We start from the raw sequence: 56412 nt of genomic DNA, 5'->3' as shown, positions 1-56412 counted from the left end.
GCCCCGAGCACGCGCGCGCAGGCGCAAGCCAAGGTCAAGGGCATGTATGTGGGCATCGGCTACCCGGAGCGCTGGAAGTCCTACGCCGGCCTGCAGGTGGTCAAGGGCGACGCCTTCGGCAATGCAATCCGCGCCGAGGAGTACCGCTACCGGCAGGAGACGGACAAGCTGAAACACAAGCCCGATCGCACCGAATGGGCGATGCCGCCGCAACTGGTGAACGCCGTCAACCTGCCGCTGCAGAACGCGCTCAACTTCCCGGCCGCCATCCTGCAGCCGCCGTTCTTCGACCCGAAGGCGCCGGACGCCGCCAACTATGGGGCGATCGGCTCGATCATCGGCCACGAGATCAGCCACAGTTTCGACGACCAGGGCGCCCAGTTCGACGCCCAGGGCCGCCTGCGCAACTGGTGGACGCAGCAGGACCTGGCGCATTTCACCGCCGCCTCGGACAAGCTGGTCGCCCAGTACGGCGCCTACAAGCCCTTCCCGGACCTGGCCGTCAACGGCCGGCTGACGCTGAGCGAAAACCTGGCCGACCTGGCCGGCCTGGCCGCATCCTACGACGCGTTCAAGACCACGCCCGCGGGCCAGGCACCCGGTGCCGACCGCCAGTTCTTCACCGGCTTTGCCCAGGGCTGGCGCACCAAGATGCGCGAAGCGTCGCTGCGCCGCGCGGTGCTGACCGACGGCCACGCACCGGCCCAGTACCGCACCTATATCGTGCGCAACCTGGATCCCTGGTACACGGCCTTCGACGTCAAGCCGGGACAAGCCTTGTACCTGGCGCCCCAGGACCGGGTGCGGATCTGGTAATCTCGGCGGGGAAGGGCGGCCCTCCGGCCGCCGCCGTTTTTGACAGGCAAGCATGACCGACCATCTGGACGACATTGCGCGGCGCACGCTGGCGCATTACGAGCGCCATGCGCGGCAGTTTTTCGCGGGCACCATCGACCACGACGTCAGCCAGAACGTGGCGGCGCTGCTCGGCGCCATCGAAGGTCCGGCGCCGTTCACGCTGCTCGACCTCGGCTGCGGCCCCGGACGCGACCTGAAGACCTTCAGCGAGCTGGGGCACCGCGCCATCGGCCTCGACGGCGCGCTCGAATTCGTCGCGCTGGCGCGCGAGTACAGCGGCTGCGAGGTCTGGCACCAGGATTTCCTGCACCTGGCGCTGCCCTCCGGGATGTTCGACGGCGTGTTCGCGAACGCCTCGCTGTTCCATGTGCCGAGCGCGGCCTTGAGCGGCGTGCTATCTGCCCTGTACGGCACCCTGAAGCCGGGCGGCGTGCTGTTCAGCTCGAACCCGCGCGGGCACAACGAGGAAGGGTGGAATGGGCCGCGCTACGGCAGCTATTACGATTACCCGACCTGGGAAGGCCGCCTGGTGGGCGCCGGATTCCTGCCGCTGTTCCATTACTACCGGCCCGAAGGCCTGCCGCGCGAGCAGCAGCCCTGGCTGGCCAGTCTGTGGCGCAAGCCTGTACAGTCTCTCAATGTTAATCAGCGAACAGAGACGCCCGACAATCAGGCCTAAGGTGGGACCTCGATTCCAACCAAGAGGTGCAGTGATGAACGACGACCAGATCAAGGGCAAGGCCAAGGACATCGGCGGCAAGATCCAGGAGAAAGTCGGCGAAGCCACCGGCAGCCGCCAGCAGCAGTCCGAGGGACTGTCGAACCAGGCCGAAGGCAAGGTCCAGGAAAAAGTGGGCGACGTGAAGGATATCGTCAAGGGCAACAAGTAAGCCTGCGCCCCACTGATCAAGAAGCCGCGATGCGTCGAGCCACGATGCCTCGCGGCTTTGTTTTGTAACTGGGAGCGTCTAACAAAATTGTCATGGCAAGGCGCGGCGCCGAAGACAGTACGAGAGTACGGCGAGGCGCTGCAACGCGGCCATGGCGGGTTTGTTAGGCGCTCTTAACCCTTTTCCTCCACCTTATCCCCCAGCACATCCTCGATATACAGCATCTGCACCAGCACCTTGATCGCCGCCGCCAGCGGGGTGGCCAGTGCAACCCCGGCAAAGCCGAAAATGGTGCCGAAGATCAGCTGCATCACGATGGTGAGCGCCGGCGGCAGGTCGACCGCGCGCGACTCGATCAGCGGTTGCAGCAGATAGCCTTCCACCAGCTGCACGCCGACGAACAGCAGCACCGTGTACAGGGCCAGGTCGGGACTGATGGTGAATGCGATCAGCACGGCCGGCACGCCGGCCAGGATCGGCCCGATGTAGGGGACGAAGTCGAGCAGGCCGGCAATGATGCCCAGGATCAGGGCCAGCGGCACGCCCAGCATCGACAGGCCCGCCGAGGTGACGACACCGACGATCAGCATCGACATCGCCTTGCCGAGCAGCCAGCTGCCCAGGGTCTCGCCGATTTTTTGCTGCACCTGGCGCGCACGCGGGCGCTTCGACTGCGGCACCAGCTTGATGAGGCCGTTCGTGTAGAGCCGGGGCGAGGCGGCGAAATAAATGCCGACGAACAGGATGATCACCACGTTGCCGAGCGCGCCCACGACGCCGCCGAAGAACAGGCCGGCATTCGGCACCATCTGCGCGAGCTGCTTGACGATCTGCTCGGGCGGCGGCATGCCCGCCATGACGCGCTTGAGCAGGGGATGATCGTTGACCAGGCCTTGCAGCTGCTGCAGCGATGTGGGCACGGCTTCGGCCAGTTTGCTGGACTGCTCCGCGATCTGCGGCGCCATTGCCCAGCCGCCCAGTCCGATGATGGCCACCAGCAGCAGCACGACCACGCCCAGCGCCCACTTGCGTTGCATGCCCGTGCGCCGCGCCAGCATGCGGCTGAGCTCATGGAACAGCACCGCGCACAGGATGCAGGCAAACACCAGCAACAGGGCGTCGGCCGCGAACCAGACCGCGGCCAGGCCGAGGATGAACAGGACGCTGATGCCGTCGACGACGGCGGTCCGTTTCATCAGCTTGCGCCGGGTTGGCGCATCGCCCGATGGCGGCGGGGAGGCAGCGGGTTCACGCATGCTCGTACTCCATTATCAAATAATTAATTCAACACTAGCATGGGTTCCTGCGTTCCGGCGCATGGATGAGCTGCCCGGGAAGCGTTTGCCCAATTGCCGAGCTATGTGCGAATCCGTACAGAACGCGGCTGGAGGCCCGCGTATTCTGGACCCATCGCGCAGTCAACGGGACCGCGCAGCATTCAAGGAGATCGCCATGAACAAGGACCAAGTCGAAGGCAAACTGCAAGACATCGGTGGCAAGATCCAGGAAGAAGCCGGCAAGCTGGTCGGCAACCGGGAGCAGGAAGCCAAGGGCCTGAAGAACCAGGTCGAGGGCAAGACCCAGGAGAAATACGGCGACGTCAAGGACGCGCTGAACGACGCGACCCGCGACGTCAACCGTTAATAGACAACGCGCGTCACCCCGCGTCACCCCGGCCCGTCCGCGGACGGCCGGGTTGGGAACGCGAAAAAGCCCCGGCGCCGATGGCGCAGGGGCTTTTGTTTTTATGGCGTCCCGTTGCCGGGAAAGGGCTTACTGGACTTCGTAGGCGCCGATGTCGATCTGGCTGCCCAGGGTCGAACGGCCGACGGCCGCCGCGGTATGCTTGTAGCTCGAGACGGCCTTGAGCGAGGCGCCGTCGCTCGACGAACCTGGCGACGAACCGGCGTTCAGGATCAGCGAGCTCGAGAGCGGACGCAGGTCGTAGGCTGCGCGGTTGGCGAAGCTCACTGCCAGCGACTGGTAGTTGGTCTTCTTGATGGCCGAGCTCTGGGTGGTGACCGTGCCGTAACCGGCGAACAGGTTGTTGATCAGCTTGGCCGGGGTGGCGGCGTTGCGGACCATCACGAAGGTGCCACGCGAGCCATCGTCGTTGACGAAGGTGTTGTTGATCACGTACAGGTCGGTCTTGCGGCTACCAACGCCTTCTTCGCCGTAGGCCACCAAGGCCGGGTTGTTGCTGCTGCTCGGCTGCATGATCACGTTGCCGATGATGAAGGTAGTGCCGCCGTTCGGCACATCGATCTCGTAGCTCGGCTTGCCGGCCGGCGTGCTGCCGCTTTCGCCGGAACGCAGGCTCGAGAAGCGGTTGTACGCGATCGTGTTGTACAGCGCGCGGGTCTTGAGGTTGTGGCCGACGTTGGCGTCATGCGAGAAGTTGTAGCGGAAGGTGAGCTTGCCGACCTTGCCGATGTAGACGTTGTGGGTGTAGCCGTCGCCGCGACCGTTGTAACCGAACTCGTTGTTTTCGAGCGTGATGGTGCTGGCGGTGTTCGCGGCGCTCAGGATGCCGTTCTCGTTCCTGTGCAGGAAGGAGTTGCGCAGCGTGAAGTTGGTGCCTTCCAGGCGCAGCGCTGCACCATTGCGGTCCGGCACCTTGGAGCCGAACATTTCGACGTTGTCGATGGTGATGTTGCTGCCCACGACAACCCAGGTGCCCTTGCCGAGTGCATTCTTGCCGGCGGCATCGATCTTCGGGCGGCCGTTGACGCCGCGGATGGTCAGGTTGCTCTTGTAGATGGCGCAAACGTCGCCGGAATAGGTGGCGGCCTGGATTTCGATGACGTCGCCGGACTGTGCTGCGGCAAACGCCTTGCAAGGAGTCGAATAGGTCTTGCCGGGGCCGACGCTGCGGGTGGCGGCTGAAGCCGGGGCGGCAATGGCGGCGCCGACGACCACTGCGGAGACGGCGAAGGAGATGCGGGTGAAGCTGGTACGGATGGCTTGCATTGGTAAAAGTCCTCTTGTGGTACCGCTCTTCTTGAGCGTGTCTCTAGATCAGGAACACGGAGAATACCGCGAGGAATTAATTCCGGGGGGACATAATTTGTTACAGCAATGCTGTACTGTTGAGTTCCGTGTTCACATTCTCATAGGAAAGAGATACATTTGAGGACAAATGTATTGACCAAAAAAAGTTTGTATAGCGTTGTTTATGTACAACAAAATGATTGACATTTTGTTGAATTGTCAGAAATTTTTGTATCTTCTGAGGCAACTGTTGAGCTAAAACGCCGGACGGCACGGCGTCTCAAGAGACAAAAAAAACCGGGAGGCCTGTTCGGCGTCCCGGTTTTTTTACGGCCTACAGGTTCAGCGCGGTGCGGTGCCGCCCAGGTTCTTCTTGAAGAAGTTTTCGATCATGCCGTACACGTGGCGCTGGGCGACGCGGCCGGAGATGCCGTGCTTGGCGCCCGGATAGGTCATCAGCTCGAACTGCACGTTGCGCTTGACGAGTTCGTCGATCAGGCGCGTGCTGTTGGTGAACAGCACGTTATCGTCGGCCATGCCGTGCACCAGCAGCAGCGGCGATTTCAAACCGTCGAGGTGGGCGAACACGCCGCTGCGGTCGTAGGCGTCCTTGCCCGACTTCGGCGTGGCGCCGACATAGCGCTCGGTGTAGTGGGTGTCGTAGAGCGCCCAGTCCGTCACCGGCGCCACCGACACGCCCATCGCGATCTTGTTCGAATCGGCCGCCAGCAGGCGCAGCGTCATGAAGCCGCCATAGCTCCAGCCGAACACGCCGACGCGCTTCGGGTCGACGAAGGACTGCTGCGCCAGCCAGTCGACGCCGGTCAGCTGGTCTTCGACTTCGTGCTTGCCCAGGTTGTTATAGATGACGTCGGTGAACTGGCGCTCGCGGCGGCTGGAACCGCGGTTATCCAGGCGGAACACCACGAAGCCTTGCTGCGCCATGTACTGGTCAAAATAATTGCCCCAGGTACGGGTGACGCGCTGCGAGTGCGGGCCGCCATAGGTAAACAGGAACACCGGATAGCGTTTGCTGGCGTCGAAATTGGCCGGCTTGATCAGCGAGTAGTGCAGGGTCTGGCCATCGTTCGCCTTGATCGTGCCGTATTCGGTCGGCAGGTGGTCCGGCAGGTACTTCGCGTACGGGTGGTTCGCGTTCAGCTCGTTTTTCTCGAGCCATTGCACCATGCTGCCGTCGGCGCGGCGGATCGACACTTGCGGCGGGGTCTTCGGGTCGGAATAGGTGTCGACGAAAATCTTGCCGTTGTTCGCGAACGCGGCCTCGTGCCAGCCGTCGCCCTGGGTGATGCGGGCCGGCTTGCCGGCAGTGCTGCCGTCCAGCGCCAGCGCGTAGGTCTGCTTGTCGATGACGGCGTCGCGGTTCGAGGCGACATATACCTTCCCGGCGGCTTCGTCCACGGCGAGCACGTTGTCGATGCCCCAGTCGCCGCTCGAGATGGGGTTGAGCAGCTTGCCGTTCAGGTCGTACAGGTAGAGGTGGTTGCGGCCGCTGCGCTCGGATGCCCAGATGAAGGCCTGGCGGTTCTTCAGGAAGCGCAGGTCGTTGTGCAGGCTGACCCAGGTGGCCGAGGTCTCGGTCAGCAGCGGGCGCTGCTTGAGCGTGGCGGCGTCCACCGCCACCAGGTCGAGGCGCTTCTGGTCGCGCGTCTGGCGCTGGTAGACCAGGGTCTTGCCGTCCGCGCTCCAGTCGGCGCGCACCAGGTAGATGTCCTTCTCGGCGCCGAGGTCGATTTTCCGCGAGACGCCGGTCTGCGGCGACACGATGAACAGGTCCACCAGCACGTTCGGGTCCCCGGCGGCGGGGTAGTGCTGGTCGATCACTTCGGTGCGGTCGGCAAAGATCTCGAAGCGGCGCGCGACCGGCACCGGGGCTTCGTCGTAGCGTTTATAGGCAATGCTCGAGTCGTCCGGCGCCCAGTAGTAGCCGGTGGTCTGGTCCATCTCTTCCTGCGCGACGAATTCGGCTTCGCCGTTGTGCACGGTGCCCTTGCCGTCGCTGGTCAACTGGCGCTCGGCGCCGGTGGAGAGGTCGATCACCACCAGGTTCTGGTTGCGGACAAAACTGACGTAGCGGCCCTTCGGCGAGATCTTCGGGTCGAGCACGTTGCCCGAGGCAACCTTGCGCGCCGCGTCCGGCCTGGCGACATCGACCAGGTACAGGTCGCCGGCGATCGGCACCAGCAACTGCTTGCCGCTGGGTGCCCAGGTATAGCTGAGGATGCCCGACAGGCTGGCGGTGCGGGCCCGCTCGCGGCGCGCCTTTTCCTCGAGCGACAGGTTCTCGAGGGGGACCAGTTTCTTGGAGTCGACCAGCAGGCGCGTGGTCTTGTCCTTCATATTGTATTCCCACAGGTCCTGCTGGAACTGGTTGTCGGTGCGGCCGCGCAGGAAGGTCACGCGTTCGCCGTCAGGCGAGACGCGCACGTTTTTCACGCCGGGACCGGCCAGCGAGGTTTCGCCGTGGATGCGGTCGAGCGTCAAGCGTTCCGCGGAGGCGGGCGCGGCCGCGAGCGCGGCCAGGAGGCAGAGGAGAAGGCGCATGGATTGTCTCGTTAAAGTTAGCTATATGCAACGGACGAGACGATACCAGAGTCGCACCCCAAAAGCTGTACATATCGAGGGAAAAACGGCCGCGTCGGCAACAACGCGGCGCTTGCCTCAACCGGCGGCCGCGGCGGCGCGCTGGCGGGCGGCGCCGGCCACGATCTTCTGGCGCGACAGGCGCTCCATCGACCAGCTCAGCAGGACGGCGGCAATCGTCAGGCCCAGCACGAGGCCGATCCAGAAACCGGTCGACTCCATCGGCTGGCTTGGCGCCCACGGGAACCAGCTCGGAGCGATACCCAGGATATAGCCGAGCGGCAGCGAAAAGCCCCAGAAGGCGACCAGCTGGATGATCATCGGCGGGCGCGTCACCTGGTAGCCGCGGATGGCGGAGGCGGTGGCGACCTGGGTCGCATCCGACAGCTGGAACAGGGCCGCGAACAGCAGCAGGTGGACGCAGGCTTCCTGCACCGCCGGGTCCGAGGTATAGGCGCGCGCGATTTCCCAGCGGAAGATCGCGATCATGGCCGCCGACAGCAGGCCGAAGGCGACCGACATGCCGACCCCGACCCGCGCCACGAACTGCGCTCGCACCGGGTTGCCTTCACCCATCGCCTGGCCGACGCGGGTGAGCAGGCCGATGCCGAAGCTGAGCGGCACCATGAACACGAAGGAGGAGAAATTGAGCGCAATCTGGTGCGCCGACACCTGCACCACGCCGAAGCGTGCCACCATCAGGCTGATCAGGCCGAAGGCGCTGACCTCGGCAAAGTAGGTGATGCCGATCGGTATCCCCAAGCGCAGCATGGCGCCGATGGCCTTCCAGTCCGGGCCTTCCCATTTGGAAAACGGATAGCTCATGCGGTAGACCGGGGACACCTTGATCCAGGCAAGCATGGCGACGAGCATCAGCCACATGGCGGCGCTGGTTGCAACCGCACAGCCGACTGCGCCCATCCTCGGAAAGCCCCAGTTGCCGAACACCAGCAGCCAATTGATGGCAATCACGAACAGCAGGCCGAGGATCGCGATGACCATGATCGGCTTGGTCTCGTTGATACTGGTCGTGTAGCCATACAGCGCGCGGTAGCAGGCAAAGGCCGGCATGCCGATCGAGGTTACGTGCAGGAACATCGAAGCGCGGTCGGCCACTGCCTGGTCCAGGCCGATGTGGTCGAACACCAGCGTCGCCAGGTTGGTGAACAGGAAAGCGATCAGGCCGACGATGACGGCCTTCCACAGGGCCTGGCGCACCGAGTGCGGGATCTTGTCGTAGCGCCCGCCGCCGATCTCGTGCGCGACCACGGTATTGATCGACATCATGGTGCCCATCACGGTCACCAGCACGATCGACCAGACCGAAGCGCCCAGCGAGACGGCCGCCAGTTCGGCCGCGCTCACATGGCCCGTCATCGCGACGTCGGCCACGCCCATGCCGACGGTCGCCATCTGGCCGACCAGCATGGGCCAGGACAGTTTCCAGAGGGTGGCAATCTCGGTGCGGACGGGTGTGCGCGAGGCGGTGAGCGTGGAGGTGGAAGTCATGGGTAACCTGATACGGAAACCCGTGATTCTACTGTCTCATTGATCATGCCGCTGAAGTGTTCCACGTATCAGTGCTGCCCCATCGGCCGCGGCGCAAGCGTCAGCAAATACGCATGCAAGGCGCGGGCGTCGATGTCGTTCATGCGACTGAACGAAGCGAAGGGCATGACCGGACTGATGGCGCTGCCGTCTGGCCGCTTACCGGTGCGCAGCATGCCAACGAAATGGTCGGCCGAAGGGTAGCGCGCCATCGCACTGCCGGGGCCGGGTGTCAGGTTGGCTGCCTCGGGCCAGTCGGGTGGCGAGCCCGGAATCCGGCCGCCGCTGAGCCCGGCACCATGGCAGCCGACACAGGTCTGCGCGACGTAGGCACCATGCGCCACCGTGACGCCGGCCGGCAACGCGGCAGGCGGCGGCAGTGTGTGGTCGATCTTTTCGGCGGCGTCTTTGATAGCGCCCGTCGCGTACAGCATCTTGACGGGCAGCGGCAGTTCGATGCGCCGGCGCTCGCCGGATACTGGCGGCATCTGCTGCAGATAGGCAACCAGCGCGGCGGTATCTTCGTTTGTCAGGCGGGCATAGTCTTCACTCGGCATGATGAGCACCGGCTGTCCCCCGGGCTTGACGCCGTGCCGGATCGTGCGAATCCAATCGGTGACGGAATAGTTTCCGGTCGCGCTATTCGGCCCGCGAGTGATGTTGGGCGCCACCACCAGCATGCCGTCGGCGTCGATCACTGTCTTGCCGGCGCCGTTGGCGCCGTGGCACTCGGCACAGCCGCGGGTACTGTAGAGGTAACGGCCGTGCTCGATCCGGGCCGGGGCGGAAGGAATCGGTAGCGGCTGCACGGTCACGGCAACGGTGCGCTGCAGTTTGCGTGCGCTGAGCCAGTGCGCGGCCGCGGCGGCAAGCAGCCCCAACATGATCAGGCTGCCCAGGATCATCACGGTCCACTTCTTCCATCTGCCCATGGCGGCCCCCGTTGTGCCAATCGCTAAGCTCGTTCAATGTATCACCGCTCATTTGCTTGTTCAATTGCTTGCAAAACTAGTGATGCCAGAACTTTTAATTTGTGTTGTGAATCCCCACCTAACGGAAAACGCAGCCTGTTCCGTGGGCGGTATGGGTTGCCAGCTAACCATCCGGGAGTTCACTGTGGAATACAAGGACTATTACCAGACCCTCGGCGTCGACAAGACTGCCTCCGCGGACGAGATCAAGAAGGCGTACCGGAAGATGGTGCGCAAATACCACCCGGATGTCAGCAAGCACAAGGACGCCGACGCCAAGACCAAGGAAATCAACGAAGCCTACGACGTGCTGGGCGATGCGACCAAGCGCGCCGCCTACGATGCGCTCGGCCGTGGGCATCGCGCCGGCGAACCCTTCCAGCCGCCGCCGGACTGGGGCGAGCAGTACGACTTCGCCGGCGCCGGCGCGGACGACTTCTTCGCCGACCTGTTCGCGCAGGCCGGACGGCGCCAGCGCCACGGCGGCGCCGGCCGTAGCGGCGCCTTCCAGATGCGGGGCGACGACATCCACGCCGCCATCACCATCGACCTGCGCGACGCCTACCAGGGCGCGACGCGCACGATCAGCCTGCGCGTGCCGCGCCAGCAGGGAAGCGGGCGCGTCGCCATGGAAGAAAAAACGCTGAATGTGAACATCCCGCGCGGCGTGACCCCGGGCCAGCAGTTGCGCCTGGCCGGCCAGGGCCATGAGGGGCACGGCGGCGCCGGGCCGGGCGACCTCTACCTGGAGATCGGCTTCGCGCCCGATCCGCGCTACCGGGTCGAGGGAACGCACGTGTACGAGAACGTGCCGGTGACGCCGTGGGAGGCCGCGCTGGGCGGCAGCGTGTCGGTGCAGACCCCGTCCGGCACGGTCGAGGTCACGGTGCCGGCCGGCTCGCAGAGCGGGCGCAAGCTGCGCCTGAAAGGGCGCGGCATCCCGGCCAATCCACCGGGCGACCTGTACCTGATCCTCGACGTGGTGCTGCCGCCGGCGAACAACGACAAGGCGCGGGCGATCTACCAGGCGATGGCGCGCGACCTCGCGTTCAATCCGCGCGTCGCCTAGGCGGGCCGCCTAGGCGCGCTGTTTGATTTCGACCACCTGCTTGAGGAGGGAAACGATGGTATCGAACCAGACCTTGACGGGCGTGCTGCTCGACGATGTGGCGCTCGACCTGGACCAGCTGGCCTGGGCCTGCAATGTCGAGCCGGACTGGGTAATCAGGCATGTGCAGGCCGGCGTGCTTGGGCCGGAAGAGGGGCAGGCGATCGGCCTGCGCTTTCGCAGCGTCGACCTGGCAAGGGCGCGCCGGCTGCTCGAGCTCGAGCGCCATTTCGACGCCGACGAAGAACTGGCCGCGCTCGTGATCGACCTTGCCGACGAAGTGCGCCGCCTGCGCACCCGGCTGCATGCGCTCGGCATCGCCCAGCCCTGAAGCGCGCGCCGTGCATGCCGGGGTAGACCTAGAATCGAACTTAGTTAAATCACAATTCGACCATCACGGAGGTTTCATGGAACAGAGCGGTAATGGCGCGCTGCACGGCAAGCGCGTTGCGGTGCTGATGACGGACGGCGTCGAGCAGGTCGAGTACACCGGGCCGCGCACTTTCCTGGAGGGGCAGGGCGCGCAGGTGATTTTGATTTCGCCGAAAGCCGTCGGCGAGGCGGTGCAGGGCATGAACCACGACGCGATGGGCGACCGGTTCCCGGTCGAGATGAACATCAAGGATGCGCGTCCGGGCGACTTCGATGCCCTGGTGCTGCCGGGCGGCGAGAAGAACCCCCTGGAGCTGCGCAAGAGCGAGGACTCGATCGCCTTCATCCGCGATTTTTATGCCGAAGACAAGCCGATCGCTGCCATCTGCCACGCGCCCTGGGTGCTGATCGACGCCGGCATCGCCGAGTCGAAAAACCTGACGAGCTGGCCGGAGATCCAGGACGACATGAAGCAGGCTGGGGCGGAATGGGTGGACCAGGAAGTGGTGATCGACGAAAAGCTGATCACGAGCCGCAAGCCGGACGATATTCCAGCCTTTAACGATGCGCTGCTCAAGGCGATGCGGGTCGATCCGCAAGCGGCCGATACGGGGCCGTCGTCGTAAGCAGGCAGCGCCGCCGCGTTTCTCCCTCGACACGCGGCTCTTCGGGTAGGGTGGGCACGCCGTGCCCATGCGGTTTCAGCGTGCCGTTAACAGGAAAGGCAACAGCCGCACCGACAGGTGCACACCTTGTGCATGCACCACGCTAGGCCCCGCTGATCTCGCGCTGCAACTTCCTGGTCAACTTCCCGAACACCAGTTCATACGACCTGCGCAGCAACTGCTGCGCCTCGGCCTCGTCCAGCGCCGCCGCGTCCTCGACGTACACCCATTTCGCCCGCGCCAGATAGGGCGCCGGAATGATCCCCGGCCGGTCGGTCAGTTCCAGGAAGCGCTCGTCCTCGACCTTGAAGCTGATGCCCGTCGCCTCGCCCAGGTTGGTTACGGCGAACATCTTGGCGCCGACCGAGAACACGAGGTCGTTGTCCCATTTGGTGTCTTCGGTGACGCCAGGGAAGGAGCGGCACAGGGCCTTGGCTGCTTCGAAGTTCATACGCGGCTTTCCTTTTGCAGGCAGTGGTTGATCCGGCAACGATTCTATACCGTCGCCGGGAACGCGCATGCATTCAGGAAAGAAAAAACCTTGCGGCCACGACAAATTCCCGGAAGCGCACTGGGCGCCATGCCGGGATCCCTGCTGGCCGAATTGTGTGCCGCTTACGGCTTGCGCAGGCCGTAGTTCGCTTCGCGCTCGAGGTACATGGCGAAATGCACCAGCATCGCGCCGTTGAAGCCCTGGCCGACCACGCGGCCACTGACCTTGTCCTTGCCCGACATGCCCATTTCGAGCGAACCCGAGAACGCGCCGCCTTGCAGGAAAGGCAGCGTAATCTTCGCATTGCCCGGTTTGCCATCGATCTTCAGGGCCGGCTGCGCCGCATCGGCTGCCTGTTCCACTGCATGGATGGTGATGCTCGTCCCCTTCAGTTCCGCAGGAGAGAGAACGGCCTCTTCGTTCGGGCCGATGATGAATGAAGTGGAGTACAACACTTCCTTGCCGTTGACTTTAACCATGATTCCTTCAATGACGTTATGCCGTTAAGCCGCGACTGAGCTCGCGTTGAACAAATGCTAACACAGCAGGCTGCAAATGTTCCGTTCGATACACAGATGGAGCGGCCCGCCAAGCTTAGTGGAGTGCGGCAGCGCCGTAGGTGCGGCGTTGTCCCGGCCGCACCAGCACGCGGCGCGCGGTGGCGAAGGGGACGCCGGCTTCGTACAGGGCGCGGGCGGTGGCGTACATGCCGCGCGCACGGAGCTCGGTAATCGTGGTGTCGATCAGTTTGGCGGTGTCGTGGTCGCGGCGGGTGCGCATGGTGGTCGCCTCGTAAGGAGCTTGCTTGCCGTGGATGCCTGCCTGGTAACGCGTGCCGTGCAGGTGCCGTCAGACAGACGATACGCCTGAATCGGTAGCGGGACAACATCTTGTCTTGTAAAAGCCGCGGCGGCGCAATATGGCAGCCTGGCCCAATTCCCATGGGCGAAATGTCAACGGGCGGTCCTCGCCCCGGGTAGCGGTGCAGCAGCCTTCGTCTTTTTACTACCCTAAATCCAATTACCAGTATTCCAGTGTCCCCTGCGCGCTGCGAGAGGGGAGCGACGCTTTCCTGGCGCCCATGCCCGGTGTTTCCAGCGCCATTCGAACTGAATATCCACATTGGCTGCCGGCGCTGGCCATGGCACTTGCGCAGATGGCGCAATCACGTATTGACATCGGCGCGACACCAGGCCGTCCACCCCGAATCGGGACCGTCGCGTCGACGCAACCGGCTGCCGACCCCCAAAAAAAAGCCAAAAACATAACCGCGGTCAATGATTCTGAAAATTGGCTCCAGCAACATCGTCTCACTTTCACTTTCTTTCCAGACCCTGATGCGGCATCAGTGTCTCAGGCGCCTGGGGTGAAAGAAGTAATGAACGCAATAGGCATTGCGGTCGTCGACGTAGGCAATCTTGCTATATGAGGAGAACGGAAATAACGGACATTCACAATCAGGACGGCGCTGTCACAAGCGGCTGTCGCACGTGGTGGGTGGCAGTTCTGTCGCCTTGAGCATGTTGACGGCCATTTTAAATACTTGTTGCTTCATATATCTTTCAATGAGAAAAGGCGTAAGCAACGGCTCGCGAGTTTACAGCTCAACGTAAAGCAAGTAGATCACACCATAATAATGGAGACATAAAATGCTAGAGACCACATCCAGGCTGGCGCATAGAGCGCCCGCGTACCCGTCTGCACCTTCCGATAAAAAAGAACAAATGATCCAAGGAGCGCTAAATGCATAATTCCTCGGCAGCGGCACTGCGTTCTGATCCACCGGCCTCTAACGCAACGCGCTGGATACAGCTGATCGTCGGCGTCATCTGCATGATTGCGACGGCGAATATCCAGTACGCCTGGACTCTGTTCGTGCCTGAAATTCAGAGTACCCACGGCTGGTCCCGGGCAAGTATCCAGATTGCCTTCACGATCTTCGTCATCGTCCAGACCTGGCTCGCGCCGATCGAGGGCTTCTTTATCGATAAGTTCGGCCCCCGCCTGATGGTCGCGTTTGGCGCCATTTTCATCGGCATGGCCTGGGTGATCAACTCGCAAGCCACCAGCCTGACGGGTTTCTATGTCGGTGCAGCCATCGGCGGTATCGGCGTGGGCTCGATCTATGCAACGTGCATCAACAACGCGCTGAAGTGGTTCCCGGACCGCCGCGGCCTCGCCGTCGGCCTCACCGCCGGTGGTTACGGTGCGGGTTCGGCCGCAACGATCCTGCCGATCGCGGCCATGATCCAGTCGTCGGGTTATCAGGAAACCTTCTTCTTCTTCGGTCTCCTGCAGGGCTCCCTGGCCTTCGTCGCCGCATGGTTCCTGCGCTCGCCGAAGAAGCATGAAGTCAAGAAGTCGGCCAAGCTGATGCAGGCAACGCGCGACTACACGCTCAAAGAGGCGCTCAACACCAAGCTGTTCTGGCTGATGTTCACGATGTTCATCCTGGTCGTCACCGGGGGCATGATGGCAGTTGCGCAGCTGGGCGTGATCGCACAGGATCTGGGCGTGAAAGAATTCGAGGTCGACTTGCACTTCTTCGTGATGGCGGCCTTGCCACTCGCACTGATGCTCGACCGCATCATGAACGGCATCTCGCGTCCGCTGTTCGGCTGGATCTCGGACAACATCGGTCGTGAAAAGACCATGGTCATCGCGTTCACGCTCGAAGGTCTCGGCATCATTGCGCTCGGCTACTTCGGCCACAACCCGTATGCATTCCTGATCCTGTCCGGTGTCGTGTTCCTGGCATGGGGCGAGGTGTACTCGCTGTTCTCGGCCCTGGCCGGCGATGCCTTCGGTACCAAGCACATCGGTAAGATCTACGGCGTCCTGTACACCGCAAAAGGCATCGGCGCGCTGTTCGTCCCGGTCGGCAACCTGATGATGGAGGCGACCGGCACCTGGTCGACCGTCCTGTACACCGTTGCCGCCATGGACCTGACCGCGGCCTTCCTTGCGATCATGGTCCTGCGACCGACGCTGGCGAAGCACGTCGCGTACTCCAAGGATCTCTACGCAAAAGAGAATCCCATGGGCCCGGGCGCGGTACCTGCCTGACGGCATTAGCGCAAGCGTTCAGCAATAGGAAAGCGGGCTTCTTCGGAAGCCCGCTTTTTTTGCTGCGCCCGGCCTCGGAGGCCAGCTGGCCGGCGCCGCGCGCATGCACTAGGCCGCAAAACGACGCCTGCGCCGAGGTCAAAACGCCGTTTGGTGAAACTTGACTTCGGTCAATGAGCCATTCGTGCCCGCCCCGCTATGATGACTCGGTGTTATCACCATTTCATGTTGGTAACTAGTACGGTAGTATTGGTAAGCGCAGTACTGATGAGTCTAAGATAAATCTCCGGAGGAAACAGGTATGGGCAAGGCGTTGGAAGGCGTTCGCATTCTCGATTTCACCCACGTCCAGTCCGGGCCGACCTGTACCCAGCTGCTAGCCTGGTTCGGGGCCGATGTGATCAAGGTAGAGCGCTCCGGTGAGGGCGATGCGACGCGCAACCAGTTGCGCGACATCGAAGGCGTGGACAGCCTGTACTTCACCATGCTCAACCACAACAAGCGCTCCATCACGCTGGACACCAAGCGTCCTGCCGGCAAGGAAGTGCTGGAAGCACTGATCAAGGATTGCGATGTGCTGGTCGAGAATTTCGCCCCGGGCGCGCTCGACCGGATGGGTTTCAGCTGGGAGCGTATCAACGAGCTCAATCCGCGCATGATCGTCGCGTCGGTCAAGGGCTTCGGTCCCGGCCCTTACGAGCACTGCAAGGTCTACGAAAACGTGGCCCAGTGCGCCGGCGGCTCCGCAGCCACCACGGGCTTCGACGATGGCCCGCCGATGGTCACCGGCGCCCAGATCGGCGACAGCGGCAGCGGCCTGCACCTGGCGCTGGGCATCGTGACCGCGCTGTACCAGCGCACCACCACGGGACGCGGCCAGAAGGTGCTCACCTCGATGCAGGATGCCGTGCTGAACCTGTGCCGGGTCAAGCTGCGCGACCAGCAGCGCCTCGAGCGCAATGGCGTCATGGAAGAGTATCCGCAGTACGCCACCGGCCAGTTCGGTGCTTCCGTCCCGCGCGCGGGGAATGCCTCCGGCGGCGGGCAGCCCGGCTGGATCCTCAAGTGCAAGGGCTGGGAGACCGATTCGAACGCGTATATCTACTTCATCGCGCAGGCGCAGGTGTGGGCCCCGATCTGCAAGCTGATCGGGCGCGAGGAGTGGATCACCGACCCCGACTATGCGACGCCCAAGGCACGCCTGCCGCGCCTGATGTCGATCTTCGCCACGGTCGAGGAGTGGACCAAGACCCTCACCAAGTTCGAGGCGATGGATATCCTGAATAAATACGACATCCCGTGCGGGCCGATCCTGTCGATGAAGGAAATCGCCGAGGAGCCTTCGCTGCGCGCCACCGGCACCATCGTCGAGGTCGACCATCCCGAGCGCGGCCCCTACCTTACCGTGGGCAACCCGATCAAGCTCTCCGATAGCCCGACCGAGGTGCTCCGTTCGCCCCTGCTTGGCGAACATACCGACGAAGTGCTGTCCGACCTCGGCTACTCGCCCGAGCAAATCGCGCTGCTGCGCGAGGAACGGGTCATTTAAAACCGGCCAGGCGCCGGCGCCATCATTCTTTCGACGCTGCGCGCGCAAGCGCGCAGCCGGTATCAGGCCGTCGAGGCCATTCTGTAGCGGATCCAGCCATGAACCAAATGATCATTCCAATTCGAGTCGAAGGCGCTTCTCGCCAACGCAAGCGTGAAGCCCCGAAAGGGCGCCGCGTCGATCCCGCCGCACTGGCAGAGGTGCAGGAGCTGCTGGGCAGCGAGTCGCGCCAGCCGGACCTGCTGATCGAGCACCTGCACAAGATCCAGGACCGCTTCGGCTGCCTGTCGGCGCCGCACCTGGCCGCGCTGGCCAGCGAAATGCGGCTGGCGCAGACCGAGGTCTATGAAGTGGCCACCTTCTACCACCACTTCGACGTGGTGAAGGAAGGCGGCGAAGCGCCGGCCGCGCTGACCGTGCGGGTGTGCGACGGCCTGTCCTGCGAGATGGCGGGCGCGCGTGAGCTGCTCGACAAGCTGCCGGCGATCCTGGGCCGCGACGTGCGCGTGCTGGCGGCGCCCTGCATCGGCCGTTGCGAGCAGGCCCCTGCGGCCGTCGTCGGCCAGAACCCGGTGCCGTTCGCCACCGTCGAGGCGGTCGAGGCGACCGTGACTGCCGGCGCCACCAAGGATGTGCCGAGCGAGTTCAGCGGCTACATGGCCTACCGCGAGGGCGGCGGCTACCGCCTGCTGCGCGAATGCATCGCCGGCATGCACGACGTCGAAACGGTGCTGCGCACGATGGAAGACTCCGGCCTGCGCGGCCTCGGCGGCGCGGGCTTCCCGGCCGGGCGCAAGTGGCGCATCGTGCGCGCCGAGCAGGGGCCGCGCCTGATGGCGATCAACATCGACGAGGGCGAGCCGGGCACCTTCAAGGACCGCTTCTATCTCGAGCGCGACCCGCACCGCTTCATCGAGGGCGCGCTGATCGCTGCCTGGGCGGTGGGCATCGAGACCATTTACGTTTACCTGCGCGACGAATACCACGGCTGCCGCGCCCTGCTCGAAAGCGAGCTGGCGCAGCTGCGCGCCGACCCGCCGGTGCAGGGCATGCCCGAGATCATCCTGCGCCGCGGCGCCGGCGCCTACATCTGCGGCGAAGAATCGGCCATGATCGAGTCGCTCGAAGGCAAGCGCGGCATGCCGCGCCTGCGTCCGCCGTATGTGGCGCAGGTCGGCCTGTTCGGCCGCCCGACCCTGGAACATAACTTCGAGACCCTGCACTGGGTGCGCGACATCCTCGAAAAGGGCGCCGGCTGGTTTGCCGGCCACGGCCGCAACGGCCGCAAGGGACTGCGCTCGTTCTCGGTTTCCGGGCGGGTCAAGCAGCCGGGCGTCAAGCTGGCGCCGGCCGGCATCACCATCGTCGAATTGATCGAGGAGTACTGCGGCGGCATGCAGGACGGCCATGCCTTCTATGCCTACCTGCCGGGCGGCGCATCGGGCGGCATCCTGCCGGCCTCGATGGGCGATATCCCGCTCGACTTCGACACCCTGCAGCCCTACGGCTGCTTCATCGGATCGGCCGCGGTGGTGGTCCTGTCCGACCAGGACAGCGCGGTTGGCGCTGCCCGCAACACGATGCAGTTCTTCAAGCACGAGTCCTGCGGCCAATGCACGCCGTGCCGGGTCGGCACCGCGAAGGCGGCGGCCCTGATCGAACAGCCGGCCTGGAACCTGTCGCTGCTGGGCGAGCTGTCGCAGGTGATGCGCGACGCTTCGATTTGCGGGCTGGGACAGGCAGCGCCGAATCCGATCGACTGCGTCGTCAAATATTTTCCACACGAGCTGGGGCTGGGATAAAAGATGAACGCGATTACCCGAAATGAACTGGCGCAGGTGAATGCGCCCACCGTAAGCTTCGAACTCAACGGCCGGGCGGTGACCGGCCTGGCCAACGAGACGATCATCGAGATCGCCGACCGCGAAGGCATCGACATTCCGCGCCTGTGCTACAAGGAAGGCCTGGACACGGCCGGCAACTGCCGTTCCTGCATGGTCGAGATCAACGGCGAGCGCGTGCTGGCACCGTCGTGCTGCCGCTTCCCGTCGCCCGGCATGAAGGTCAGCACCGACAGCGAGCGCGCCGTGGCGGCGCAGAAGATGGTGCTCGAACTGCTGCAGTCCGATATGCCGGAAGCCGAGTACACCCGCCACAACGAAGTCGACCAATGGGCGGCCAAGCTGGGCGTGGGCAGGCCGCGCTTCGAGGCGCGCCAGCGCGTCGAGCCGGACCGTTCGCATGCCGCCATCACCGTCAACCTCGACGCCTGCATCCAGTGCACCCGCTGCGTGCGTGCCTGCCGCGACGAGCAGATGAACGACGTGATCGGCCTGGCCCTGCGCGGCCCGGAAACCAAGATCGTGTTCGACATGGACGATCCGATGGGGAACTCCACTTGCGTGGCCTGCGGCGAATGCGTGCAGGCCTGCCCGACCGGTGCCCTGATGCCGGCGCGCGAGGTGGCCCTCAACATCCCGGACAAGCAGGTCGAGTCGGTTTGCCCGTATTGCGGCGTCGGCTGCCAGCTGACCTATAACGTCAAGGACAACAAGATCCTGTACGTCGAGGGCCGCGACGGCCCCGCCAACCACGGGCGCCTGTGCGTCAAGGGCCGCTACGGCTTCGACTACGCGCACCACCCGCACCGCCTGACCGTGCCCCTGATCCGCCGTGCCGGCGCGCCCAAGCGCGGCGACGTCGAGATGGACCCGACCCGCGTGATGGAGTACTTCCGCGAGGCCAGCTGGGAAGAGGCACTGGAACTGGCCGGCGGCAAGCTGGCCCAGATCCGCGACACCTACGGCAAGAAGTCGCTGGCCGGCTTCGGCTCGGCCAAGGGCAGCAACGAGGAAGCCTACCTGTTCCAGAAACTGGTGCGCACCGGCTTCGGCAGCAATAACGTCGACCACTGCACCCGCCTGTGCCACGCGTCGTCGGTCGTGGCGCTGCTCGAGGGGATCGGTTCGGGCGCGGTATCGAATCCGGTGATGGACGTGGTCAATGCCGAGGTGATCTTCGTCATCGGCGCCAACCCGACCGTCAACCACCCGGTGGCCGCCACCTGGATCAAGAACGCGGTCGCGAACGGCTCCAAGCTGATCGTGTGCGACCCGCGCCGCTCGGAACTGGCGCGCATGTCGCACCGCTTCCTGCAGTTCAAGCCGGATACCGACGTCGCCATGCTCAACGCGATGATGCACGTCATCGTCCACGAAAACCTGGTCGACCGCGACTTCATCGAAAGCCGCACGGTCGGCTACGAAGACCTGAAGAAGAACGTCGAAGGCTACAGCCCCGAGGCGATGGCGCCGATCTGCGGCATCGACGCCGAGACCCTGCGCTACACCGCGCGCCTGTACGCGACCTCGCGCGCCTCGATCATCCTGTGGGGCATGGGCGTGTCCCAGCACGTGCACGGCACCGACAACGCGCGCTGCCTGATCGCGCTGGCCCTGATGACCGGCCAGATCGGCCGGGTCGGCACCGGCCTGCATCCGCTGCGCGGCCAGAACAACGTGCAGGGCGCGTCCGACGCCGGCCTGATCCCGATGATGTATCCGGACTACCAGCACGTGGCAGACCCGGCGGTGCAGGCGCGCTTCGAGGCCGCATGGAAGCTCGAGCCCGGCACGCTCGACAGCACGCCGGGCCTGACCGTGGTCGAGGTGATGCACGGGATCCTGCATGGCGATGTGCGCGGCATGTACGTGATGGGCGAGAATCCGGCGATGTCCGATCCGGACGCCAACCACGCGCGCAAGGCGCTCGCGGCGCTCGATATCCTGGTGGTGCAGGACATCTTCCTGACCGAGACCGCCTACCTGGCCGACGTGATCCTGCCGGCGACCGCCTTCCCCGAGAAGACCGGCACCTTCACCAATACCGACCGCCTGGTCCAGATGGGACGCCAGGCGATCGACCCGCCCGGCGAGGCCAAGCCCGACCTCTGGATCATCCAGCAGCTCGCGCGCCGCCTGGGCCTGGACTGGAACTACGGCCACGTGTCGGAAGTGTTCGACGAAATGCGCCGCACCATGCCCAGCATCGGCGGCATCACCTGGGAGCGGCTCGAGCGCGAGCACGCGGTGGTCTACCCGTGCGTGGAGGAGGGCGATCCGGGCCAGCCGGTCGTGTTCACCGACTTCTTCCCGCGCGAATCCGGGCGTGCCCGCTTCGTCCCGGCCGACATCATCCCGGCCGCCGAACGGCCGGATCCGGAATACCCGATGGTGCTGATCACCGGGCGCCAGCTGGAACACTGGCACACGGGCAGCATGACGCGGCGCGCGCTGGTGCTCGATGCGCTCGAACCCGATCCGGTGGCGCTGGTGCATCCGCTCGACCTGGCGGCGATGGGAGCCCAGCCGGGCGCGGTCATCACCATCGAGTCGCGCCGCGGCCGCGTGACGCTGTATGCGCGTGCCGACGAGAGTTCGCCGCGCGGCGCGATCTTCGTACCGTTCTGCTACTACGAAGCGGCGATCAACCGGCTCACGAATGCCGCCCTCGACCCGTTCGCCAAGATCCCGGAGTTCAAATACTGCGCGATCCGGGTGACCCCGGGCGGCGAGGATCCGGTGCAGGGCAGCTATGGCGGCGGACAGGTGCTGGCCGCGACCAACCTGGCGCGTCCGGCAGCCCGGATCGACTGAGCAAGGCGGAGCCTCCATGACGACCTGGGTGTTTCATCATCCGGCCTGCCTCGGGCACCAGCCCGGGCCGGGCCATCCGGAATCGCCGCAGCGCCTGCATGCGGTGATGCAGGCGCTGCGCCAGCCGGAATTCGAGCAGCTGGCCTGGCGCGAGGCGCCGCACGGCACGCGCCAACAGGTGTTGCTGGTGCACCGCGACGAGTATGTCGAGGCGATCGCCGCCGTGGCGCCGGAGAGCGGCCTGGTGGCGCTCGACGGCGGCGACACGGTGATGTCGCCCGGCACCTGGGAGGCGGTGATGCGCTGCGTCGGCGCCGCCTGTGCCGGGGTCGATGCGGTGCTGGCGGGCGAGGCCGATAACGTGTTCTGCGCGACCAGGCCTTGCGGACACCACGCCGAGCCGGACCGTGCGATGGGCTTTTGCGTCTTCAACCAGGCCGCCATCGCTGCCGTCCACGCCCTAGAAGCGCACGGCCTGCAGCGCGTTGCCGTGGTCGATTTCGACGTCCACCATGGAAACGGCACGCAAGCCGCGTTCTACGACCGTCCGGAACTCTTCTTCGGCTCGAGCCACCAGTCGCCGCTGTATCCGGGGACCGGCGCGGCCAGCGAGACCGGCACCAGCGGCAATATCGTCAACGTGCCGCTGCCGCCGGGCTGCGGCTCGCGCATGTTCCGCGAACGGGTCGCCGGCGAGCTGCTGCCCGCATTGCGCCGCTTTGCGCCGGAGTTGATCATCGTGTCGGCCGGGTTCGACGCGCACCGGCTCGACCCCTTGGCCGGCATGAACCTGGAAGACGAGGATTTCGCCTGGATCACGCGCGAAGTGATCGGGATTGCGAACGAGGTGTGCCAGGGCCGGGTCGTCTCGATCCTCGAAGGCGGCTACAGCGGCGAAGGGCTCGCCGGCGGTTGCGCGGCGCACGTGCGCGCACTGATGCAGCGCTAAGCTACGTCCGGGCAGGGCGGGGGAATGATCCGGGCGATCCGCTCGGCCCCTTCGTCCAGCAGGAACTGCCGGAAGGCCCGCGCCACCGGCGGCAGGCGCTTCTCGCGGCGGTGCACGACATACCAGTTGAGCATCAAGGGAAAACCCTCGACCTCCAGCACCACCAGGCTGCGCGCCGTGAGCTCGCGGCCGATGGTGTGCGCCGACAGGAAGCCCAGCCCCATGCCGGCGATCACCGCCTGCTTGAGCGTCTCCGTGCTCTTGATTTCCATTGCCACGTTCAGTTCGGCCAGGTGCTTGCCGAACGCCTCCTGCATCGAAAACCAGGTATCCGAGCCGGACTCGCGAATCACGAAGGGCTGACGGATCAGCTCGTCCATCGAAATGCGCCCGCGCCCGGCCAGCGGATGGTCGGGCGCGCCCACGATCACGTAGGGGTGGGGCGCAAAGGCATCGTTCTGCGTGTCGAGCCCGGAAGGCGGACGCACCATCACCGCCAGGTCGGTGCGGTTGGCCGCCAGCCTGCCCAGCAGTTCCTCGCGGTTGTGCACCGTCAGGTTCAGCTGCACACCCGGATGCTGGCGCGCGAAGGCGACCATCAGCTGCGGGAAAAAATAGTCGCCGGCACTGATGACCGCCACGTTCAGCTTGCCGCCCGCAATCCCCTTCAACTGCGCCATGGTGTTTTCCGCTTCATCGAACTGCTGGATGATCTCGCGGCAAAAGTGCAGCAGCTCTTCACCCGCCTGGGTCAGGTAGATCTTTTTCCCCAGTTGTTCGAACAGGGGCATCCCGACGTGGCCTTCGAGGGTCCGGATCTGGATCGACACGGCCGGTTGGGTGAGGTGCAGCTCTTCGGCCGCGCGCGAAAAACTGAGGCGGCGGGCGACCGCCTCGAAGACCTTCAGCTGACGCAGCGTCGCGTTTTTCATTCCACTCCCCAAGCTATAAACGATTGCTAATGATTATCCATAAAAACTTTAAGTATTGCTAATCATTTTGTTCGAATAGTATGGGTTCCAGATAACTCAACCACACGTTTCCACCGGGAGAATTGCCATGAAGACGATCTGCAGCAGCGACGCCGACGCCCAGCGTAACGCCTACAACGCGGCCTTTCATGAACTGGGACTGAGCTGGTACTGGGACGCAGGACAGTACGCGCGGGCAGCGTCCGGCAATGACGACCGCACCGGCCTGCGCAAGTACCTGGCCGAGCACCAGCCGCACCTGCTCAGCGCGCATGACGCCGATTTCCTGGTCGAGGCCATTCTCGCCACCAAGGAGCGCTGCCACGCCAAGCTGAGCGCCGCCGGCCGCAATCCCGGCGCTTTCATCAACTGGCGCGAGATCCAGCAGCGGCAGATCGGGGTCTAAGTAACACTGCTTGAGTTGAGATTTTTGAATCTTAACCGTGGTCAAGGATATACAGAAGTTGTTGTTTCAGAATCAAGCTATTTGTTGACCTTTATACCGTGACTGGCATGAGAAGCAGGCTTGCATGCCGGGTCATCCCCCCGATCCCGCCGTACGAGAGATAAATCACATGATCCACCACTGGATACGTTTTCAACACCTTGACACCGTTCGTTTTGGCACGATCGAGGGCGACAAGATCCGCATCTTCAAGGGCGACATGTTCGACAGCCCGCAGCGCACCGACCTGTCGATCAGCCTGCGCGAGGTCGAAGTGCTCGCGCCTTGCGTGCCCGGCAAGGTACTGGCGATGTGGAACAACTTCCACGCGCTCGGCAAGAAGCTGGGCATCGCTCCGCCGCCCGAGCCGCTCTACCTGATGAAGCCGTCGACCTCCTACCTGAAGCCGGGCGGCACGATCCGCAAGCCGCGCTGCGAGGGCAAGATCGTATTCGAGGGCGAGCTGGCGATCGTGATCGGCCGCAGCTGCAGCGGCGTCTCGGTGGAGGACGCGCCCCACTATGTGTTCGGCTACACCTGCGCCAACGACGTCACCGTGGCCGACATCATCCAGCGCGACCCGACCTTCCCGCAATGGGTGCGCGCCAAGGGCTTCGACACCTTCTGCCCGTTCGGCCCGGTGATCGCTACCGGACTCAACCCGGCAATGCTGGTCGTGCGCACGACCCTCAACGGCGAGGTCCGCCAGGACTATCCGGTCAACGACATGGTGTTCTCGGTGGCCGAGCTGGTCAGCAAAATTTCGCAAGACATGACATTGGAGCCGGGCGACATCCTGCTGTGCGGGACGTCGGTCGGTGTGGGCTCGATGCGGCCAGGCAGCACGATCGAGGTAGAGATCGACGGCATCGGAAAGCTCATCAATCGGTTCGAGTAAACCAAGGGGTAGTCATGAAAATCGCAGTAATCGGAGCGGGAGCAATAGGAGGCCTGGTCGGCGCCAAGCTGGCCCTGGCTGGGGAGCAGGTGACATTCATCGTGCGGGGCGCCAACCTGGAAGCGATTCGCGCAAATGGTATCAAGCTCATCGAAATGGATGGCGAGGAGAAGGTTGCGCCGAATGTGCACGCGACCGACGACTATGACGCGGCCGGCGTGCAGGACGTGGTGGTCCTGGCCCTGAAAGCGCACCAGGTCGATGCCGTGGCCCCCCGCATAGGCAAGCTGTTCGGTCCAGAGACCGTTGTCGTGACGATGCAAAACGGGATACCTTTCTGGTACTTCCACCGCCATGGCGGCGAGTTCGAAGGGCGTACCGTGCACAGCGTCGATGCCGGTGGCGAACTGGCGTACAGGATCCCGCCCGAGCGCGTGCTCGGTTGCGTGGTCTACCCGGCAGCCGAACTGGTGGCGCCAGGCGTCATCAAGCACATCGAAGGCGTGCGCTTTCCGCTGGGGGAGCTGGACGGCACCTTGACGGAGCGGGCCAATGCGGTCTCCGCCTGCTTCCAGAATGCCGGTTTCAAGTCGCCCGTGCTGGACAATATCCGTTGTGAAATCTGGCTGAAGCTGTGGGGGAATGTCAGCTTCAACCCGATCAGCGCCCTGTCGCATTCGACCCTGGTCGATATCTGCCAGCACCCGTTGGCACGCGAGCTGGCTGCGTCCATGATGCGCGAGGCGGAAGAGGTCGCGACCAAGCTGGGGATTACGTTCCGGGTCACGCTGGACCGGCGCATCGAAGGCGCCGAGAAAGTCGGCAAGCACAAGACCTCGATGCTGCAGGACGTGGAGGCGGGCCGGGCGCTGGAAATCGATGCGCTGGTGGGCTCGGTGATCGAACTGGCGCGCATGACCGGAACCCCGACGCCGCATATCGACTCGGCCTATGCGCTCGTGAAGATGCTGGAGCAGACCATGACCGAGGAAGGCGGCGGCGTACGGCTGCAGAAACTGGTCACTGCCTGAGCGGCTTTGCGGGAATTTTTAAGGAATAAAACGCACCGTCCACGCCAGAAATGGCCGGGCGGTGCGTTTGTTTGCGGCGAACGTGCCTGGGCGGCCCGTTTTTTGGGTCCGCCGCGGGCGCCTGCCTTTAAATCTTTCCCCGGTTTTTCAAGCGGCTCAGCGTTTCCGGCGACAGGTTCAGATACGACGCCAATTCTTTCTTCGGCAGCCGTTCGAACAAATCGGGGTGCTTGCGCATGAAGCGGTGCACGCGCCCCGGCGCATCGAGCAAATGCAGCGTAATCGTGTGCGCCATGATGCCGCTCATCAAATTCATGACCTCGTACTCGAAGGCCTGCTTCACGGCGCTGTGGCTGTGCATGAAGTCGACCCATTGCGTCAGCGGCATGCGCGCCACGCGAGCCTTGGTGACGCACGCGATGCTGTACGGCGTCGGCGTTTTCAGGCACCAGGCGGCGTAGCTGGTTTCGATGTCGCGTTCAGCCGAGAAGCGCAGGATCATCTCCTTGGCTTCCTGGTTCGTGACCTGGCGTTTAAGGATGCCGTCCAGAATGAAATATTGCGCCATTTCATGCACGCCCTGGTTCACCAGCAGGTCGCCCTTGTGATGATTCTCGATCGTCAAATAGGGTTCGAGCGCGGCCATTTCACTGTCGCGTAATTCCTTGAGAACTACGTTCTGTTTCAACTGGAGACGGATGATGTTTCTTTCCGCGTGATTTGAAATGATCGTCATTGCATGGGGCCATTTACCTAGATTCTTACATGATGCGGCGAAAATTGACCGTGGTCAATGAGGCAAATTAGGCGTGCTGGCTATGATGATTCGAAGGCGGCACAAATGGGGTGGTCGCCCGGATTGATAATAACTGGAGACAGCAATGACAAACCACGTATCGGTAGACGTGACCGACGGCTTTCACTTGGTAATCGATGCGTTGAAGCATAACGACATCGATACGATTTTTGGCTTGGTCGGAATCCCGATTACCGACCTGGCCCGTCTGGCGCAAGCCGAGGGAATGCGTTTCATCGGCTTCCGTCATGAGCAGAATGCAGGCAACGCCGCGGCCATTGCCGGGTACATGACCCAAAAGCCGGGTATTTGCCTGACCGTGTCGGCGCCGGGCTTCCTGAACGGCCTGACCGCACTGGCCAACGCGACCACCAACTGCTTCCCGATGATCCTGATTTCCGGATCGAGCGAACGCGAGATCGTCGACCTGCAGCAGGGCGACTACGAAGAGATGGACCAGCTGAACGCGGCCAAGCCGTACGCCAAGGCTTCCTACCGCATCAACAAGGCCGAGGACATCGGCGTCGGTGTCGCGCGTGCGATTCGCGCTGCCGTCTCGGGCCGCCCGGGCGGTGTCTACCTCGACGTGCCGGCGGCGCTGCTGTCGCAGACGCTCGAGGCGGCGCACGGCAAGCGTTCCCTGATCAAGGTGGTCGACCCGGCGCCACGCCACCTGCCGGCCCCGGATTCGGTGCAACGTGCACTGGACCTGCTCAAGGGTGCAAAGAAGCCGCTGATCCTGCTCGGCAAGGGCGCTGCCTACGCCCAGGCGGACGAGGAGGTCCGTGCCCTGGTCGAGCGCACCGGCATTCCTTACCTGCCGATGTCGATGGCCAAGGGCCTGCTGCCGGACACTCACCCGCAGTCGGCCTCGGCCGCCCGCTCCTACGTGCTGGCCGAAGCCGACGTGGTGGTGCTGGTCGGCGCGCGCCTGAACTGGCTGCTGGCGCACGGCAAGGGCAAGACCTGGGGCAAGCCGAAGCAGTTCATCCAGATCGATATCTCGCCGACCGAAATCGACAGTAACGTGGCAATTGCCGCGCCGCTGATCGGCGATATCGGCTCGTGCGTCTCGGCCCTGCTCGACGGGCTCGACGGCGCCGGCATCACGAAGCCGGACGCCGAGTGGCTCCGCCCGATCGCCGAGCGCAAAGAGCAGAACATGGCCAAGATGCAGGCCCTGCTCACCCGCGACGTGTCGCCGATGAACTTCCACACCGCGCTGGGTGCCATCCGCGACGTGCTCAAGGAGCATCCGGACATCAACCTGGTGAACGAAGGCGCGAATACGCTGGACTATGCGCGCAGCATCATTGACCAGTACCAGCCGCGCAAGCGTTTCGACTCCGGCACCTGGGGGATCATGGGCATCGGCATGGGCTACGCGATCGGCGCGGCCGTCGTCAGCGGCAAGCCGGTGGTCGCGATCGAAGGCGACAGCGCCTTCGGTTTCAGCGGCATGGAGCTCGAGACCATCTGCCGTTACGACCTGCCGGTCACGACGATTATCTTCAACAACAACGGCGTGTATCGCGGTACCGACGTGAACCCGACTGGTGGCAAGGACGTCGCCCCGACCGTGTTCGTCAAAGGTGCCCGCTACGACAAGATGATCGAGGCCTTCGGCGGCATCGGCTACAACGTCACCACCCCGGAAGAGCTGAGCCGCGCGCTGAGCGAGGCGATTGCCGCCGGCAAGCCAGCCCTCATCAATGCCGTCATCGACGAGACCGCCGGCACCGAGAGCGGCCGCCTGACGAACCTGAATCCGCAAAGCGGCGCCAAGAAGTAACACAGCGAATCGCACGGCGCCCCAGGGCGCCGTCCCCCAGGCAAGCCCGCGGGCCGGCCGGCGGGAACTGCAACATCGATTGATAAATGGAGACTGACAATATGAGCAAACCACTCGAAGGCATCAAGATTATCGACTTTACCCACGTCCAGGCTGGCCCCGCCTGCACGCAGTTGCTCGCATGGTTCGGTGCCGACGTGATCAAGGTCGAGCGTCCTGGCGCGGGCGACGTCACCCGCTCGCAGCTGCGCGACATCCCGAACGTCGACGCACTGTACTTCACTATGCTGAACAGCAATAAGCGTTCGCTGACGCTCGATACCAAAACGCCGGCGGGCAAGGAAATCCTCACCAAGCTGATCAAAGAGTCGGACGTGCTGGTCGAGAACTTCGGTCCAGGCGCACTGGACCGCATGGGCTTTACCTGGGAGCACATCAAGGAACTGAACCCGGGCATGATCGTGGCATCGGTGAAGGGCTTCAGCGACGGCCACCACTACGAAGACCTGAAGGTCTATGAGAACGTGGCGCAGTGCGCCGGCGGTGCCGCATCGACCACCGGTTTCGACGACGGCCCACCAACCGTCAGCGCAGCCGCCCTGGGCGACAGCAACACCGGCATGCACCTGGCGATCGGTATCCTGACCGCCCTGCGTTCGCGCGACGTGACGGGCAAGGGCCAGAAGGTCGCGGTATCGATGCAGGACAGCGTGCTGAACCTGTGCCGCGTCAAGCTGCGCGACCAGCAGCGCCTGGACCGTGTCGGCTACCTGGAAGAGTATCCACAGTACCCACACGGCAAGTTCTCCGACGTCGTTCCGCGTGGCGGCAATGCCGGCGGCGGCGGCCAGCCAGGCTGGGTGCTCAAGTGCAAGGGCTGGGAAACCGACCCGAACGCCTACATCTACTTCACCATCCAGGGCCACGCCTGGGCACCGATCTGCAAGGCAATCGGCAAGGAAGAGTGGATCGACGATCCTGGGTACACCACGGCCCTCGCGCGCCAGGACAAGATTTTCGACATCTTCGCGACCATCGAAGAATGGCTGAAAGACAAGACCAAGTTCGAAGCAGTGGACATCCTGCGCAAGTACGACATTCCATGCGCACCGGTCCTGTCGATGAAGGAAATCGCCAACGATCCGTCGCTGCGCGCCAGCGGCACGATCGCCGAAGTCGACCACAAGGAACGCGGCAAGTACCTGACCGTGGGCAGCCCGATCAAGTTCTCGGACACGAAGGTCGAAATTACGGGTTCGCCGCTGCTGGGCGAACATACCGACGAGGTGCTGGAGAGCCTCGGCTACAGCTCGGCGCAAATCAAGGAGTTTCACGAGCAGAAGGTGGTCTGATCCCGGGTAAACCCGGATAATCGGATCCTGGTGCGCGTCGGCTGTCTGCGACGCGCATTCGCTTTTTCTAAAGGAGTATCCATGCAAGGCGAACTCGATTTTCAACAACTGGCAAACGCACTGGGCGACGGCCTCGTGGTCTGCGATGCGTCCGGCGCCATCACCTTTTGGAATGCAGCCGCCACGCGCATCTTCGGCTTTACCGAAAGCGATGCCATCGGACAATCGCTGGACCTGATCATTCCTGAGCGTCAACGCGCGCGCCACTGGGACGGCTACCACAAGACCATGGCCACCGGCCAGACGCGCTACGGCAACGACGTGCTGCGGGTCCCGGCAGTCCACAAGGAAGGCAAGCCCTTGTCGATCGCTTTCACCGTTGCGATGTTGCACGGGCCGGGCGGGGAGGTGACGTCCATCGTTGCCGTGGTGCGCGATGAGACTGAACGCTGGAGCGAGGAGCGCAAGCTGAAGGCGCGCGTGACCCAGCTCGAGGCGGCACAGGCGTAGTTGCTTGGCTCGAAAGGCGTGGATGTGAACGATGTAAAAATAGCCCCGCCGGCTTGCGCCGGCGGGGCTTTGTTTTAAACCCGGCATCATCGCTGCCGGATTGCGCTTCGTTTGGTAAATTTCGTCCTTCGAATATTGGTAGGTAAATTTCTAAGAGCGCCTAACAACACCTCCATGGCTGCGTTGCAGCGTCTCGCCGTACAGGCGTACTGTCTTCGACGCCGCGCCTTGCCCTGAAGGTTTTGTTAGGCGCTCTAAATTGCGTGGAAATGTTGGTTGTCGGAATAAGATTTATTATTTTTAATTTCCTGGTTTCAAATTATTCTGAGGTATTTTTACAATCGTCAATACAGAAGCGCGGGCTTGAATCACTTCGCGCACGATAATCAGCCATTACAGCTTGCTTAGTTCCAATAAGTCGAATTCTTCGATGGCCGGCAGGAAATGTTCATTATGATGTCCGGGGCGTGACAGCTTGACCAGGGCATAGCGCTGCAAGGCATCGAGCCTGGGCCAGCGGCCCGGGCAGGGCGCCGGCAAGCCATGCAGGCCACACTGCAACACCACCTGCGCCGGGACCTCGGTCGATGTCGACAAGGCGATCTCGTCGGCGGCGTCCGGCGCCGGATCCATTGCCGTGATCTGGACGCCGGCGAACTGGAGCAGGAGCTGCCGGTAAGCGGACTGCTCTTCGGGCGATTCGCAGGCTTTCCTGACCAATAGCCATTTCTCTTCCTGGCCCAGGCTTGCCCAGCCGCGCATCGTCAGCTTGACGCCGCAGACATCGAGCTTGCGGCGAATCACCATCGGTATCCTCGCCAGTGGCTTTCCGGCCTTGCACTCGAAGGCAAAGACCTTGTGCATGTCGATCGGCTCCGTCGCCTGGGCAGGACGGCTAACGGATGAGGTCGGCATGGCGGCTGAGCGCATCCCTGACGATAGGACGCAAGTGTTCCGTGCCTTGCTCTCGGGTCTGCTCGAGCAACTGGCGCCGCATGGCCGGCGCCCAGAAGCGTTTCAGGTGCATGGCGATATCGAGCGTGGCCTGGTCGCGGTCGGGCATGGAATCGAAGAAGTCGCCGATCTGGTTGGACATCGCTACAAGGGTATGGGTGTTCATCGATGCTTCGCTCCTGTCAGGCTTGGGTAATCCGGTGCGCATGGGCATACACCACATGTCCCTGGCGCCGCACGAAGCCGGCCAGGGTGATGCCGGCGGTCTCGGCCAGCCGCACCGCCAGGCCGGTCGGGGCCGACACCGCGGCCAGCATGCCGATGCCCAGCGTGGCAGTCTTCTGCACCATCTCGTAGCTCGCGCGGCTGGTGACCAGCACGGCGCCGGAGGAGAGGTCCATGCGCCGGCCGGCCAGGGCGCCGAGCAGCTTGTCGAGCGCATTGTGCCGGCCCACGTCTTCCCGCACATGTTCGATGGCCGACCCAGGGCCCAGCCATGCCGCGGCATGGGTGGCGCCGGTCCGGTGCTGCAGCATTTGCATGCTTTCCATCTGGCGAAAGGCCGCCTCCAGCTCGCGGGCGCCGAAACAGGCGCTGCTCGATACCACAGGCGGGCTGCGCACCGCGTGCTGCAAGGATTCGGCGCCGCACAGCCCGCAGCCTGTGCGGCCGGTCAGGTTGCGGCGCCGGTCCTTCAGCGCAGCGAAGCGGGCGCTGGCGATGCAGAGCGCGGCGCGGATGCCGTCCGGCCCCGGAACGAGCTCGCAGTCGTACAGCTCGCTGCTGTCCCCGATGATGCCTTCGCTGAGCGAAAACCCGAGCGCGAAATCCTCGAGGTCGGTGGGCGAGGCCAGCATCACCGCATGCGAGATGCCGTTGTATTCCAGCGCCACCGGCACCTCCTCGGCAACATCATCGAACTGGCTGTCGCCCGCGGCGCCGTTCCAGCGGCGGACGGCGACCCTTGCCAGCGCGGCATACTCCTCGGCTGCGGGCGCGTTCATGCAGGGCTCCCGGACGACTGCACCTCGTCCTCGGGTGCCGCGGCGCCGTGCAGCAGGCGCTGCTGCTCCATGGCGAAGCTGCGGTATTGTTGCTGCCATTCGGACGGTTGGGTCACCGGCATGACCTGGACCGCGGTCACCTTGTATTCGGGGCAGTTGGTGGCCCAGTCCGAATTGTCGGTCGTGATCACGTTCGCGCCGGATTCGGGGAAGTGGAAGGTCGTGTACACCACGCCCGGCTGCACCCGCTCCGTGATCGATGCGCGCAGCACCGTCTGCCCGGCGCGCGACTCGATACCGACCCAATCGTCCTGCCGGATGCCGCGTTCTTCGGCATCGTGCGGATGGAGCTCGAGCCTGTCTTCACTGTGCCAGCGCACGTTCTCGGTGCGGCGGGTCTGGGCGCCGACGTTGTACTGCGACAGGATGCGGCCGGTGGTCAGGATCAGCGGGAACTTGCGCGTCACCTTTTCCCTGGTCGCGTAGAACTGCGTGTTGATGAACCGGCCCTTGCCGCGCACGAAGCCGCCGATATGCATGGTCGGCGTGCCGTCCGGCGCCTGCTCGTTGCATGGCCACTGTATGCTGCCCAGTTCATTGAGCCTGCGGTAACTGACACCGCGAAAGCTCGGCGTCAGCGCCGCAATCTCGTCCATGATCTCGGAGGGATGGCGGTAATGCATCGGATAGCCGAGCGCATTGGCCAGCGCGACGGTGACTTCCCAGTCCGACTTGCCCGCCTTCGGCGGCATCACCTTGCGCACCCGGGAGATGCGGCGCTCGGCATTGGTGAAGGTGCCGTCTTTTTCCAGGAAGGAGGAGCCGGGCAGGAACACGTGGGCATACTTGGCCGTCTCGTTCAGGAACAGGTCCTGCACCACAATGCACTCCATCGCGGCCAGCGCGGCGGTGACGTGCTGGGTATCCGGGTCGGACTGGACAATATCCTCGCCCTCGCAATACAGGCCCATGAAGCTGCCGTCGAGCGCCGCATCGAACATGTTCGGAATGCGCAGGCCGGGCTCCGGATCCAGCACGCAGTCCCAGGCCTGCTCGAATTCGGCGCGCACGGTGCTGTCGGAAACATGGCGATAGCCCGGCAGCTCATGCGGGAAGGAACCCATGTCGCAGGAGCCCTGCACATTGTTCTGGCCGCGCAGCGGATTGACGCCCACGCCTTCGCGCCCGACGTTGCCGGTCGCCATGGCGAGATTGGCGATGCCGATCACCGTGGTCGAACCCTGGGCGTGCTCGGTGACGCCCAGGCCGTAGTAGATGGCGCTGTTGCCGCCGCCGGCGTACAGGCGCGCCGCGCCGCGCAGCTCCTGCGCCGGCACGCCGGTCAGGGATTCCACCGCTTCCGGTGCATGCTCGGGCCGCAGCACGAATTCCTGCCAGTCCCCGAACGACTGCTCTTCGCAGCGCTCGGCAATGAAGGCCGCGTCGAACAAGCCTTCGGAAAGAATGACATGCGCGATGGCATTCATGACCGCGACGTTGGTCCCGGGCCGCAGCTTCAGGTGGTAGTCGGCCTGGATATGCGGCGACTTCACCATCTCGGTGGTGCGCGGGTCGATCACGATCAGCTTCGCGCCCTGGCGCAGCCGGCGCTTCATCTGCGACGCGAACACGGGATGCGCCGCGGCCGGGTTGGCACCGATGATCATGATGACGTCGGCCTTCATCACGGAATCGAAGCGCTGGGTGCCGGCCGATTCGCCCAGCGTCTGCTTCAGGCCATAGCCGGTCGGCGAATGGCAGACCCGGGCGCAGGTATCGACATTGTTGTTGCCGAATGCCGCGCGCACGAGTTTCTGCACCAGGTAGGTTTCCTCGTTGGTGCAGCGCGAGGAGGTAATGCCGCCGATCGCGTCCTTGCCGTACTTGGCCTGGATGCGGCGAAATTCGGAGGCGGCGTAGCCGATCGCTTCCTCCCACGAGACTTCCTGCCACGGATCGCTGATCCGTTTGCGGATCATGGGCCTGGTCATGCGGTCCTGGTGGGTCGCATAGCCCCAGGCGAAGCGGCCCTTGACGCATGCGTGCCCGTGGTTGGCATGGCCGTCCGGGTTCGGCACCATGCGCACCACCTCGTTGCCCTTCATCTCGGCCCGGAACGAACAGCCGACGCCGCAATAGGCGCAGGTGGTGATCTTGCTGTGCTCGGCCTGGCCCATCATGATCACGGTCTTCTCGGTCAGGGTCGCGGTCGGGCAGGCGTCGACGCAGGCGCCGCAGGACACGCATTCGGATTCCATGAAGGACTGGTTCTGGCCCGGCGAGACGCGCGAGTCGAAGCCGCGCCCATCGATGGTCAGCGCGAACGTGCCCTGGGTTTCCTCGCAGGCGCGCACGCAGCGGTTGCACACGATGCACTTGGACGGGTCATAGCTGAAATAGGGATTCGATTCGTCCTTCTCCAGCGCGAGGTGGTTGCGGCCCTCGCCGCCATAGCGCACTTCGCGCAGGCCGACCACGCCGGCCATGTCCTGCAGCTCGCAATTGCCGTTCGTGGGGCAGGTCAGGCAATCGAGGGGATGGTCGGAAATATACAGCTCCATCATGCCCTTGCGGATGTCGGCGAGCTTGGGCGACTGGGTCCTGACCTTCATGCCGGGTTCGCAGGGCGTGGTGCAGGACGCCGGATAGCCGCGCCGGCCCTCGACTTCGACCAGGCACAGCCGGCAGGAGCCGAACGGCTCCAGGCTGTCGGTCGCGCACAGCTTGGGGACGGACAGGCCGGCCTCGATGGCAGCGCGCATCACCGACGTGCCGGCCGCCACCTTGACTTCCTGGCCATCGATTTCCAGCGTGACGACGGCGTCGCCATCGCGCCTGGGCGTTCCGCAATCCGGTTGCTTGGGCGGGTTCATGGGATATCCTTTTCTGGGTCGTATGGTGGGGTTCAGGCTGCCTGCCGGCCGATCTCGGCGCCGCCGAAGTCTTCGGGAAAGTGGTCCAGCGCCGACAGGACGGGGTAGGGCGTCATGCCGCCCATCGCGCACAGCGACCCGTTGAGCATGGTGTCGCACAGGTCGCGCAGCAGGTGGATTTGCTGCGGGCGGTTCTGGTTGAGGATGATCCGGTCGACCACCTCGACGCCGCGGGTGGAGCCGATCCGGCAGGGCGTGCATTTGCCGCATGACTCGGCGGCGCAGAATTCCATGGCGTAGCGCGCCTGGCGCGCCATGTCGACGCTGTCGTCGAACACCACGATGCCGCCGTGTCCCAGCACGCCGCCGACGGCGGCCAGGGCTTCATAATCGACCGGCGTGTCGAGCAGCGCGACAGGAAGGTAGGCGCCCAGCGGGCCGCCGACTTGCACGGCGCGGATCGGCCGGCCGCTGCGCGTGCCGCCGCCGAAGTCGTCGATCAATTCCCGGAGCGTGACGCCGAAGGCCTTTTCCACCAGGCCGCCGCGCAGGATGTTGCCTGCCAGTTGCAGCGGCAGCGTGCCGCGCGAGCGGCCCATGCCGTAGTCGCGGTAACAGGCGGCGCCGCGCGCCAGGATCAGCGGCACGGCGGCGAGCGACATCACGTTGTTGATGACGGTGGGCTTGCCGAACAGTCCCTGCAGCGCCGGCAGGGGCGGCTTCGGGCGCACCATACCGCGTTTTCCTTCCAGGCTTTCCAGCAGCGCCGTTTCCTCGCCGCAGACATAGGAGCCGGCGCCCATGCGCACCTCGATGTGGAAGCGGCGGCCCGATCCGAGCACGTCGTCGCCGAGGTAGGCCGCATCGGCTGCCAGCCGCACGGCCTTGTTCAGGGTGGCGACCGCATGCGGATATTCCGAGCGGACGTAGATATAGCCCTGGGTGGCGCCGACCGCCAGGCCGGCGATGAGCATCCCCTCGATCAGCATGAAGGGATCGCCTTCCATCACCATACGGTCGGAAAAGGTCCCGGAATCGCCCTCGTCGGCATTGCAGACGATGTACTTCTGTTGGGCCTGGGCCTGCTGCACGGTCTTCCACTTGATCCCGGTCGGAAAGCCGGCGCCGCCGCGGCCACGCAGGCCGGACTCGGTCACCTGCTGCACGATCTCCGCGGGCTCCATGGCGAGCGCCTTGCGCAGTCCGGCGAAGCCCTCGTGCCGAACGTAGTCGGCCAGGGACAAGGGATCGGTGACGCCGACGCGGGCAAAGGTCAGGCGCTCCTGCTTCTTCAGGAAGGGGATGTTGTCGGTCAGTCCGAGATACAGCGGATGGGTGGGGTCGCCGTCGAAATGGGCATCGAGGATGCCGGGGACGTCCTGCGGCGTGGCCGGGCCATACGCAAAGCGTCCGACCGGCGTGGCGATTTCAACCAGGGGTTCGAGCCAGAACATGCCGCGCGAACCGTTGCGCACCAGTTGTGCATCGATGCCGCGCAGCCTGGCGTGGCTGAGGGCGGCGGCAGCCACCGCGTCCGCGCCAAGCGCCAGCGCAGTGGAATCGCAGGGCACATAGATCACCGCGCTCATGGCTGCTTCTCCTGGCTGGCGATGAGGGCGTCGAAGCGTGCCGGATCGACCCGGGCGTAGAGCGTATCGTCGACCATCACGGCCGGCCCGACTGCACACTGGCCCAGGCAGTAGGCCGGCTCGAGCGTGACAGCGCCGTCGCGGCTGGTCTCGTGCAAATTACAGCCCAGCGCGCTTTGCGCGTGCGCCAGCAAGCGGTCAGCGCCCACTGCCTGGCAGGCCTCGGCACGGCACACCTGCACCACGTGCCTGCCGGGAGGGGAGACACGGAAATGGTGATAGAAGCTGATGACCCCGTGGACTTCGGCGCGCGAGAGGTTCAGCGCGTCGGCGATGCCAGGCACAGCCGAGGGCGGGACATGGCGCAGCGCATGCTGCACATCATGCAGGACTGGCAGCAGGGCGCCGGGGCGGCCGGCATGCGCGGCCAGCGCGGCGCTGACCGCCTGCTGGGTTGGGTCTGGCAGCTGGTTCAAGGTCGTGTCTCCTTATAGGATTGCCGGCCGGAATAAAACTAATAGGTCGGCGCAGCATATTTGCGCCTCGGCGGCGGGTTTTGTTGATATCCTATGCGTGGAATCCCTGCAGCGCAATATGAAGCCGTCACGCATCTTATTGACGAAATTCCGATCATTAAAGTGGCATAACTTTGCATATTTAAAGCATGAAGCTACGTATCCGCCCCAGTTTTTACATCGAGCAGGACGACGCCAAGCCGTATCCCCTGGAGCGCGCGCTTGCGCTGCTGCGGGAAATCGACAACACCGGCAACCTGCGCGCGGCCTGTGCCGCCGTGGGAGTGTCCTACCGTGGCGCCTGGGACGTGTTGGCTGGACTGGAGCAGCTCCTGGGCGGCGCCGTCGTCGACATGGCAAGAGGGAAGGGCTCGACCTTGACCGAGCTGGGAAAACGCCTGGTCTGGGCTGAAAGGCTGACGCATGCGCGCTTCGACCCGCTGCTCGACTCGATGGCGATGGAGATCGATTCGGAAATACAGGGCGTCCTCAACCGCGTGCAAAGGCAGCTGAAAATCTATGCCAGCCATGGCTTTGCCGTGGCCGCCCTGAATGCCCATCTGGAGCAGATTGCCGTGCCGGTCGAACTGAGCTACCGGGGGAGCGTCGAAGCGCTGCGCGCGCTGCACCGGGGCGCCTGCGACATCGCCGGCTTCCATGTTCCGGTCGGCGAATTCGAGGCTGCCGTGTTCAACCAGTTCCGGGACCTGTTCAAGCCCTCGCAGGTGATGATCAACGTGGCGACCCGGCGCCAGGGGCTGATGGTCCGCAAGGGCAATCCGAAGAACGTCTGGACCGTGCGCGACCTGCTCACGCCCGGCATCGTCCTCGTCAACCGCCAGCAGGGCTCCGGCACCCGCGTCATCCTCGACCTGTTGCTGAAGCGGGAAGGCGAGAGCGGGCAGCGCGTGGCCGGATTCGAGAGCGTCGAACTGACCCACGCGGCGGTCGCGGCCTATGTGGCCAGCGGCAAGGCCGATGTGGGGCTGGGCGTGGAAACGGCGGCGCGGCAGTTCGACCTCGACTTCGTGCCGCTCCTGACCGAACGGTATTTCTTCGTGTGCGAGAAAGAGACCCTGAGCGACCCGCGGTTCGGCGAGGTGCTGGCATTTTTGAAGACCGTGCAGTTCAAGGCGGAGGTGAGTAAATTGGCTGGGTATGATGCGAGTACGACGGGGGTGGTGATGGATTTGAAGGATGCGTTTCCCGGGATGGTGGGGTGAGGGAGGGGGCTTGCGGGGCAAGGATGCGCGGCCGGGCGCGGGGCGGCGCGCCAGGCAGGGCGAGTGAGCTTGACGTTCCCGAAACGTCGGTCGGCTGGCGCTGTTACTTTTCTCCAGCCAGCGCTTTCACCGCTTTCTCCAGCGCACGGACCTTTTCGCGCATGTTGGACAGATTGCGCACGAGCACGGCAACGCGTTCCCAGTCGGCATTCCTGGCGACGGGGAAGTAGCCTGTGTATCGCCCGGGTTCGGTAATGGAGTTGGGCACCATCGTGGCGGCCGTGATATGCACGTTGTCGACGATCTCGATGTGGCCGTTGATCATGGCCGCGCCGCCGAAGGTACAATGCCGGCCGATCCTGGCGCTACCGGCGACGCCGACGCAACCGGCCATGGCCGTGTGGGCGCCGATGTGGCAGTTGTGGCCGATCTGGATCTGGTTGTCGAGCTTGACCCCGTCTTCGATCACGGTATCGTCGAGCGCGCCGCGGTCGACCGTCGTGTTCGAACCGATGTCGACGTCGTCGCCGATGACGACGCGGCCGGTCTGCGGAATCTTGATGTACACGCCGTCTTCCACGGCGAAGCCGAAACCGTCGCCGCCGATGACCGCCCCCGAATGGATGATGCCGCGCGCGCCGATGATGCAGTGCGCATGGAAGGTCACGTTGGCGAACAGGTGGGTGCCTTCACCGATGACCGCCTCGCGCCCGATGTAGCAGCCGGCATCGACGGCCGCCCCGGCCTTGATGGCAGCACCTGGCTCGACCGTCACGTGCGGGCCGATATGGGCGGTAGGATCGACCTGCGCGCTGGGGTGCACCGCGGCCGTCGGATGGACGCCCGGTTCGGGTGACGGCAAACGCGCAGAGGCGAAGTACTGCGCCGCCCGGGCGAAGTAGGCATAGGGATTGGCTGTGAAGATGCGCGCGCCCGTAAAAGTGGCGGCCACCTCGGGTTCGTCCGCAGGCGAGAGGATCAGCGCCGCGGCGTGGCTGTGCGCGGCCAGCGCGCGCAGCTTGCTGTTGCTGAGAAAACTGATGTCCGAGGCGCCGGCACGGTCCAGCGGGGTGATCGCCGTGACTTCGATGTCGGCATCGCCCTCCAGCCGTCCGCCGAAACGCTCAACCAGCTCGCCTAATCGGGTTCCCATGCTGTCTGCCTCACGTTGGTCTAGTCGGTGGCACTGTTCGAGTGCCAAATTTAGACAGGTTTTCCGGATGGGCGGTTCCAGCATTGCGAACGGTCCTAAGCTGGATCAAGCGGCGGGCAGGGTACGGGCGCGGAACCCCATCATGCCGCTGCCATAGCCGAGTTCACGCGGCAGACACTCCCAAGGTATGCCGCTTCTGCAGACGAACAGCATTCCAGTCAGGGCGGCCCGGTCATACGGCCGTCCGCCTTTTGGAGACCGGCAGTGAGCGGGAAGATGAGCGGGTATGAGAGACCAAAGGTCTTCAGGGAGAAGTGCTTGGGCCATGGCATCAGTGCGAACACGGCCGCCATCTTGATTCCCGCGCTGAGGCTACGAACGTCCGCTATCGACCCGAAGCGGACGACGCATTCGGCTAGGTGGGAGTTAGGCTGTCAACGCCGAGCAGGCATGCTTCGCCTTGATTTTTCGTTTGTACGATAGCCATTAGTCCGGCAACGAACCGATCTATGGCATTCGGTTCGGTAAGTATTTCGACTTCAAGCTTATTCTTGCTTTCCCAGGTGTGGACCGAGTTCGATTCAAACGCCACACGACATTGACAGTGTCCTACCGAGTCGAGAACAGAAATTGTGACCCCAAGGTACGCATAGCTATTCCGCTCTCCTGCTTGGAAGGCGACAGATTGCCCTGCAATGAGTGGAAGAGCGGCAAGCTCTTTAGCCCATTTTTCCAACGCTTCATAGGTCGTATAGACCTGAGTTTTTCCAACGAAACCCCAACTTCCCGCATGGCTATCGATAGTCAACAAGCCGTCGTCTTCCCAAAGGACTTGAATCGTAAGTTGAGAGTCCATCAGTTCTCCATAGAAATGAACGTCCGCTCCTGGCCGATAGCAGACCGTACATGTGTGATAAGTCTACCGGAGTTGTTGCTGACTGGGAAAGTTAGCATGCATGGTCACGGCTAGCTGAACGTCTGCTACCGGCACAAAGCGGTCCTTCAGATTTGTACGAGATCGGCTAGTGACCCAACTTCACTTTGAATTTACATTAGTGCTAATGTATAATTTTCGAATGGACCTTAAACTGCAGCCTGGCCTAGGCGAACTGCTCCGCCATGTCGGCGAACTCGTCGAGCAGGGAGCCGATGAGCACTACCGCAGCATGAGCTTGAACTATCGGGCTCGCTATACGCCTGTGTTGCGTGCCCTGCGTACTGGGGCGCAAACCGTTACTGAAATTACTCGCCGCACTCGCCTGACGCAGGGGGCAGTAAGCCAGACAGCAAGTCTGATGGAAAGCGATGGTTTGATTTCACGCCATGCACTCGATGATGGTCGTAAAACCCGTATTCAATTAACGCCAACGGGACAAGCACTTGGGGAACAACTTGAACAGCACTGGATCGCCACTTTCGCCGCGATCGACGTCCTGGAGGAAGAAATTGGCTTCCCCCTGCGGGAAGTGTTGACAGCGGCGGCAGCAGCGCTCGAGGACCAAGGATTTTCTGCCCGTTTGGCCGCTGTTAAAGCCAAGCTACAGGGAGAGCACGCGAATGTCGAGCAACAAAACTTCAGCACGTAACTGGTTCGATCAAGGTGGTCAGGCATACGCGCGCTTTCGACCGGAGTACCCGGAGAGCCTTGCTGCTTTCCTTGCTTCAACCGCTCCTAATCGTCGACTCGCCGTGGACGTAGGCTGCGGAAACGGGCAGCTGACACAACTGCTGGCCTCATATTTTGATCAGGTTATCGGACTCGATCCAAGCGCCGACCAGATAGCGAATACGATCGCACATGAGCGCGTTCATTATCAATGTGCGCCTGCCGAGCGCCTGCCTGTGGCGGATGCGAGTGCGAGCCTGATCACCGCAGCCCAGGCAGCGCATTGGTTTAACCTGCCAGATTTTTACAGGGAAGCACGTCGGGTCGGCAGTCCAGGGACAATTCTGGCGTTGATCAGCTATGGCGTACTTGAACTGGAACCTGCGCTCAATGAGCGGTTCCAGAAATTCTATTGGGAAGAAATCGGCCCCTACTGGCCGCCCGAGCGAAAACTCGTCGATACAAAATATGCGACGATCGAGTTTCCCTTTGACGAACTTACCGCACCTGCTCTGGCAATCCGCGCCGAGTGGCAATTGGCTGAGTTTTTGGGATACCTTCAAACCTGGTCTGCAGTTCAGAGTGCAAAGGAAGCTGGCAAGGAAGCGTTGCTCGCCGACTTTGCTTCCGACATCGTGAGGGCCTGGGGTGATCCAGATCGTAGTCGCCTTGTATGCTGGCCCATCAATATGCGCATCGGGAAAATATAGCGGTACCAGCTCAAGCCTGGCTCAACAACCAGGTTTGAATACGTCGAAAGCTAACAGATGACTCAAGGTAACACGGTAATACAGTTTCGTTCGGCAGCGTTTGAGGATTTACCGAAGATACTTTCGCTTTTGGCCGACCACGTTCTAGGTACGCAGCGCGAGAGCCTGGACGCCGCCACGATTGCCAGGTACGAGGCTGCTTTTCGCGACATCTATTCTCAGAAAGGCAACCAAATCCTAGTAGGGGTACAAGACAGCGAAATTGTCGCCATGCTCCAACTAACTTTCATTCCAGGGCTCTCACATCAAGGCGCGACACGTGCCCAGATCGAGTCCGTTCGGGTAAAGAGTAGTGTACGTGGTCACGGCATCGGCAAAATCCTCTTTCGCGAGGCGATCGACCTCAGCAAGCGGGCAGGCTGTTCCATCGTTCAGTTGACGACGGACCAGCGCCGGCCCGACGCGGTACGCTTCTATGAAAGCCTAGGATTCAAGCCGACCCATTCAGGCATGAAGCTGGCCATTTGAACAAGCCTTCCAGCAGACACCTGTGGACTACCCCCATCCTTTGCGGAACGAAAGCAGTGCGGCGTAGCAGGTACAGGGTCAAGTCTGACATTCGGACATGAGCTCAACTGTGCGCAGCGCAGAATTGAAAGGAAGGTGCAAGGCAGAAAATCGCTGCGCGATTTTCCTTAGTCAGGCGAATCGGAGAGCCTTTGCGCCCGGAGGCGCAAAGTCGCTCGCAGGCTCGCTGCTGCGCAGCTCGAAACCCCTGCTCGCCCCGCGTCCGTGCCGTCCGCGGATTCGATTCCCGACGCCGGAACGACACCGCACAAAAAACACAGCCCCGTCGGCTTTCGCCGGCGGGGCTGTGTTTTTTGTGCGGTGGTGGAGGCGGCGGGAATCGAACCCGCGTCCGCAAGCACTCTACAGACAGTTCTACATACTTAGCACTGCCATTTAATTTAACCGGTACAACGGGGACGTGCACCCTTTGTACAAGCGAGTTACCTTAAATTTCGGAAGCAACCAAGTAACCCGGTTGAGTCCTAGCCCCTGTAAATGACTCTACTGCCTTGCGGCCACCCCAGGGGCGAGGTGTTGTAGAGCTAGCAGCAATTAAGCTGCGAGTGCGTACGAGTTATCGTTTGCAGTTATTGATTTCTGGATGTATTTACGAGGTAACCAGTCCTCGGTATGCCCTGCGCTGCTTTGCAACCCACGTCGAAACCAGGTCGCCCCCAACGAAGCTTCATTGTACTCCAATCGCGGCTCCTGTGCAGTCCCTCGGGGTACCGTAGAGGGATGATGCCCCGCAGGGTTACGAACTGTTGCAAATCGCTGTGCCTGGCATGCGACAGGTGCCCGACGATCGACCGGCGACACCTTGTGCGCATGAATGCGCACCCTGCGTTACAGGCGTAAAAAAACCGCAGCCGGTCCGGCGCTGCGGTTCAACCAAAACAAGCGGGCTTACTGGCCGTTGTTGTTGCGCTTGGCGATCTCGTTGCCGAGGTAGCCGCCGCCGATGACGCCGGCCAGGGTGGCGAGTTTCTTGCCGTTGCCGCCGCCGATCTGGTTGCCGATCAGGCCGCCGATGACGGCGCCGGTGCCGATGCCGACATAGCTCGGCTGGGCCGGTGCCGGGGCTGGTGCCACGGGCGCCGGGGCGGGGCGGTAGGCCGGTTCTTCGTAGCGGGCCACCTGCTGGGTTGGGCGGTAGCTCGGCTCCTTGTGCACGACCTTCTGGACGACCGGCTTCTGCACGACGACGGTTTTCTTGACGACCGGCGCGGCTTCCTGCTTGACGACCACGACCGGTGCGGCAGGGTTGGCGCTTTGCACGTAGGTCGTGGTGCCGGGTGCGGCGCTGACGACCAGCGGGGCGGCGGCCGGTGCGGCCGGCTGGGCTGCGAGGTATTGCTGGGCTGGGGCAGGCGGCACGGCGGTCGCTTGCAGTTGTCCGGCTGCCAGAGGTGCTGCCAGGGCGGCGTTGGCCTGGGCCAGGGCCGGTTCGGCAGCGCCGCGCGAGGTGGGCAGGAGGCCGGTGATGGCGGCGGCGCCGGTCAGGCTGACGATGACCACCGACACGGCTGCGGCGGCCATCAGGGGATGAATGCGGGAAGCGGCTGGCGTGGTGTTCATGTTGTTCTCCATCAGTGTTGCGTTGTCGATGGATGCAGAATACCGGCCAGCTCAGTTACACGATAGACAGAAGCCTGTTTCAGTTGTAATCAGTTGTTAATGCTATGCGTCAACAGTCGTGGCGTTCGGCGCGAGCGTACGCAGCACTTCCAGCAGTTCGAGCGGCGAATTCAAGAGGTAGTCGGCGCCCCAGGTGCGTGGGGTGATCTGGCCGCAATAACCCCAGCCGCAGGCCACCGTCACCATGCCGGCGGCGCGGCCCGCTTCGATGTCGCGCAGGTCGTCGCCGACGTACCAGCAATGCGCCGGGTCGATGCCGAGCCGGCGCGCGCCTTCGAGCAGGGGCGCCGGGTGCGGTTTGGCGTGCGGCATGGTGTCGCCCGAGACGATGCAGCCGGCGTGGGCCAGCCCGATCTGCGGGATCAGCGGATCGGTGAAGCGGGCCGGCTTGTTGGTGACCACGCCCCATGCCATGCCGGCGTCGAGGATGCCCTGCAACAGGGCGTCGATGCCCTCGAACAAGGTGGTCTCGGCCGCCATGTTGGCCTGGTAGCGGTCGAACCATTGCAGGCGCAGCTCTTCATAGCCTTCGTCGCCCGGCGCCAGGCCGAAGGCGGCGCCGATCATGCCGCGCGCGCCGGCCGAGGCGGTCGGGCGCAGCACGCTGTAGGGAGTCGGTTCGAAGCCGCGCTCGGTGCGCAGCCAGTTGACGGCGGCGGCCAGGTCCGGGGCGGTGTCGGCCAGGGTGCCGTCGAGGTCGAACAGGACGGCACGCGGGGCCGGGAGGAAGGCAGGGGAGGTCATCGTCGAGAGGCCTGGTTCAGAGGAGCTTGGTCAAACGGGTTTAGTGCAGGCCACCATGTAGTTCACATCGGTGTCGTTGTTGAGCGAGTAGATCTTGGTCAGCGGATTGTAGGTCAGGCCCTTCATGCCGTCGACCTGCAGCCCGGCGGCGCGCATGAATTGCGACAGTTCGGCCGGGGTCAGGAACTTGGCGTAGTCGTGGGTGCCGCGCGGCAGCATGCGCAGCACGTATTCGGCGCCGATCACGGCCAGCAGGTAGGCCTTTGGATTGCGGTTGATGGTCGAGAAGAACAGCTTGCCGCCCGGCTTGGCCAGGGCGGCGGCGGCGCGCACGATCGAGGCCGGGTCCGGCACGTGCTCGAGCATTTCCATGCAGGTGACGACGTCGTACTGGCCCGGCTCCTCGGCGGCCATGTCTTCGGCGGCGATGAGCTTGTAGCGCACGTCGACGCCCGACTCCAGGCCGTGCAGGTCGGCGACCTTGAGGGCCTTTTTCGACAGGTCGATGCCGGTCACCTTGGCACCCTTGCGCGCCATCGATTCGGACAGCACGCCGCCGCCGCAACCGATGTCGATCACGTTCTTGCCCGCCAGCGGGGCGCGCGCGTTGATCCATTCGAGGCGCAGCGGGTTGATCTCATGCAGCGGGCGGAATTCGGAAGTCGGGTCCCACCACCGGTGGGCCAGCTCGCTGAACTTGTTGATTTCTAAAGGGTCGGCGTTCGTATTCATAGGTCGGAATAATAGCGGGAAATAGTCAGGCGCGACGGACGCTCCGCGACAAAAAAGTTGCCCGGTCGTGCACGGTGCCGCGCAGGCGAAAAAAAACCCCGCCGCAGCGGGGTTGCTCTAGCGGGAGGGCGCCTTCAGGCGCGCTCCCCCAGGACGGTGTTGCCAGGCTTACTGCTGGCGGGTACGGGTACCGACCACTTCGATCTCGACGCGGCGGTTCTTCGCGCGGCCAGCCGAGGTCTTGTTGTCGGCGACCGGCTGCTTCTCGCCCTTGCCTTCGGTGTAGATACGTGCAGGATCGACGCCCTTGCCCTTCAGGTAGGCCTTGACGGCTTCGGCGCGGCGGATCGACAGCTTCTGGTTGTAGGCATCGGTGCCGATCGAGTCGGTGTGGCCGACGGCGATGATGACTTCCAGGTTCATGTCGCCCAGCTTCGAGGTCAGTTCGTCGAGCGATGCCTTGCCGGCAGGCTTGAGGACGGCCTTGTCGAAGTCGAAGAAGGCGTCAGCCGAGTAGCTCACTTTTTCCGAAGTCGGGACCGGTGCCGGTGCGGGCGCCGGCGCTGGTGCTTCGGCCACTGGCGGTGGTGGCGGAGGTGGCGGCGGGGCGACGCACTTGCCGTTTTCGAGTTTTTCAGGCGGGACGCACAGCGGCGCGTCGCAGCCAGGGACCGCGTCGGCCGGGGTCCAGTAGCCGGTACGCCAGCAGAGACCGAAAGGATCGCGCGCGATCACGCCGCGGCTGTCCTGGACGTAGGCGCTGTACGGCTTGTTCGCCTGGATGTCGGTCGTCAGCGGTGCATACGGAGGTGCACTTTGGGCGAAAGCGCTACCGGCCAACGCTGCCGACGCTGCCAGCATGAGGGTTGCAATCTTCTTCATATTTTTCTTCCTTTCGGTTTTATATCTTTTCGTAGCGAAACGACGAATCATTCGCACTAACGTAGGCAGAATATTAACAGTGTTGCGGCCTCGCCCGTTTCGCATTGCGAAACATGCAATTAACTTCTCGGCCATTTTGCCACATACGCCACATTCACACGACCGCCTGAGTGTGCAATCGCTGTGCATGGCGGCCAGCTGCGTTGTTTCTGCGCAACAACGGATTGGTGGTGTCGATTAGATTGACGAATGTTTATGACCGGCTTGTGTCAGATCAACAATTTCGCGCACATGGCGGCCCACAGGGGCTTCTGCCTGTAAATGTCGCAGCGAGGAGTGCTGCATGGTAGAATCATTGGTTGGAACTTATAACCATTAGCCTGAAAGCAGTCGACCCGCCCAATGGATCAATTCGCAAAAGAAACAGTCCCTATTTCCCTCGAAGAAGAGATGCGCAAGAGCTACCTCGATTACGCGATGAGCGTGATCGTCGGCCGTGCGCTGCCGGATGTGCGCGATGGCCTGAAGCCGGTGCACCGCCGCGTCCTCTACTCGATGCATGAAAGTAACTACGCGCACAACCGTCCGTACGTCAAGTGCGCGCGCGTGGTCGGCGACACGATGGGTAAGTACCACCCGCACGGCGACTCGTCGATCTACGACACGCTGGTGCGCATGGCCCAGGACTTTTCGCTGCGCTACACGCTGGTCGACGGCCAGGGCAACTTCGGCTCGATCGACGGCGACAGCGCCGCGGCGATGCGTTATACCGAGTGCCGCCTCGACAAGATCGCCAGCGAGCTGCTGGCCGATATCGACAAGGACACGGTCGACTACCAGCCGAACTATGACGGCAAGGAAAAGGAACCGACGGTCCTGCCGACCAAGATCCCGAACCTGCTGATCAACGGCTCCTCCGGCATCGCGGTCGGCATGGCGACCAACATCCCGCCGCACAACCTGTCGGAAGTCATCAACGGCGCCCAGCACCTGCTGCGCAACCCGGACTGCACGATCGACGAGCTGATCGAACTGATCCCGGCGCCGGACTTCCCGACCGCCGGCATCATCTACGGTGTCTCGGGCGTGCGCGACGGTTACCGCACCGGCCGCGGCCGCGTGGTGATGCGCGCCAAGACCCACTTCGAAGAATATGGCAAGGATGGCGGCCGCATTGCGATCATCATCGACGAGCTGCCGTACCAGGTGAACAAGAAATCGCTGCTCGAGCGTATCGCCGAGAACGTGCGCGACAAGAAGCTGGAGGGCATTTCCGACATCCGCGACGAGTCCGACAAGTCGGGCATGCGCGTCGTCATCGAACTGAAGCGCGGCGAAGTGCCGGAAGTGGTGCTGAACAACCTGTACAAGCAGACCCAGCTCCAGGACACCTTCGGCATGAACATGGTGGCGCTGGTCAACGGCCAGCCGAAGCTGCTGAACCTCAAGCAGATGCTCGAGTGCTTCCTGTCGCACCGCCGCGAAGTGGTGACGCGCCGCACCGTGTTCGAGCTGCGCAAGGCGCGCGAGCGCGGGCACATGCTCGAGGGCCTGGCTGTTGCGCTGGCCAACATCGACGACTTCATCGCCATCATCAAGGCCGCGCCGACGCCGCCGGTGGCCAAGGTCGAACTGATGCAGCGCGCCTGGGATTCGTCCCTGGTGCGCGAAATGCTGCTGCGCACCGCCGAAGGCAGCACGATCGGCGGCATCGACGCCTTCCGTCCGGAGCACCTGCCGAAGCACTACGGCATGCAGACCGATGGCCTGTATAAACTGTCGGACGAGCAGGCCCAGGAAATCCTGCAGATGCGCCTGCAGCGCCTCACCGGCCTGGAGCAGGACAAGATCGTCAACGAGTACAAGGAAGTGATGTCGCACATCGCCGACCTGCTCGACATCCTGGCGCGTCCGGAACGCGTGACGACCATCATCAGCGACGAGATGGTCCAGATCAAGAACGACTACGCCGAGAACGGCAAGGATGGGCGCCGCTCGGTCATCGAACACAATGCCAGCGACCTCGACACCGAAGACCTGATCACCCCGCAGGACATGGTGGTGACGCTCTCGCATACCGGCTACATGAAGTCGCAGCCGATCGCCGAATACCGCGCGCAAAAGCGCGGCGGCCGCGGCAAGCAGGCGATGGCGACCAAGGACGAAGACTGGATCGACCAGCTGTTCATCGCCAATACGCACGACTACATGCTGTGCTTCTCGAACCGCGGCCGCATGTACTGGCTGAAGGTGTGGGAAGTGCCGCAGGGTTCGCGCAACTCGCGCGGCAAACCGATCGTCAACATGTTCCCGCTGCAGGACAACGAGAAGATCACGGTGATCCTGCCGCTGTCGGGCGACAACCGGACCTTCCCGGAAGACCATTACGTCTTCATGTCGACTTCGCTGGGCACGGTCAAGAAGACCCCGCTGCGCGATTTCTCGAATCCACGCAAGGCCGGCATCATCGCGGTCGACCTCGACGATGGCGACTTCCTGATCGGCGCCGCGCTGACCGACGGCCAGCACGACGTGATGCTGTTCTCGGATGCCGGCAAGGCCGTGCGCTTCGACGAGAACGACGTGCGCCCGATGGGCCGTACCGCGCGCGGCGTGCGCGGCATGAACCTGGAAGAGGGGCAGAACGTGATCGCGCTGCTGGTGGCCGAGAACGAGCAGCAGTCGGTGCTCACCGCCACCGAGAACGGCTTCGGCAAGCGTACCCCGATCCTTGAATACACCCGCCACGGCCGCGGCACCAAGGGCATGATCGCGATCCAGACGTCCGAACGCAACGGCAAGGTGGTGGCCGCGACCCTGGTCGACGCCAACGACGAGATCATGCTGATCACGACCGGCGGCGTGCTGATCCGCACCCGCGTGGCCGAGATCCGCGAGATGGGCCGCGCCACGCAAGGCGTCACCCTGATCGCGGTCGAGGACGGCACCAAGCTGTCGGGCCTGCAGCGTATCGTCGAGACCGACCTCGAGGAAGTCGAGCTCGAAGCGGCGCCCGAGTAAGGGCAGGGCGGGACGATGCGGACATCCACCTGTTCGACTCGAACCCGGCCCCTGTCGCATCCCGTCATGCCGCCCCGGCACGCGTCTGCCCAAGACGCTGCCCCGGCGGCATTTTTCATCCCTGGACGAGGAGCCTGTACTGGCGCCAGAAAGACATCCGATGACGCAGGTATTTAATTTTTCCGCCGGCCCGGCCGTCCTCCCGAAGGCAGTGCTGCAGCAGGCCGCCAGCGAAATGCTCGACTGGCACGGCAGCGGCATGTCGGTGATGGAGATGAGCCACCGCGGTCCGGAATTCATCTCGATCTATAAGCACGCCGAAGCCGACCTGCGCGAGCTGCTCGCGGTCCCGGCCAACTACAAGATCCTGTTCATGCAGGGCGGGGGATTGGGGCAGAACGCCATCATCCCGCTCAACCTGCTGGGACGCGTGGGCACGCCGGCCACCATCGATTTCGTGCACACCGGTTCCTGGTCCGGCAAGTCGCTCAAGGAAGCGGCGCGCTATGCGAACGTGAATGTGGCGGCGTCGAGCCAGGCCGAAGGGTTTACCTGTGTTCCGCCGCAGGACGCGTGGCGCCTGACCGAAGGCGCGGCCTACCTGCACGTCTGCACCAACGAAACCATCGACGGCGTCGAGTACAACTTCGTCCCGGAAGCGCCCGCGGGCGTGCCGCTGGTGGCCGACATGTCCTCGCACATCCTGTCGCGGCAAGTCGACGTGTCGCGCTATGGCGTCATCTTCGCCGGCGCCCAAAAGAACATCGGCCCGGCCGGCCTGACGCTGGTGATCGTGCGCGAGGACCTGCTGGAGTACGCGCTGCCGATCTGCCCCTCGGCCTTCCACTGGAAGAACGTGGCCGAGCACGAGTCGATGTTCAACACGCCGCCGACCTATGCCATTTATATTGCCGGGCTGGTGTTTGCACACCTGAAGCGCGAGGGTGGCGTGGCGGCCATGGAACAGCGTAATATCGAGAAGGCGCGGCTGCTGTACGAGGCGCTGGACCGCGACGATTTCTACCGTAACCGCGTGGACCCATCATGCCGCTCACGCATGAACATCCCGTTTTATTTACGCGACGAATCACTGAATGAACAATTCCTGGCCGGCGCGAAGGCGCGCGGGCTGCTGCAGCTGAAGGGCCACAAGTCCGTCGGGGGCATGCGGGCATCGATCTACAATGCGATGCCGATCGAAGGGGTGCAGACCCTGGTCGATTATTTGAATGAGTTTGCGGGGCGGTAAACGCCGTTTATTTTCGTAGGGTGGGCGGGGTAATTTCGGCCAATGGCCGGAATTACGCCCACGCGTTCAACGATCACGTGCAAACCACTCTGCGTCCATTCTTGCGCCGGTTGAACGCGTGGGCGGGGGACCGCCCACCCTACGCCCCTCCGGCAACCGCCGATGGATGAATCAGGTCCTTTAAAACAGCTTAACCATGACAGACAAACTCACCCCCCTGCGCGAGCAGATCGACGCCATCGACGCCCAAATCCTGGAGCTGCTGAGCCAGCGCGGGCGCGTCGCCCAGGAAGTCGGCCACGTCAAGGCCGAAACCGACGCCCCCGTGTTCCGCCCCGAGCGCGAGGCGCAGGTGCTGCGCGGCGTGGCCGAGCGCAACCCGGGTCCGCTCAAGGACGGCGACGTCCAGACCATCTTCCGCGAGGTGATGTCAGCCTGCCGCGCGCTCGAGAAGCGGGTCACGGTCGCCTACCTCGGCCCGGCCGGCACCTTCAGCGAGCAGGCCGTGTATCAACAGTTCGGCAGCGCCGTCGAAGGCTTGCCCTGCGCCTCGATCGACGAGGTGTTTCGCGCTACCGACGCCGGCACCGCCGACTTCGGCGTGGTCCCGGTCGAGAACTCGTCGGAAGGCGCGGTCAACCGCACCCTCGACCTGATGCTGGCCACTACCAGCGTGATCAGCGGCGAGGTGTCGATCCCGGTCCACCACAGCCTGATGACCAAGACCGGCAGCATGGATGGCGTCACCGTCGTCTGCGCCCACTCGCAGGCGCTGGCCCAGTGCCAGGTCTGGCTCAACCTGCACCATCCGGGCATCGAGCGCCGTGCCGTCGCCTCGAATGCGGAAGCGGCCCTCATGGCCAGCCAGGACCCCTCGGTGGCGGCGATCGCCAGCGAAATGGCGGGCGAGCGCTACCGGCTCGGCGTGGTGCAGGCGCACATCCAGGACGATCCGCACAACCGCACCCGCTTTGTCGTGATCGGCACCCTGCACACCAACCCGTCCGGCCGCGACCGCACCTCGCTGGTGCTGGCGGTGCCGAACAAGGCCGGCGCCGTCTACAAGCTGCTGGCGCCGCTGGCGACGCACGGCGTGTCGATGACGCGCTTCGAGTCGCGACCGGCGCGCACCGGCGGCTGGGAGTATTTCTTCTACGTCGATGTCGAAGGCCACCGCCAGGACGAGCCGGTCGCACGCGCCCTCGCCGAGCTGCAGGACAACGCCGCCTTCTTCAAGCTGCTGGGTTCCTACCCGGTCGGCCTGTAAATCTTTATTCGAACATTTTTGAGGTTATTTATGCCGCAATTCGGTCCAGAGTACGTTCGTGCCATCGCCCCTTACCAGGCCGGCAAACCCATCGCTGAAGTCGCCCGCGAGTTCGGCCTCGACGAAGCCAACATCGTCAAGCTTGCCTCCAACGAAAACCCGTTCGGCGTGCCCGAGTCGAGCAAGCAGGCCATGGCCCAGGCAGCAAGCGAACTGGGCCGCTATCCGGACGCGAACGGTTTCGAGCTGAAAGCCGCCCTGGCCGCGCGCTACGACGTCCCGGCCGAATGGATCACGCTCGGCAACGGCAGCAACGACATCCTGGAAATCGCCGCCCATGCCTTCGTGCAAAAGGGCGAGTCGGTGGTGTTCGCGCAGTACTCGTTCGCCGTCTACGCGCTGGCCACCCAGGGCGTGGGCGGACGCGCGATCGTGGTGCCGGCCGTCAACTACGGCCACGACCTGGCCGCGATGGCCGCCGCCATCGAGCCCGACACCCGCCTGGTCTACGTCGCCAACCCGAACAACCCGACCGGCACCTTCATTGGCGCAGCCGAGATCGAAGCCTTCCTGAAGCAGGTGCCAGGCAACGTCATCGTCGTGCTCGACGAGGCGTATAACGAATACCTGGCGCCCGAGCACCAGTTCGAGTCCGCCAGCTGGGTGCGCAAGTACCCGAACCTGGTGGTCTCGCGCACCTTCTCGAAGGCCTACGGCCTGGCCGGGCTGCGCGTCGGTTTCGCGATCGCCCAGCCCGAGGTGACCGACCTCATGAACCGCATCCGCCAGCCCTTCAACGTCAATTCGCTGGCCCAGGCCGCCGCCATCGCCGCGCTCAACGACAAGGCCTTCCTGGCCAAGGGCGCGCAGAACAATGCCGAAGGGTACAAGCAGCTGACCAGCGCCTTCGACGAACTCGGTCTCGAATACGTGCCGTCCTTCGGCAACTTCGTGTTGGTGCGCGTGGGCGACGACGAGGGCGCCGGCGCCCGCGTCAACCTGGCCCTGCTCAAGCAGGGCGTGATCGTGCGTCCGGTGGGCGCCTACGGCCTGCCGCAATGGCTGCGCATCTCGATCGGCCTGCCGCAGGAGAACGCGACCTTCATCGCCGCGCTGAAGAAGGCACTGGGCTAATGCTGGGCAAGGTCGTCATCGTCGGCACCGGGCTGATCGGCGGCTCGTTCGCGCTGGCGCTGAAACAGGCTGGCGCCGCGCGCCAGGTGGTCGGCATGGAACGCTCGCCGGCGGCCCTGGAGCGCGCGCTGGCGCTCGGCATCGTCGATGCCGTCACGCGCTCCGCCGAGGAAGCGATGATGGGCGCCGACCTGGTGCTGCTGGCCGCGCCGGTGGCGCAGACCGGGGCGATCCTGGCCGCGCTGCTGCCCTACCTGGAGCCGGGCACGGTGATCACCGACGCCGGCAGCACCAAGGGCGATGTCGTCGCGGCGGCACGCGCGGCGCTGGGGGCGCGGGTCGGGCAGTTCGTGCCGGGCCACCCGATCGCCGGCGCCGAGTCGAACGGGCCGGATGCCGCCAGGGCCGAGCTCTACCGCGGCAAGAAGGCCGTCGTCACGCCGCTGCCGGAAAACGCGCCCGGCGACGTCGGGCTGGTGGCTGCCGCCTGGCGCCTGTGCGGCGCCATCGTGCACACCCTGACGCCGGAAGAACACGACCGCGTGTTCGCGGCCGTGAGCCACCTGCCGCACCTGCTGGCCTACGCGCTGGTGGACGACATCGCCCGCAAACCCCATGCCGAACTGCTGTTCCAGTACGCCGCCAGCGGCTTTCGCGACTTCACGCGCATCGCCGGCTCCTCGCCCGAAATGTGGCGCGATATCAGCCTCGCCAACCGGGATGCGCTCCTGGGCGAGCTCGATGCATATCTGGCACAATTGAACGCATTACGGACGCAGCTTGCGGCCGCCGACGGTCCGGGGCTGGAGGCGGTCTACGCCAACGCCCAGCGCGCCCGCCGCGCCTGGAGCGAAGCCATCGAGACGGCCGAGCCGCCGCCACGTCCGAATCAGGAAATCGAATGACGCAATCCAAGCCGCAGTCCAAGCACTACCCCCAGCACATCGACCTCGAGCCCGTCATGCACGTCGAGGGCACGGTGCGCCTCCCCGGTTCGAAAAGCATCTCGAACCGCACGCTGCTGCTCGCCGCACTGAGCGAGGGCACGACCCGCATCCACGACCTGCTGGCCTCCGACGACACCATGGTGATGCTGGGCGCGCTGCGCTCGCTCGGCATCGCGTGGGAAGAGGTCGATGAGCGCACCATTTTGGTGCATGGCCAGGGCGGCGTGCTGCCCAACCACGAAGCCGACCTGTTCATGGGCAATGCCGGCACCGCGATCCGTCCGCTGACGGCCGCGCTCGCCGTGATCGGCGGCAACTACACGCTGCACGGCGTCGCGCGCATGCACGAGCGCCCGATCGGCGACCTGGTCGACGCGCTGAACGCGGTCGGCGCGCAAATCGACTACACGGGCGAGCCGGGCTTTCCGCCGCTGCACATCAAGCGCGGCCACATCCACGCCAACCGCATGTCGGTGCGCGGCAACGTATCGAGCCAGTTCCTCACGGCCCTGTTGATGAGCGCGCCGCTGATGGCGCGCGGCCATGCCGTCACCATCGACGTCGTCGGCGAGCTCATCTCGAAACCCTACATCGAGATCACCCTGAACCTGATGCGCCGCTTCGGCGTGACGGTCGAGCAGAACGGCTGGGCCTCGTTCACGGTGCAGCCGGGCCAGCGCTATGCCAGTCCCGGCAGCATCCACGTCGAGGGCGACGCCTCGTCGGCCAGCTACTTCCTGGCGGCCGGCGCGATCGGCGGCGGCCCGGTGCGGGTCGAGGGCGTGGGGCGCGACAGCATCCAGGGCGACGTGCGCTTTGCCGATGCGCTCGAGCGCATGGGCGCCATCGTCGAACGGGGCGACAACTGGATCGAGGCGCGTTCGAACGGCGTGTTGAAGGCCATCGACGCCGACTTCAACCATATTCCCGACGCCGCCATGACGATCGCCGTGGCCGCCCTGTACGCCGACGGCACCAGCACGCTGCGCAACATCGCCAGCTGGCGCGTGAAGGAGACCGACCGCCTGGCCGCGATGGCCACCGAATTGCGCAAGGTGGGCGCCATCGTGGAGGAGGGCGCCGACTACATTCGCATCACGCCGCCCGATGCGCTGCAGCCGGCCACCATCGACACCTACGACGATCACCGGATGGCGATGTGCTTTTCGCTCGCCACGCTGGACGGCAAGGCGCGCCGCGGCAATGCCATGCGCCTCAACGACCCGAAGTGCGTCGCCAAGACTTTCCCCGACTATTTCGAAGCGTTCGCCTCCGTCGCGCGCAACGAACTGTTTTAATAACGCCTTCCGCGTACCGAGACAAGAACATGCCTAATTCCCACATCCCCGTCATCACCATCGATGGCCCGACCGCCTCCGGCAAGGGCACGGTCGCCGCGCGCGTCGCCGAGCGGCTCGGCTACCACCTGCTCGATTCGGGCGCCCTGTACCGCCTGACGGCCCTGTCCGCCATGCGGGCCGGCATCGCCTTGGACGACGAGCAGGCGGTCGCGCAGCGGGCCCAGGCCCTGCCGGCGCGCTTTGCGAACGGCGACATCTTCCTCGGCGAGGAAGAGGTGGGGGCGGCGATCCGGGCCGAGGAAGTGGGTAACAATGCCTCGAAAATCGCGGCCTTCCCGAGCGTGCGCCAGGCCCTCTACGACCTGCAACTGGGCTTTCGCAAGGCGCCCGGCCTGGTGGCCGACGGGCGCGACATGGGGACCGTGATCTTCCCGCATGCCAGGCTAAAAGTATTTTTGACGGCAAGTGTCGAAGCACGCGCCGAACGCCGATATAAGCAATTGATTGGCAAAGGAATTTCTGCTAACATGGACGATCTGCTGGCGGATTTGCAGGCGCGCGACGAACGCGATACCCATCGCACCGTCGCCCCGCTGGTCCCGGCAGAGGGCGCGTACATCCTCGATACCTCCGACATGTCGGTCGACGAAGCAGTGGAACAAGTGCTGCATTGGCACGCGTTGTTGTAAAAATGCTGTAAGAGTGCCCCTGCGTTCGATCGCGGGGGTGTTGTTTTAACCTGACCCAGTTCAGAACCGCACCATCGACGGTCCTGCTGGCTAACATGTA

General features: G+C 63.9%; 52 protein-coding genes, 1 other RNA gene and 1 pseudogene (1 of these 54 cut by a window edge). 30 read left to right on the top strand and 24 right to left on the bottom strand.

The annotated features are described in order from the left end of the window. The 3 genes in view from ACFPAH_RS14845 to ACFPAH_RS14835 are tightly spaced (at most 52 nt apart) and all read left to right on the top strand, a layout consistent with a single transcriptional unit that may run on beyond the window. Positions 1 to 816 carry the 3' end of a M13 family metallopeptidase gene (locus tag ACFPAH_RS14845; RefSeq protein WP_379746800.1) on the top strand. The gene continues 1239 nt to the left of window position 1, outside the view, so only the last 816 of its 2055 coding nucleotides appear in the window; its start codon lies off the left edge, out of view; the stop codon is at positions 814 to 816. A 52-nt stretch (positions 817 to 868) separates the two neighbouring features. Continuing rightward, the gene (locus ACFPAH_RS14840; protein WP_379746798.1) at positions 869 to 1537 is read left to right on the top strand and encodes a class I SAM-dependent methyltransferase; all 669 of its coding nucleotides are present in this window, start codon (positions 869 to 871) and stop codon (positions 1535 to 1537) included. 34 nt (positions 1538 to 1571) lie between these two features. Next, positions 1572 to 1748, top strand: coding sequence for a CsbD family protein (locus ACFPAH_RS14835; RefSeq protein ID WP_379746796.1), 177 nt, complete (start codon positions 1572 to 1574; stop codon positions 1746 to 1748). Positions 1749 to 1921: 173 nt separating this feature from the next. Here ACFPAH_RS14835 and ACFPAH_RS14830 read toward each other — a convergent pair whose 3' ends face one another. Next, entirely contained in the window at positions 1922 to 3004 is a 1083-nt protein-coding gene (locus ACFPAH_RS14830) for an AI-2E family transporter (RefSeq protein WP_379746794.1), read from the bottom strand. A 196-nt stretch (positions 3005 to 3200) separates the two neighbouring features. Here ACFPAH_RS14830 and ACFPAH_RS14825 point away from each other — a divergent pair, with 196 nt between their 5' ends. Further along, on the top strand, positions 3201 to 3392 hold the full coding sequence (locus ACFPAH_RS14825; protein ID WP_379746792.1) for a CsbD family protein: 192 nt from the start codon (positions 3201 to 3203) through the stop codon (positions 3390 to 3392). Between the two features lie 129 nt (positions 3393 to 3521). Here the strand turns inward: ACFPAH_RS14825 and ACFPAH_RS14820 are convergent, their stop codons facing one another. The 4 genes from ACFPAH_RS14820 to ACFPAH_RS14805 form a co-directional block, all read right to left on the bottom strand. Further along, positions 3522 to 4718 (bottom strand): hypothetical protein, encoded by a 1197-nt coding sequence (locus ACFPAH_RS14820; protein ID WP_379746790.1) that lies wholly within the window; start codon positions 4716 to 4718, stop codon positions 3522 to 3524. Positions 4719 to 5081: 363 nt separating this feature from the next. Continuing rightward, a complete protein-coding gene (locus ACFPAH_RS14815) occupies positions 5082 to 7301 on the bottom strand; it encodes an alpha/beta fold hydrolase (RefSeq protein WP_379746788.1) in 2220 nt (739 codons plus the stop codon). 117 nt (positions 7302 to 7418) lie between these two features. Beyond that, a complete protein-coding gene (locus ACFPAH_RS14810) occupies positions 7419 to 8849 on the bottom strand; it encodes an MATE family efflux transporter (protein ID WP_379746786.1) in 1431 nt (476 codons plus the stop codon). A gap of 68 nt (positions 8850 to 8917) precedes the next feature. Next, entirely contained in the window at positions 8918 to 9793 is an 876-nt protein-coding gene (locus ACFPAH_RS14805; protein WP_379747015.1) for a c-type cytochrome, read from the bottom strand. 211 nt (positions 9794 to 10004) lie between these two features. On the opposite strand from ACFPAH_RS14805, the gene ACFPAH_RS14800 reads away from it, so the two are divergent. The 3 genes from ACFPAH_RS14800 (at position 10005) to ACFPAH_RS14790 (ending at position 11965) form a co-directional block, all read left to right on the top strand. Further along, the gene (locus tag ACFPAH_RS14800; RefSeq protein WP_379746784.1) at positions 10005 to 10928 is read left to right on the top strand and encodes a DnaJ C-terminal domain-containing protein; all 924 of its coding nucleotides are present in this window, start codon (positions 10005 to 10007) and stop codon (positions 10926 to 10928) included. Positions 10929 to 10983: 55 nt separating this feature from the next. Continuing rightward, positions 10984 to 11298 carry a MerR family transcriptional regulator gene (locus tag ACFPAH_RS14795; RefSeq protein WP_379746782.1) on the top strand — a complete coding sequence of 105 codons (315 nt, stop codon included), beginning with the start codon at positions 10984 to 10986 and terminating at the stop codon, positions 11296 to 11298. A gap of 76 nt (positions 11299 to 11374) precedes the next feature. Beyond that, a complete protein-coding gene (locus ACFPAH_RS14790; RefSeq protein WP_379746780.1) occupies positions 11375 to 11965 on the top strand; it encodes a type 1 glutamine amidotransferase domain-containing protein in 591 nt (196 codons plus the stop codon). Between the two features lie 142 nt (positions 11966 to 12107). Here ACFPAH_RS14790 and ACFPAH_RS14785 read toward each other — a convergent pair whose 3' ends face one another. The 3 genes from ACFPAH_RS14785 to ACFPAH_RS14775 form a co-directional block, all read right to left on the bottom strand. Then, positions 12108 to 12455, bottom strand: coding sequence for an MmcQ/YjbR family DNA-binding protein (locus ACFPAH_RS14785; RefSeq protein WP_379746779.1), 348 nt, complete (start codon positions 12453 to 12455; stop codon positions 12108 to 12110). Between the two features lie 164 nt (positions 12456 to 12619). Beyond that, positions 12620 to 12976, bottom strand: coding sequence for a hypothetical protein (locus ACFPAH_RS14780; RefSeq protein ID WP_379746777.1), 357 nt, complete (start codon positions 12974 to 12976; stop codon positions 12620 to 12622). Between the two features lie 115 nt (positions 12977 to 13091). Beyond that, positions 13092 to 13277, bottom strand: coding sequence for a hypothetical protein (locus ACFPAH_RS14775; protein WP_379746775.1), 186 nt, complete (start codon positions 13275 to 13277; stop codon positions 13092 to 13094). 301 nt (positions 13278 to 13578) lie between these two features. Between ACFPAH_RS14775 and ACFPAH_RS14770 the strand changes: the two genes are divergently transcribed. The 6 genes from ACFPAH_RS14770 to ACFPAH_RS14745 all read left to right on the top strand — a co-directional run bounded on the left by ACFPAH_RS14770 (position 13579) and on the right by ACFPAH_RS14745 (position 22716). Continuing rightward, positions 13579 to 13926 carry a hypothetical protein gene (locus tag ACFPAH_RS14770; RefSeq protein ID WP_379746773.1) on the top strand — a complete coding sequence of 116 codons (348 nt, stop codon included), beginning with the start codon at positions 13579 to 13581 and terminating at the stop codon, positions 13924 to 13926. 314 nt (positions 13927 to 14240) lie between these two features. Beyond that, positions 14241 to 15563, top strand: a complete 1323-nt coding sequence (gene oxlT / locus ACFPAH_RS14765) for an oxalate/formate MFS antiporter (RefSeq protein ID WP_379746771.1) — start codon at positions 14241 to 14243, stop codon at positions 15561 to 15563. A 301-nt stretch (positions 15564 to 15864) separates the two neighbouring features. Then, positions 15865 to 17112, top strand: coding sequence for a formyl-CoA transferase (frc, locus tag ACFPAH_RS14760; RefSeq protein ID WP_379746769.1), 1248 nt, complete (start codon positions 15865 to 15867; stop codon positions 17110 to 17112). 98 nt (positions 17113 to 17210) lie between these two features. Then, a complete protein-coding gene (locus ACFPAH_RS14755) occupies positions 17211 to 18914 on the top strand; it encodes an NAD(P)H-dependent oxidoreductase subunit E (RefSeq protein WP_379746767.1) in 1704 nt (567 codons plus the stop codon). Positions 18915 to 18917: 3 nt separating this feature from the next. Continuing rightward, positions 18918 to 21767, top strand: a complete 2850-nt coding sequence (gene fdhF / locus ACFPAH_RS14750) for a formate dehydrogenase subunit alpha (RefSeq protein ID WP_379746765.1) — start codon at positions 18918 to 18920, stop codon at positions 21765 to 21767. Between the two features lie 16 nt (positions 21768 to 21783). Continuing rightward, complete coding sequence (locus tag ACFPAH_RS14745; RefSeq protein ID WP_379746763.1) at positions 21784 to 22716, top strand: histone deacetylase family protein; 933 nt, start codon at positions 21784 to 21786, stop codon at positions 22714 to 22716. Here ACFPAH_RS14745 and ACFPAH_RS14740 read toward each other — a convergent pair. Continuing rightward, positions 22713 to 23648, bottom strand: coding sequence for a LysR family transcriptional regulator (locus ACFPAH_RS14740; protein WP_379746761.1), 936 nt, complete (start codon positions 23646 to 23648; stop codon positions 22713 to 22715). The two genes, ACFPAH_RS14745 and ACFPAH_RS14740, sit on opposite strands and share 4 nt — an antisense overlap. A gap of 127 nt (positions 23649 to 23775) precedes the next feature. On the opposite strand from ACFPAH_RS14740, the gene ACFPAH_RS14735 reads away from it, so the two are divergent. The 3 genes from ACFPAH_RS14735 to ACFPAH_RS14725 all read left to right on the top strand — a co-directional run bounded on the left by ACFPAH_RS14735 (position 23776) and on the right by ACFPAH_RS14725 (position 26061). Beyond that, positions 23776 to 24093, top strand: coding sequence for a hypothetical protein (locus tag ACFPAH_RS14735; protein ID WP_379746759.1), 318 nt, complete (start codon positions 23776 to 23778; stop codon positions 24091 to 24093). 169 nt (positions 24094 to 24262) lie between these two features. Next, complete coding sequence (locus ACFPAH_RS14730) at positions 24263 to 25030, top strand: fumarylacetoacetate hydrolase family protein (protein WP_379746757.1); 768 nt, start codon at positions 24263 to 24265, stop codon at positions 25028 to 25030. Between the two features lie 14 nt (positions 25031 to 25044). Next, the gene (locus tag ACFPAH_RS14725; protein WP_379746755.1) at positions 25045 to 26061 is read left to right on the top strand and encodes a 2-dehydropantoate 2-reductase; all 1017 of its coding nucleotides are present in this window, start codon (positions 25045 to 25047) and stop codon (positions 26059 to 26061) included. Positions 26062 to 26188: 127 nt separating this feature from the next. Here ACFPAH_RS14725 and ACFPAH_RS14720 read toward each other — a convergent pair whose 3' ends face one another. Continuing rightward, a complete protein-coding gene (locus tag ACFPAH_RS14720; protein ID WP_379746753.1) occupies positions 26189 to 26797 on the bottom strand; it encodes a Crp/Fnr family transcriptional regulator in 609 nt (202 codons plus the stop codon). Between the two features lie 145 nt (positions 26798 to 26942). On the opposite strand from ACFPAH_RS14720, the gene oxc reads away from it, so the two are divergent. From oxc to ACFPAH_RS14705, 3 genes are all read left to right on the top strand, one after another. Next, the gene (oxc, locus tag ACFPAH_RS14715) at positions 26943 to 28649 is read left to right on the top strand and encodes an oxalyl-CoA decarboxylase (protein WP_379746751.1); all 1707 of its coding nucleotides are present in this window, start codon (positions 26943 to 26945) and stop codon (positions 28647 to 28649) included. A 101-nt stretch (positions 28650 to 28750) separates the two neighbouring features. Next, positions 28751 to 30001, top strand: coding sequence for a formyl-CoA transferase (gene frc, locus ACFPAH_RS14710; protein WP_379746749.1), 1251 nt, complete (start codon positions 28751 to 28753; stop codon positions 29999 to 30001). Between the two features lie 81 nt (positions 30002 to 30082). Next, a complete protein-coding gene (locus ACFPAH_RS14705) occupies positions 30083 to 30511 on the top strand; it encodes a PAS domain-containing protein (protein ID WP_379746747.1) in 429 nt (142 codons plus the stop codon). 393 nt (positions 30512 to 30904) lie between these two features. Here ACFPAH_RS14705 and ACFPAH_RS14700 read toward each other — a convergent pair whose 3' ends face one another. Genes ACFPAH_RS14700 through ACFPAH_RS14675 form a run of 6 tightly spaced genes read right to left on the bottom strand, consistent with a single transcriptional unit; the run spans position 30905 to position 37398 of the window. Then, positions 30905 to 31426 (bottom strand): nitrate reductase associated protein, encoded by a 522-nt coding sequence (locus ACFPAH_RS14700; protein WP_379746745.1) that lies wholly within the window; start codon positions 31424 to 31426, stop codon positions 30905 to 30907. Then, positions 31407 to 31631: a formate dehydrogenase subunit delta gene (locus ACFPAH_RS14695; protein WP_379746743.1), complete on the bottom strand. Its 225-nt coding sequence runs from the start codon at positions 31629 to 31631 to the stop codon at positions 31407 to 31409. The genes ACFPAH_RS14700 and ACFPAH_RS14695 overlap by 20 nt, the downstream gene beginning before the upstream one ends. Positions 31632 to 31647: 16 nt before the next feature. Then, a complete protein-coding gene (gene fdhD, locus ACFPAH_RS14690) occupies positions 31648 to 32469 on the bottom strand; it encodes a formate dehydrogenase accessory sulfurtransferase FdhD (RefSeq protein WP_379746741.1) in 822 nt (273 codons plus the stop codon). Further along, positions 32466 to 35342 carry a formate dehydrogenase subunit alpha gene (gene fdhF / locus ACFPAH_RS14685; protein WP_379746739.1) on the bottom strand — a complete coding sequence of 959 codons (2877 nt, stop codon included), beginning with the start codon at positions 35340 to 35342 and terminating at the stop codon, positions 32466 to 32468. Before fdhF (ACFPAH_RS14685) ends, fdhD begins: the two co-directional genes overlap by 4 nt. Positions 35343 to 35374: 32 nt before the next feature. Then, a complete protein-coding gene (locus ACFPAH_RS14680) occupies positions 35375 to 36931 on the bottom strand; it encodes a formate dehydrogenase beta subunit (protein ID WP_379746737.1) in 1557 nt (518 codons plus the stop codon). After that, positions 36928 to 37398, bottom strand: coding sequence for a formate dehydrogenase subunit gamma (locus ACFPAH_RS14675; protein WP_379747013.1), 471 nt, complete (start codon positions 37396 to 37398; stop codon positions 36928 to 36930). The genes ACFPAH_RS14680 and ACFPAH_RS14675 overlap by 4 nt, the downstream gene beginning before the upstream one ends. Before the next feature lie 197 nt (positions 37399 to 37595). Between ACFPAH_RS14675 and ACFPAH_RS14670 the strand changes: the two genes are divergently transcribed. Continuing rightward, entirely contained in the window at positions 37596 to 38669 is a 1074-nt protein-coding gene (locus tag ACFPAH_RS14670; RefSeq protein ID WP_379746735.1) for a substrate-binding domain-containing protein, read from the top strand. A gap of 103 nt (positions 38670 to 38772) precedes the next feature. Here the strand turns inward: ACFPAH_RS14670 and lpxD are convergent, their stop codons facing one another. The 3 genes and pseudogenes from lpxD to ACFPAH_RS14655 form a co-directional block, all read right to left on the bottom strand. Beyond that, entirely contained in the window at positions 38773 to 39822 is a 1050-nt protein-coding gene (gene lpxD / locus ACFPAH_RS14665; RefSeq protein WP_379746733.1) for a UDP-3-O-(3-hydroxymyristoyl)glucosamine N-acyltransferase, read from the bottom strand. A gap of 129 nt (positions 39823 to 39951) precedes the next feature. Further along, positions 39952 to 40149: pseudogene (locus tag ACFPAH_RS14660) on the bottom strand (transposase); the annotation flags it as partial. Positions 40150 to 40237: 88 nt separating this feature from the next. Beyond that, on the bottom strand, positions 40238 to 40678 hold the full coding sequence (locus ACFPAH_RS14655) for a hypothetical protein (RefSeq protein WP_379746731.1): 441 nt from the start codon (positions 40676 to 40678) through the stop codon (positions 40238 to 40240). A 169-nt stretch (positions 40679 to 40847) separates the two neighbouring features. On the opposite strand from ACFPAH_RS14655, the gene ACFPAH_RS14650 reads away from it, so the two are divergent. Genes ACFPAH_RS14650 through ACFPAH_RS14640 form a run of 3 tightly spaced genes read left to right on the top strand, consistent with a single transcriptional unit; the run spans position 40848 to position 42666 of the window. Beyond that, positions 40848 to 41408, top strand: a complete 561-nt coding sequence (locus tag ACFPAH_RS14650; RefSeq protein ID WP_379746729.1) for a MarR family winged helix-turn-helix transcriptional regulator — start codon at positions 40848 to 40850, stop codon at positions 41406 to 41408. Continuing rightward, entirely contained in the window at positions 41380 to 42138 is a 759-nt protein-coding gene (locus ACFPAH_RS14645) for a class I SAM-dependent methyltransferase (RefSeq protein WP_379746727.1), read from the top strand. The genes ACFPAH_RS14650 and ACFPAH_RS14645 overlap by 29 nt, the downstream gene beginning before the upstream one ends. A gap of 57 nt (positions 42139 to 42195) precedes the next feature. After that, on the top strand, positions 42196 to 42666 hold the full coding sequence (locus ACFPAH_RS14640; RefSeq protein WP_379746725.1) for a GNAT family N-acetyltransferase: 471 nt from the start codon (positions 42196 to 42198) through the stop codon (positions 42664 to 42666). Positions 42667 to 43027: 361 nt separating this feature from the next. Here the strand turns inward: ACFPAH_RS14640 and ssrA are convergent. The 5 genes from ssrA to ompA all read right to left on the bottom strand — a co-directional run bounded on the left by ssrA (position 43028) and on the right by ompA (position 46704). After that, positions 43028 to 43384: a transfer-messenger RNA gene (ssrA, locus tag ACFPAH_RS14635) on the bottom strand. Positions 43385 to 43614: 230 nt separating this feature from the next. Then, positions 43615 to 44286 carry a glycine zipper 2TM domain-containing protein gene (locus tag ACFPAH_RS14630; protein WP_379746723.1) on the bottom strand — a complete coding sequence of 224 codons (672 nt, stop codon included), beginning with the start codon at positions 44284 to 44286 and terminating at the stop codon, positions 43615 to 43617. Between the two features lie 102 nt (positions 44287 to 44388). After that, positions 44389 to 45090 carry an HAD family hydrolase gene (locus tag ACFPAH_RS14625; protein ID WP_379746721.1) on the bottom strand — a complete coding sequence of 234 codons (702 nt, stop codon included), beginning with the start codon at positions 45088 to 45090 and terminating at the stop codon, positions 44389 to 44391. 30 nt (positions 45091 to 45120) lie between these two features. Then, positions 45121 to 45822, bottom strand: a complete 702-nt coding sequence (gene ubiG, locus ACFPAH_RS14620; protein WP_379746719.1) for a bifunctional 2-polyprenyl-6-hydroxyphenol methylase/3-demethylubiquinol 3-O-methyltransferase UbiG — start codon at positions 45820 to 45822, stop codon at positions 45121 to 45123. Positions 45823 to 45990: 168 nt separating this feature from the next. Beyond that, positions 45991 to 46704, bottom strand: coding sequence for an outer membrane protein OmpA (ompA, locus tag ACFPAH_RS14615; RefSeq protein WP_379746717.1), 714 nt, complete (start codon positions 46702 to 46704; stop codon positions 45991 to 45993). A 402-nt stretch (positions 46705 to 47106) separates the two neighbouring features. On the opposite strand from ompA, the gene gyrA reads away from it, so the two are divergent. The 7 genes from gyrA (at position 47107) to cmk (ending at position 56312) form a co-directional block, all read left to right on the top strand. Continuing rightward, complete coding sequence (gyrA, locus tag ACFPAH_RS14610; RefSeq protein ID WP_379746715.1) at positions 47107 to 49725, top strand: DNA gyrase subunit A; 2619 nt, start codon at positions 47107 to 47109, stop codon at positions 49723 to 49725. A gap of 160 nt (positions 49726 to 49885) precedes the next feature. Further along, complete coding sequence (gene serC / locus ACFPAH_RS14605; protein WP_379746713.1) at positions 49886 to 50974, top strand: 3-phosphoserine/phosphohydroxythreonine transaminase; 1089 nt, start codon at positions 49886 to 49888, stop codon at positions 50972 to 50974. 196 nt (positions 50975 to 51170) lie between these two features. Next, positions 51171 to 52241: a prephenate dehydratase gene (gene pheA, locus ACFPAH_RS14600; RefSeq protein WP_379746710.1), complete on the top strand. Its 1071-nt coding sequence runs from the start codon at positions 51171 to 51173 to the stop codon at positions 52239 to 52241. 30 nt (positions 52242 to 52271) lie between these two features. Then, positions 52272 to 53375, top strand: a complete 1104-nt coding sequence (hisC, locus tag ACFPAH_RS14595; RefSeq protein WP_379746707.1) for a histidinol-phosphate transaminase — start codon at positions 52272 to 52274, stop codon at positions 53373 to 53375. Continuing rightward, positions 53375 to 54280, top strand: a complete 906-nt coding sequence (locus tag ACFPAH_RS14590) for a prephenate dehydrogenase (RefSeq protein ID WP_379746705.1) — start codon at positions 53375 to 53377, stop codon at positions 54278 to 54280. The genes hisC and ACFPAH_RS14590 overlap by 1 nt, the downstream gene beginning before the upstream one ends. Further along, positions 54277 to 55620 (top strand): 3-phosphoshikimate 1-carboxyvinyltransferase, encoded by a 1344-nt coding sequence (gene aroA, locus ACFPAH_RS14585; RefSeq protein WP_379746703.1) that lies wholly within the window; start codon positions 54277 to 54279, stop codon positions 55618 to 55620. Before ACFPAH_RS14590 ends, aroA begins: the two co-directional genes overlap by 4 nt. Before the next feature lie 29 nt (positions 55621 to 55649). Beyond that, positions 55650 to 56312 (top strand): (d)CMP kinase, encoded by a 663-nt coding sequence (cmk, locus tag ACFPAH_RS14580; protein ID WP_379746701.1) that lies wholly within the window; start codon positions 55650 to 55652, stop codon positions 56310 to 56312. Positions 56313 to 56412: the final 100 nt, after the last annotated feature.

It is taken from the genome of Massilia sp. GCM10023247 (assembly GCF_042653325.1).
In the GTDB taxonomy this organism is placed as follows: Bacteria; Pseudomonadota; Gammaproteobacteria; order Burkholderiales; family Burkholderiaceae_D; genus Telluria.
Note: the sequence above shows the minus strand (reverse complement) of the source record. Positions and strands in the feature narration are given on the sequence as shown.

Coding starts and splice junctions, on each gene's coding strand:
- ACFPAH_RS14840 (WP_379746798.1), top strand. CDS start 869: ATGACCGACCATCTGGACGACATTGCGCGGCGCACGCTGGCGCATTAC.
- ACFPAH_RS14835 (WP_379746796.1), top strand. CDS start 1,572: ATGAACGACGACCAGATCAAGGGCAAGGCCAAGGACATCGGCGGCAAG.
- ACFPAH_RS14830 (WP_379746794.1), bottom strand. CDS start 3,004: ATGCGTGAACCCGCTGCCTCCCCGCCGCCATCGGGCGATGCGCCAACC.
- ACFPAH_RS14825 (WP_379746792.1), top strand. CDS start 3,201: ATGAACAAGGACCAAGTCGAAGGCAAACTGCAAGACATCGGTGGCAAG.
- ACFPAH_RS14820 (WP_379746790.1), bottom strand. CDS start 4,718: ATGCAAGCCATCCGTACCAGCTTCACCCGCATCTCCTTCGCCGTCTCC.
- ACFPAH_RS14815 (WP_379746788.1), bottom strand. CDS start 7,301: ATGCGCCTTCTCCTCTGCCTCCTGGCCGCGCTCGCGGCCGCGCCCGCC.
- ACFPAH_RS14810 (WP_379746786.1), bottom strand. CDS start 8,849: ATGACTTCCACCTCCACGCTCACCGCCTCGCGCACACCCGTCCGCACC.
- ACFPAH_RS14805 (WP_379747015.1), bottom strand. CDS start 9,793: ATGATCCTGGGCAGCCTGATCATGTTGGGGCTGCTTGCCGCCGCGGCC.
- ACFPAH_RS14795 (WP_379746782.1), top strand. CDS start 10,984: ATGGTATCGAACCAGACCTTGACGGGCGTGCTGCTCGACGATGTGGCG.
- ACFPAH_RS14790 (WP_379746780.1), top strand. CDS start 11,375: ATGGAACAGAGCGGTAATGGCGCGCTGCACGGCAAGCGCGTTGCGGTG.
- ACFPAH_RS14785 (WP_379746779.1), bottom strand. CDS start 12,455: ATGAACTTCGAAGCAGCCAAGGCCCTGTGCCGCTCCTTCCCTGGCGTC.
- ACFPAH_RS14780 (WP_379746777.1), bottom strand. CDS start 12,976: ATGGTTAAAGTCAACGGCAAGGAAGTGTTGTACTCCACTTCATTCATC.
- ACFPAH_RS14775 (WP_379746775.1), bottom strand. CDS start 13,277: ATGCGCACCCGCCGCGACCACGACACCGCCAAACTGATCGACACCACG.
- ACFPAH_RS14770 (WP_379746773.1), top strand. CDS start 13,579: ATGCCCGGTGTTTCCAGCGCCATTCGAACTGAATATCCACATTGGCTG.
- oxlT (WP_379746771.1), top strand. CDS start 14,241: ATGCATAATTCCTCGGCAGCGGCACTGCGTTCTGATCCACCGGCCTCT.
- frc (WP_379746769.1), top strand. CDS start 15,865: ATGGGCAAGGCGTTGGAAGGCGTTCGCATTCTCGATTTCACCCACGTC.
- ACFPAH_RS14755 (WP_379746767.1), top strand. CDS start 17,211: ATGAACCAAATGATCATTCCAATTCGAGTCGAAGGCGCTTCTCGCCAA.
- fdhF (WP_379746765.1), top strand. CDS start 18,918: ATGAACGCGATTACCCGAAATGAACTGGCGCAGGTGAATGCGCCCACC.
- ACFPAH_RS14745 (WP_379746763.1), top strand. CDS start 21,784: ATGACGACCTGGGTGTTTCATCATCCGGCCTGCCTCGGGCACCAGCCC.
- ACFPAH_RS14740 (WP_379746761.1), bottom strand. CDS start 23,648: ATGAAAAACGCGACGCTGCGTCAGCTGAAGGTCTTCGAGGCGGTCGCC.
- ACFPAH_RS14735 (WP_379746759.1), top strand. CDS start 23,776: ATGAAGACGATCTGCAGCAGCGACGCCGACGCCCAGCGTAACGCCTAC.
- ACFPAH_RS14730 (WP_379746757.1), top strand. CDS start 24,263: ATGATCCACCACTGGATACGTTTTCAACACCTTGACACCGTTCGTTTT.
- ACFPAH_RS14725 (WP_379746755.1), top strand. CDS start 25,045: ATGAAAATCGCAGTAATCGGAGCGGGAGCAATAGGAGGCCTGGTCGGC.
- ACFPAH_RS14720 (WP_379746753.1), bottom strand. CDS start 26,797: ATGACGATCATTTCAAATCACGCGGAAAGAAACATCATCCGTCTCCAG.
- oxc (WP_379746751.1), top strand. CDS start 26,943: ATGACAAACCACGTATCGGTAGACGTGACCGACGGCTTTCACTTGGTA.
- frc (WP_379746749.1), top strand. CDS start 28,751: ATGAGCAAACCACTCGAAGGCATCAAGATTATCGACTTTACCCACGTC.
- ACFPAH_RS14705 (WP_379746747.1), top strand. CDS start 30,083: ATGCAAGGCGAACTCGATTTTCAACAACTGGCAAACGCACTGGGCGAC.
- ACFPAH_RS14700 (WP_379746745.1), bottom strand. CDS start 31,426: ATGCCGACCTCATCCGTTAGCCGTCCTGCCCAGGCGACGGAGCCGATC.
- ACFPAH_RS14695 (WP_379746743.1), bottom strand. CDS start 31,631: ATGAACACCCATACCCTTGTAGCGATGTCCAACCAGATCGGCGACTTC.
- fdhD (WP_379746741.1), bottom strand. CDS start 32,469: ATGAACGCGCCCGCAGCCGAGGAGTATGCCGCGCTGGCAAGGGTCGCC.
- fdhF (WP_379746739.1), bottom strand. CDS start 35,342: ATGAACCCGCCCAAGCAACCGGATTGCGGAACGCCCAGGCGCGATGGC.
- ACFPAH_RS14680 (WP_379746737.1), bottom strand. CDS start 36,931: ATGAGCGCGGTGATCTATGTGCCCTGCGATTCCACTGCGCTGGCGCTT.
- ACFPAH_RS14670 (WP_379746735.1), top strand. CDS start 37,596: ATGAAGCTACGTATCCGCCCCAGTTTTTACATCGAGCAGGACGACGCC.
- lpxD (WP_379746733.1), bottom strand. CDS start 39,822: ATGGGAACCCGATTAGGCGAGCTGGTTGAGCGTTTCGGCGGACGGCTG.
- ACFPAH_RS14655 (WP_379746731.1), bottom strand. CDS start 40,678: ATGGACTCTCAACTTACGATTCAAGTCCTTTGGGAAGACGACGGCTTG.
- ACFPAH_RS14645 (WP_379746727.1), top strand. CDS start 41,380: ATGTCGAGCAACAAAACTTCAGCACGTAACTGGTTCGATCAAGGTGGT.
- ACFPAH_RS14640 (WP_379746725.1), top strand. CDS start 42,196: ATGACTCAAGGTAACACGGTAATACAGTTTCGTTCGGCAGCGTTTGAG.
- ACFPAH_RS14630 (WP_379746723.1), bottom strand. CDS start 44,286: ATGAACACCACGCCAGCCGCTTCCCGCATTCATCCCCTGATGGCCGCC.
- ACFPAH_RS14625 (WP_379746721.1), bottom strand. CDS start 45,090: ATGACCTCCCCTGCCTTCCTCCCGGCCCCGCGTGCCGTCCTGTTCGAC.
- ubiG (WP_379746719.1), bottom strand. CDS start 45,822: ATGAATACGAACGCCGACCCTTTAGAAATCAACAAGTTCAGCGAGCTG.
- ompA (WP_379746717.1), bottom strand. CDS start 46,704: ATGAAGAAGATTGCAACCCTCATGCTGGCAGCGTCGGCAGCGTTGGCC.
- gyrA (WP_379746715.1), top strand. CDS start 47,107: ATGGATCAATTCGCAAAAGAAACAGTCCCTATTTCCCTCGAAGAAGAG.
- serC (WP_379746713.1), top strand. CDS start 49,886: ATGACGCAGGTATTTAATTTTTCCGCCGGCCCGGCCGTCCTCCCGAAG.
- pheA (WP_379746710.1), top strand. CDS start 51,171: ATGACAGACAAACTCACCCCCCTGCGCGAGCAGATCGACGCCATCGAC.
- hisC (WP_379746707.1), top strand. CDS start 52,272: ATGCCGCAATTCGGTCCAGAGTACGTTCGTGCCATCGCCCCTTACCAG.
- ACFPAH_RS14590 (WP_379746705.1), top strand. CDS start 53,375: ATGCTGGGCAAGGTCGTCATCGTCGGCACCGGGCTGATCGGCGGCTCG.
- aroA (WP_379746703.1), top strand. CDS start 54,277: ATGACGCAATCCAAGCCGCAGTCCAAGCACTACCCCCAGCACATCGAC.
- cmk (WP_379746701.1), top strand. CDS start 55,650: ATGCCTAATTCCCACATCCCCGTCATCACCATCGATGGCCCGACCGCC.